The organism is Methylobacterium sp. WL119, assembly GCF_008039875.1.
Lineage (GTDB): Bacteria > Pseudomonadota > Alphaproteobacteria > Rhizobiales > Beijerinckiaceae > Methylobacterium.
The window spans coordinates 1-49,921 of the sequence record NZ_VRUU01000029.1 but is presented as its reverse complement, the minus strand read 5'-3'; the positions used below and the strand labels follow the sequence as shown (position 1 = coordinate 49,921).

Here is a 49,921-nt window from a genome sequence, read left to right as displayed (position 1 = left end):
TAGACTTCCACGGCAAACATCCTGGGCCCCTCCCGAAAGAGAAGCCTCTCCACTGGCCGGCTTTTACCCCGGCCGCATCAGCACCCCGCCGACGCTCCAGTGGATGGTTTTGTCACCGCCCTACACACCGGGGAGGAGAAAGGAGACGATTTGGCGGCGGCCGGACATGCGCCGCTTGTGACGGCATGCGAACCCGTCGAGGATGACGAGCGCGTGGTCAGCGACGCATCCCTGATCGAGCAGCATCGTGTGCCGTTCCACCGGCCGGGCATAACCGATCAGCCCGTCGATCGCCGCCAGATCCTGCAGCGTGAGGGGGATGAGACCCGCGAGCCTGCTGGCGAAGGTGCAGGGGCCGCTGTCATGTTCCTCCTCGCGCGAATGCCGCGGCACACGAGCCGCCGGAGTTACGACGGGATCGAACGAGGTGATTTGGGCGAGGATATTCATCGGGCTTCCTTCGGAACGGCCGGCCCTACCCTCCCGCTGCCTCGGCGAAGGCACATCCGGCCACACCCTTAGGGCGTTTCCTATCCGTGTGCCGCGATGTCCGTGGGGCGGTAGGCCATCGCAAGGGCGAGCCGCGCGATGTGCGGGGACCATCGTGCGCGCAGTTCGAGGTAGGCGTCAGCAGCCGTCTCGTCCCGAACGACCGCGATGCCTCCTCTGGCGAGCCGGGCGGCCGACCTCTCCCAATCGGCACGCCACCGTCGACGCTCGACGCTGCTTGTCGGGATCGCCTCGGGGAGATCGCTTGCAAGAAAGGCTGTCTCGAGCGTGACGACCAGCATCCGGGCGACCCGCCACAGCGCCTCGACCGCCGCAGCCTCCTTCAGCCAAGATGCGTTCTCGTCCGCGAGCGTGCTCCGGATCAACGATACCGCGTCCAGCACGAGATGGGCCTGGGCCGAGACCGAGTAGTACGGCTGCCGGAACCGGAAGTAGAACAGCACCGGATAGAAGTGGTGCGCCTCCTTCATCGCGCCCATCGCCCCGCCGAGCGCCACGAGATGGCTGTAGCCGGCGCTGATCTGCCCGCACGGCCCGAGCCGCGCCAGCATCTCGCCCGCGTCGGACGTCTCCCCCGACAGGAGGTGAAGCTGCAGCCCGAGCGCGTTGCGTTCTCGAAGGGCACCGTAGACCTGCATGACGTAAGTCAGGACCAGCGAGGTCACCGACATCCCGACCAGGGAATTCGCCAGATAGACGAGGCGATAGGCGTCGGTCGTCGGCCGGAAGTCGCTGGCGCCGACGATCGCGATGCTGCTGCCCCCCGCATAGAGCGCGGCGACGAGGTTGGTCGGCGTCGGGCCGCTGCTCGCCTGGACTCCAGTGCCGAGCCCAGGGTGGATGATGAGGCCCGCACCGAGGGTCAGGCCGCCGGCCCAGAGCAGGACGTAGAGCACGAGGATGGTCGGCCCACAGAAGGACAGCACGATGCCGCGTTGCGGGCCGGCCGCCTCCGCGACGCGGCGCAGGACGCGCCACGCGAGATGCGCGGCCCGCTCGGCGAGCAGCCCGGTGCCGATGCGGGCGTAGAGAACGGTGAGGAAGACGTCGAGGAGGACGATCCCCATCACGACGGCGCCGGCCGTGCCTTCGAGGACGGGGAGCATGCGCGAACCTTTCGGGCCGCCCTGCGTGGCGAGGACGCCGTTCCCATCGCGAATCGGGGGCTGCCGGCGTCGTTCCGCGGATACGTCCTTAGGACGATGCCTATCGCGGCTGCGTCGGCGCCCGGAGATCGGGGCTCGGGCTTGCGGGTGCCCCCTGCCGAGGGCCGGACGGGGCGTCCCGCCGATAGTGCCTGTCGACGGCGGTCCAGAAGGCGATCTTCAGCTCGGGACACCGCCGCTCGAGCACACCCTCGATGGCCGCCCGAGCCTCGCGTGCGCAGGCATCCGTGTCGGCTTGGAAATGCCCGTCGCTCACGTCGATCCTCCGCGTCGAGGGCGGCGGGGCCACCCCTGCAGCCGGCAGTGTGACGTGCCTCGCCTCGCAGGACGATCCGGGCACTCCCTTAGGGACCTTTCGGACACGGCCCTCGCGTGCCCCGCCGTCGTACCCCTCCATCCCGAGAAACCTGCCAGCATCGGAGGTTCCCTAGGGGATCGTCCGCAGGAACGGGGCGTGGCCGCCCTGGTTCGTCCCTACGTCCATGAAAGGAGGTTCATCATGGTGCTGAAGCATCTCTTTCTCACGACGACTGTCCTCGCCGCCGTGGCGGGCGGCCATGCTCAGGCTCAACAATCCGCGGTCAGCAACCAGCGCGTGGCCCAGGACCAGCAGGATGGTCAGGGCACGCAGATCTACGTCAGCTCGGCGGGCGTGCGGCAGGTCCAGCAGGCGTTGACCCAGAAGGGCTACAGCACGGGCACCGTGGATGGCCGTTGGAACCCGCAGACCGCCTCGGCGGCGCGAAGCTTCCAGCAGGCGCAGAACATGGAGCCGACCGGGTCCCTTACCATCCCGCTCGTCTATGGTCTCGGCCTGGAGCAGGACATCATCCTCGGCAACGCCGGTGGACGCAACGGCCAGGGCGGCGGCCAGGCCGGCGACCAGGGAACCAAGCAGGTCGACAATCAGCGCATCGTGGTCGAGCGCGCCGACAGCCGCGGGACGCCGCTCCATGTCAGCCCGGCCGGCGTCAGGCAGATCCAGCAGGCGCTGAACCAGCAGGGCTGGAACACCGGGCAGGTGGACGGCCGATGGGGGCCGGCGACCGTGCAGGCCGCGCGCAGCTACCAGCAGTCGCAGGGGCTGGAGCCGACGGGACGGCTCGAAGTCGGCCTGATCGCCGCCCTCGGCCTGACCGACCCGATCTTCTCGGCCGGGCATGGCACGGGCCCGCAGGCCGCCGGCGCGGCGCGCCCGCAGCCGAGCCAAGCGTCCGGGCCGGGAGGTGATCGGCAGGTCGACAACCAGCGCATCGCCCTGGAGCGTGCGGACAGCGCCGGCGAGCCGCTCTGGATGAATTCCGACGGCGTGCGCCAGATCCAGCAGGTGCTGAACCTGCGCGGCTACGCGGCCGGCCACCTCGACGGCAACTGGAACAACGACACGACCATCGCCGCGACCCACTTCCAGCAGGCGCAGGGGCTCGAGCCGACCGGCACGCTGACCACGAACCTGCTCGCCTCGGTCGGGATGCCGAACTGGCAGCGCGGCGAGTTCCTGGCCGGCATGACGGCCAACGCGAACGCCCCGGGTAATCCCAACCCGCAGACGACCGGATCGACCTCTCAGGCAGGGGGCGCCGGAACTCCGACGCGGGCCAATTCTGCCGGGCAGGGCAGCGGCCAAACGCAAGACGCGTCGGGCACGCGCTAGCGTAGCTCTGCCCAAAGGTTCCCTCCGATCACCGTCGATCACCGGCCCGGAATTCAGACCGGGCCGGTACTCCCGAGAATTTTGGGAGCGTGCCGCCTCAACGTCGATCTCGGGCGTGATGTGGCCTCAACCCCTCACGGGCCAAGGCGCTTCGCCCGACCCGCCGTCCGCATCGGGATCGCGGTGCGACATGGTTCGGGATGGGGCGCTCGGAAACAGAAACGAGTGGCCGGAACCGTCTCCGCTGCGTAGGGCCGCAAGTTTTTTCGTAGCGGGCACCACGATCGTTCCGCCCAATATTCGATTCATCTTCAACATGTCCAGGTTCGACAAGCTTTGATCAAGATAAACAACGCTTATCTGCGACCCAGCAACCATTCGACCCGCGATATGGGGTCGTTCCCCGCTTTCGAGGTGCGCCATGACCTATGGGCAGGATGGATTCTCCCGACGGGAGCGGGGCGAGCGGGCAGCGCGTACGCACGCGGCGGAGGACCCGTGGTTGGGACCCAGCCGTCGGCAACGCCGACAGGATGCGTCCGGCGGTCTTTCCACCCCGGGCCTCATCGGGCTTGCCCTCGCGGCCGCGGCCGGCGTCGCCGCGATCGGCGTGCTCGGTGCGCAGCGGAGCGCGTCCGGCGGACGAACCGGAGGCGATCCGAACCGAGGGTCCGCAGCTTGGCGAAAACCGGAGATCGAGCGCTCGATCACGATCGAGGATGTTCCCGCCGATGAATTGTACCGCCGTTTGCGCGAGCCCGAGACCTTGCAGCGGATCATGGCGCCCTTTGCGACGGTCGAGACCACGGGCGACGGACAGACGCGGTGGAGCGTTGGGCACGATCTCGGCTCCTGGGACATGCGCCTGACGGACGACCGGCCCGGCGAAGCCCTCCGCTGGGAGGCACAAGGCGACGATGCCCTGATCCGGGACGTGTCGGTGCGCTTCCGCGCCGCCGGCAACCGCGGCACGGTGGTGGCTCTGCACGTCAGCCTCGATCCGCCCGGCGGCATGCTCGGCCGGATCGCCACCCAGATGCTCGGCGACACCCTTCCGGCGTCGCTGGCGAGCAAGTCGCTCCACTACTTCAAAGCCCTCGTCCAGACCGGCGAGATCCCGACCACCGAGCGTCAGCCCGCGGCTCGACCCGACCCTCGCTGAGCAGGAGCCTTTTCATGCGCGCACTCATCTGGAACGGCGTCAACGACCTGCGTGTGGAGACCGTCAAGGATCCCGAGATCGTCAATCCGCACGACTGCATCCTGCGGGTCACCATGTCGACCACCTGCGGCTCCGACCTGCATTTCATCGACGGCTACATCCCGACCATGAAAGCCGGCGACGTGATCGGTCACGAGTTCATGGGCGTGGTCGAGGAGATCGGACCCGAGGTGAAGAAGGTCAAAAAGGGCGACCGGGTCGTGGTACCGTCGTTCATCACCTGCGGCCAATGCTGGTATTGCAAGAACAAGCTTTTTTCGTTGTGCGACAACACCCATCCCAAACCGGAACTGCAGGAGCCCGTCTTTGGGTACCCGACCGCGGGCATCTACGGCTACACGCACGCATTCGGCGGCTATGCCGGGGCGCACGCCCAGTACGTGTGCGTCCCCTTCGCCGACAACGACTGCTTCAAGGCGCCGGATGGCCTCCCGGACGAGCAGGTGCTGTTCCTCTCCGATGCCGCTCCGACCGGCTACATGGGAGCGGATTTCTGCAACATCCAGCGCGGCGACGTGGTGGCGGTCTGGGGCTGCGGCGGCGTCGGGCTGATGGCGCAGAGGAGCGCCTTCCTGATGGGGGCCGAACGGGTGATCGGGATCGACCGCCTGCCTGAGCGGCTCCGGATGGCGCGCGAGCATGTCGGCTCCGATACCATCAACTACGAGGACGTCGACAGCGTCCTGGAGGTGCTCAGGGAGATGACCGGAGGCCGCGGACCCGATGCCTGCATCGACGCCGTCGGCATGGAGGCGCACGGGACCGGCCTGCAATACGCCTACGACCGCGCCAAGCAACTCATCCACATGCACACGGATCGCGGCCAGGCGCTGCGCGAGGCGATCCTGGCCTGCCGGAAAGGCGGAACCCTCTCGATCCTGGGGGTCTACGGGGTGATGGACAAGTTCCCGGTCGGCGCGATCATGAACAAGGGTCTCACGGTTCGCACGGCCCAGCAGCACGGGCAGGCCTACATGGATCGTCTGCTTGCCCACGCCCAGAAGGGCGAGCTGAACCCGTCGTTCCTGGCGACGCACCGCTTCTCGCTCGAAGATGCGCCGCGCGGCTACGCCATGTTCAAACACAAGAAGGACGGCTGCGTCCGCTCCGTGTTCGTTCCCTGACGGCGCCTTTGCTGCACATCAGACCTCGACACCATAGCATTTGCACGGGAGCGAACCATGCGAGCCCTCGTCTGGCACGGGAAAGAAGACATTCGCTGCGACAGCGTCACCGATCCGGAGATCGAAGCGGATCGCGATCTGATCGTCAAAGTCACGAGCTGCGCGATCTGCGGATCGGATCTGCATCTGTTTCACAACTTCATCCCCGCCATGCTCCCGGGCGACGTCATGGGTCATGAGACGATGGGCGAGGTCGTGGAGACCGGGCGCGGCCTCAACGGCAAGCTGAAGAAAGGCGACCGGGTGGTGGTACCTTTCACCATCGTCTGCGGCGAGTGCGATCAGTGCAAGCGCGGGTACTTTTCCGTCTGCCAGAAAAGCAACCGTAAGAAGCACCTCGCCGACAAGGTCTTCGGCCACACCACGGCGGGCTTGTTCGGCTACTCGCACCTCACCGGCGGCTATCCCGGAGGTCAGGCCGAGTACCTGCGCGTGCCCTTCGCCGATACGACCGTCCAGAAGGTGCCTCACGGCATTCCCGACGAGAAGCTGCTCTTCCTCTCGGACATCTTCCCAACCGGTTGGCAGGCGGCCGTGCAGGCCGACATCCAGCCCACCGACACCGTGGCGATCTGGGGGTGCGGACCGGTCGGCCAGATGACGATCCGCTCCGCCATCCTGCTCGGCGCCGAGCAGGTGGTCGCCATCGACCGCCTGCCGGAGCGTCTGGAGATGGCCGAGGCGGGGGGCGCGATCACCATCAATTTCGAGGAGGAGGACGTCGTCGAGCGGCTGAATGCGCTGACCGGCGGCGAGGGCCCTGAGAAGTGCATCGACTGCATCGGCATGGAAAGCCACCTCAGCCCCAGCATGCCGGATACCGTCTACGACCGAGCCAAGCAGGTCTTCATGGCGGAAAGCGATCGACCGCACGTCCTGCGCGAGATGATCTACGTGTGCCGGCCCGGCGGCCTGATCTCGATCCCGGGCGTCTACGGCGGCCTGTCGGACAAGATCCCGATGGGCGCGGCGATGAACAAGGGTTTGACGTTCCGGATGGGGCAGACGCACGTCCAACGCTGGACCGCGGATCTCCTGCGCCGGATCGAGGAGGAGCAGATCGACCCCTCCTTCGTCATCACCCACGAGGTCTCCCTCGACAAGGGACCCGAGATGTACCGGACGTTCCGGGACAAGCAGGACAGCTGCATCAAGGTCGTTCTCAAACCCTGACATCCAGCGAGATAGGCCATGAAGACCATGACAAGCATCGCGCGCCTCACGAACATCACGCGATCCGAGGGCGATCCGAAGGTCATACGCTCCGGGCCGAGCTCGCGCGGCATACCCGACAGCCTTGCCAAAGGGCTCGGCTGGTTCAGCCTCGGCCTCGGCCTGACCGAGCTCCTGGCGCCGCAGCGCATCACGCGCCCGCTCGGCATGGAGGGCAAGGAGGCTTTGGTGCGCGCCTACGGCGTCCGGGAGATCGGCAGCGGCATCCTCTCGCTGTCGGTCGACAAGAAGCTTGGGCTCTGGAGCCGAGTCGCCGGTGACGGCCTTGATATCGCGACCGCGCTGACGGTGCTTCGGCCGGACAACCCGAAGCGCGACAACGTCGTCGTCGCTCTGGCGCTGCTGCTCGGCATCACCGCAATCGACCTGATCGACGCCCAAGCCACCACCGTGCTGCACGACCGCAGATCGGGTCGTCGGCGATCCTACCGGGACCGCAGCGGCTTTCCGCGCGGGGTCGCGGCGTCCCGCGGTGCGGCCCGAGATTTCAAGACGCCGCCCGACCTGCGGCACGCTCCACCCCTCGCCGCCGTCTCCCCGCGTACGTCCGCCGCTTGAGGCAGCTCTGCCTCGGCCGGACCTCAGCGAGGAGGTCGGTCGCTCAGGTGAACCTCGGCTGCCCCTCGGCTCAGTTCAGCCGTGCTTGATCCGTGATCCGCGAGGCGAGAGCCTGCCCGACCCTGAACAATGCCTTGCGGACGTCAGGCAGGGCGGCCTTGCAGCCCTCGGCCTCGATGAGCGAATGCGCGATGATCAGGTGGTCGGCGATCCGGTCGAGGGCATCGACCGGCGTCATTGCCGGATGAGGCCCGAGCGGCCTGACTTGCTCGACGTTGCCGTAGGCTGCGATCGTGTCCGTCGCCCCTTCGGCGAGGGCGGTGATCGTCCCGACGTAGCCGATGAAGGCGTTCCCATAGATCCCGAATGAGGGCACCCCACCGGCACCGACCCATTGCGGCGCGCCATTCGCCTTCAGAAGGCGATAGCGAATGCTGAATTCGGCGGCGTGCTGCGTCGCTTTGCAGAAGATTTTCTCAACAATCCTCTGATCGTCCTGGTGAACTTTGGAAAGACATCCTTTCCCCAGCGCATCAACGCCGGCCTGACCGGTCCAATTCGTCCACTCGGCACTCGTATAGATACAATGTCCTGCAGCATTTGTTATAAAAATTATTTCGCCAATTCATAACAAGACGATCAGAATCGATAGGTTGCGTGCGAATGGAGAGCGCCATCCCACCTGCTTCATGTGGCAGGGAAGCCCCTACTGTCGCTAGAATTCCGACGCAAATCAACCGCGGGAGGCGATGATCAATGCTGACGAAGCGCTCGGCGGGCGGCTCGCAGCAACTCGCGAAACCTTTGGTGCGTCCGCCGATCTGTTCGCTCGCCGGGACGATGCGTCCGGGTCGAGCTCGGCCGAAGGTTCGTTCGCGCGCGTAGCGGTCTTCCGGCTGCGGCTGCCGCGGGCCGTGCGTGGCGGACGTCGCGTGCCTGGGCGGGTGCGTTCTCGACAGCGTCGACCATTTGAGCCACCGCAACGAGAGGGGCGCCGCTCCCTGCTGTGGCGGGAACAGGACATGCCGGATCGCCGTGCGCCTCGCCGATCCGGGCCTACGCCGACCTTGCCACCTGGATGATGGACGGCCCGGCGGCGGATCGGCGACTTTTGCCAACTCGTCTGACCGAGAACAGGGCGAGCAGGCAGGGCGGGGCGAGCCGCTTCGAAGGGTTGGACGAACGCCCTGTCTTGCACCTCGCGCGCGCTGCGAGCTTGAGCTAGCGGCCTATGATGCGCCTGCGCCTCTGCCGAGTGGCCACCTTCCGAAGGAGACGCGAAAGCTGCTCGACCGAGTACGGCTTGTGCAGGAGCTCGAAACCGTAGGTGCCGTTCTGCGCCAGAACGTGGCTGTAGCCGGAGGCAAGTAAAACAGGCATGTCGTGATGCCGACGGCGGATCTCGTGTGCGAGGTCGATCCCGTTCATGCCCGGCATCACCACGTCGGTGAAGACGACGTCGAAGCGGGCAGCGTCTGCGGCCAACTCGGCCAGCGCCTCCTCGGCGTCCGACGCCCAGACGGTGACGTAGCCGAGCTCGGCCAGGGTCTGGGTCGCGAACGTCCCGACATCCACGTTGTCCTCGACCACCAGGACGCAGGTGCCGTGACCATCGACGAGGGGTTCGGGCTCCGTCTCGGGCGAAGGGGGGGCGGCCTTCACCTTCGGCAGGTACAGCACGAACATCGTACCCTGACCGACCGTGCTTTGGACCCGGATCTCGCCGCCGGATTGCTTCGCGAAGCCGAAGACCTGGCTCAGACCGAGGCCCGTTCCCTGCCCGACGCCCTTGGTCGTGAAGAACGGCTCGAAGATGTGCTCGATCCGGTCGGGGGCGATGCCTGCCCCCGTGTCCTCGATGCACACCGCGACGAAGTCGCCCGATACGGCGGGGTGGCTGCGGATCGGTGGGATGGTGGAGACGGGGTGCACCGTGATGGTGAGGGTACCTTCGCCATCCATCGCATCGCGGGCATTGACCGCCATGTTCACCAAGGCCGTGTCGAACTGGCTCGGGTCGGCGTCGATGAAGCACGGCTCGTCCGGGATGTCCGTGACGATCTTGACGCGCGAACCGCTCAGGGTGCCGACCATGTCGCTGATGGTAAGAACGCTCCGGCCGGCATCGAAGACCTCCGGCTTCAATGCCTGCCGGCGCGCGAAGGCGAGGAGCTGACCGGTGAGCTTGGCAGCGCGGGCGACGGTGTCGGAGATCGCGCCGATGTAGCGCTGGCGTCGCTCCTCCGGCAGGTCCGGACGCTTGAGCAGGTCGGTAGACGACTTGATGACGGTGAGGAGATTGTTGAAGTCATGCGCGACGCCGCCGGTGAGCTGGCCGACCGCTTCCATCTTCTGAGCCTGGCGCAACGCCTCCTGGGCGGAGGCAAGCTCCGTCTCGCGCGCCTTGACGATGGTCAGGTCACGACCGACGGCGATGAAGTGCGTCCCGTCGGCCTCGGGCACGACCATCCACTCGAGGGGCTTCCAACTCCCGTCCTTGGTGGCGATGCGGTTCTCGAAGCGAGCCGGCTGCCTCGTTTCCCCCATCCGGGCGAGGCCGTCCAGCGTCCGTTCCATGTCGTCCGGGTGCATGAAGGTCCCGTAGGATCGCGACAGGAGCTCGGCCTCGGACCAGCCGAGCACCCGGGTCCAGGCCGGGCTGACCGCCGACATCATCCCTTCGTAGTTGGCCCGGGCCAGCATGTCCTCGGACAACGTCCAGAGCCTGTCGCGCTCGGCCGTTCGCTCGAAGACCTGCTGCTCGAGGGTGGTGTTCAGAACCTGGAGTTCTTCCTCCATGCGCTTGCGCTCGGAGATGTCGCTGAAGAGCACGGCGACCCGGCGCGCGGCTGGATCACCGACGCGCAGGGCGCGCACGTCGAACCAGCGCCCGAACACGTCGGCCCTGTTCTCGAAATGGGAGGATTCGCCCGTCCGTGCGACGCGCCCATACGTGTCGAACCAATGGCGTTCGAGATCGGGAGCGAACTCGCTGACCCACCGGCCGACCACGTCGGCGCCGGTCTGCCGTTCGAAGGCGGGGTTGGCTTCGAGGATGCGGTAGTCGATGGCCCGGTCCGCATCGTCGAACGTCACCTCGATGATGCAGAACCCGACGTCGATGCTCTCGAACAGGGTGCGGTAGCGGCTCTCGCTTTCGGCCAGGGCGGCCTGCGAACGGATCTGGTCCGAGACCTCGTAGCCGCCGGCGAAGATGCCGGTGACGGCCCCGTCCGCGTCGCGAATGGGCTGGTAGAGGAAGTCGAGGTACCGGTCGCTATCCTCGCCCGCGAACCGGATCGGAACGGCACGGGCCGTGAATGGCTCGCCGGTCGAATACACCAGGTCGAGAAGCTCGTAGAACCCTTGGCCGACCAGTTCCGGAAACACCTCGCGGACATTGCGCCCGATGTAAGCGCGTCGACCCGCGACCGTGACGTAGGCATCGTTGACGTACTCGAAGATATGGCTCGGTTCGCGCAGCACGGCGACGAACCCGGGCATCTGCTGGAGCAAAGCCTGCTGCCGCTGCCGTTCGGAAGCGGCTTGTCGCTCGGCGAGCACTTGGCGGGTCGTCTCGGTGCAGGCGCAGAACAGGCCGAGGACCGCATCATCATCGCCGGGTACAGGAGTGTAGGAGAAGGCGAAGTGCGTTTCTTCCGGGTAGCCGTTGCGGTGGAGGGTGAGCTGCAGGTCGTCCATGTGCACGGGCTCTCCCGCAAACACGCGATCCATCAAAACTCCCACCTCGCCTCGGACTTCAGGCCAAGTCTCGAAGAACGGGCGACCGAGGGCTGTGGGGTGCCTCTCGCCCAGCATGGGCACGTAGGCGTCGTTGTAGACCAGGGTGCGGTCCCCGCTCCAGCAGATGAACATGGGCTGCCGCGAGTTCAGCATCACCCGCACAAGGGTCAGGAGCGGTTGGGGCCAGTGCTCCTGCGGCCCGAGCGATGTGACCGACCAATCGTAGGCACGCATGAGCGCGCCCATGTCGCCGCCGCCGGCGAGAGCCGAAGCAACCACCATCGACTCAGCCCCGTCGCCGACGGAGTGACGCCGGCGCCCCGCGGGCCGTCAGACTGGTGGCCTCGCCCGCGTCCCTGCTGCGCAGGATCCGGATGGCGGTTCGGACGAGGTCGCGGGTCGAGGTGCACGCGCCCTCGGCCACCTGGCTGTCGGCCCGGGCAACAAGCGTTTCCGCAAGGGCGATGTGGCGGGAGTGTTTGGCGGGCATGTCCGCCTTCTACCACACCCGACGCTCGGGTTGTTGCCGTCCCAGGGTCCGATGGCTGCCGCTGATCCGCGAAGGCCGGCACCGGAACGGACCTTCCGACGACGCGGAACGCAAGGCTGCCCTCCTCTCATCCGGGCATGGCCGGGGCCCGATCATCAAAGGCTCGACCTTGCCGCCGCCGTTGCCGGCCCGCGAGCCCATCGCCCGCGAAGGGCCCCCGACGCGCGGCCGGCTCAACACCAGGATGGGCACTCGCCTGCCGGCTTGTGAGAGGCACCCGAGCCGACCGCCTGGGTCGCCGCGCGCGCTTCCGATAAGCGCTCATCCGTCGGCCGTCCGGCTCCTCCGGATTGGGGGGCGAAACGGACCTCGATCCTCGATTCCAGAGAGGATACTCCATCTGCGAACCTCCCGCCGGGCAGATCCACATCCGTACGCCCTGGGAGTCGGCAATCGTCAGGAATCGCGCCAAGCGCGGCCGGCCCGCGAACGGCTGGCCGCACCTGGATCGTCTTCAGGGGTATCGCACCGGCGGAGGTGAGTCGGGCAGCGGGATGAACTCGGAATCGCCCGGGACGGTGTCGAAGCGCGCCTGACGCCAGTCTGCCTTGGCCTGCTCGATCCGCTCGGGCCGTGAGGAAACGAAATTCCACCAGAGGTGGCGCGGCCCATCCATCGGCTCGCCGCCGAGCACCATGAAGCGGGCGCCTTCCGTCGCGCGAACGCTGATCCGGTCGCCGGGCCTGAAGACCAGGAGCTGGCCCGGACCGAAGGTGTCGCCGGCGATCTCGATCACGCCCGACACGGTGTAGATCGCCCGCTCGTCGTAGTTCGGGTCGAGGGGGAGCATCGCCCCAGTGTCCAACGCCGCTTCCGCGTAGACCATCGGGCTCGACGTCCGCACCGGTGATGTGGCTCCGAACGCCTCGCCGGCAATGAGACGGACCGTCTTGCCCTCGCCCGTGAGCGTGGGCAGAGCCGCAGCATCGTAATGCTCGAAGGCGGGTGCACATTCCTCGTCCTTGGCGCTCAAGGCGACCCACGCCTGAATGCCGAACAGGTTCGAGCCGGATTGCCGCAAATCCGCACCCGTGCGCTCGGAATGGGTGATCCCGCGACCGGCGGTCATCCAGTTGAGCTCGCCGGGACGGATCGGCAAAGCGGTGCCCAGGCTGTCCCGGTGCATGATCTCGCCGTCGAAGAGATAGGTGACGGTCGACAGGCCGATATGCGGGTGAGGCCGCACGTCCATGCCCTTGCCGAGAAGGAATTCGGACGGTCCCATCTGGTCGAAGAAGACGAAGGGGCCGACCATCCGGCATTCCGCCGACGGCAAGGCGCGCCGCACCGCGAACGAACCGAGGTCGCGCGAGCGCGGAACGATCAGCGTCTTGATCGCGTCGCAGGTGAAACGATCCCCGGGGATCGGGTCTTCCGCACCGTGCCAGCTCATGATGGATCCCTCCTTCGCTCGATCGTTCGAAGACCGATAGGGACTACGATCGAGGCGTTATGCGGCTTGTCAGCCAAGGCTGAAAGGGAAACGATGGAAACCCATCTTTTCCGGAATCTGCCGCATGCGCTTGCCCGATTTCGAGGCCTGGGCGATCTTCGCCAAGGTCGTGGAGGCCGGCTCCTTCGGTCGCGCCGCCGCCGAGCTTGGGTTGTCAAACGCGACGGTCTCGAAAGCGGTGAGCCGGCTGGAGGCTCGCATCGGCGCCCGCCTGTTCCATCGAACCTCGCGCAAGCTCGCCCTGACGGAGGCAGGGCGGGCAGCCAAGGACGGTGCCGCGCGCATCCTCGCCGAGGGAGAGGCCGCCGAGGCGGAGGCCTCGGCCGGCGCCTCCGAGCCTCAAGGCCTGGTCCGGCTCGCTGTGCCGATGTCGTTCGGCCTGCTCCACGTCACGCCGCGGCTTCCGGACTTCCTCGAGCGGTACCCTGCCGTCTCGATCGACCTGCACCTGAGCGACGCCGTGGTCGACCTGATCGGCGGCGGTTTCGACATCGGACTGCGCATCGCCGCACTGCCGGATTCTTCGTTGCGCGCCCGCAAGCTCTGCGCCGTCCGCCGCTCGCTCGTGGCCACGCCGAGCTACCTGCAACGGCACGGCCGCCCCGCGCACCCGGACGACCTCGTTCGGCATGCCTGCCTCGGCTATGCCCACCTGCCGATGTCCGACCGCTGGCGATTCACGGACCCTGCGGGGAACGAAGCGACCATCGTGCCGAAGGGCCCGATGCGGGCCAACAATGCGGAGGCGCTCGCACCGGCCTTGCGCGCCGGCCTCGGACTGGCGGTGCAGCCGGACTTCATGATCTGGGACGATCTCAAGGCCGGCACCCTGGAGCGCGTTCTGCCCGATTGGGCCCTGCCGCCGATCGCCCTGCACCTCGTCATGCCGCCGGGCGAGTTGCGTCCGGCTCGCGTGACGGCCCTGATCGCCTACCTGGCCCAAACGCTGTCCGCAGCCCCCTGGGCGACCCCCGACCATCCCTGAAACCGACCGACATCGGACAAGCGTGATCGCGGAGAAGGCGTGTTCCGGTGGGACGCGTGGCGACGCGATCCGACACGATGCCACCGTGCTCTGGCTGAGCGTCTTGCGCGCGAGCCAGGTCGTTCAGAGGCAAATGCTTCGCAGGCCGGTTACCGGCCGGCTTCGGAGACGGGCCGATGCCAGCTCGGGCCTCCTGCACGCTCGGCACCTTGTCCGGCGGAGCGGCGTGATCGATGCTGCCGCACCAGACAGCGTGCGGGGAAACGCGGACATGGAGACGATCGGTCGAGACCTGCGCGAGATGCAGCGCATCCCACTCGCGGGCTCGCATGTCGCAGCGCTTCGGTCTGCCGGCGTCGCGCGGAATTACCCCGCCGGGGCTTTCCTCGCACGCGCGGGCGAGCGCGCCGATCGCTTCGTCTATGTCGAGACGGGCGAGATCGAAGTCGTGAATCCGTTCACGAACGAGCGCCATCTTCCTTCGACGCTCGGGCCGACGCAGTTCATGGGCGAGATCGCGTTTCTGAATGGCGGGAACTGGTCGATGCCCATGCGGGCGGTCCAGGACACCACCGTGATCGAGGTGCCGCGTCTGGAGATGCTGCGGCTGATGTCGGAGATCCCCGAGATGTCCGATATCGTCATCACGGTTCTCGCCGCACGGCGGCGGCGCCAGCTCGATACCCATGACGGCACCCTGGTGCTCATCGGCGAGGATGACGACCGGGCCGTGCGGCGGATCGCGGAGTTCGCGAGCCGCAACCGGCTTCCCTACAGGTCCTACGCCCTCGGCAGCCCCGAAGCCGCCGCCGTGGCAGAGAGCTGCGCGACGCGCGCGGACCGGCCGCCCGTGATCTTCGGGCGCGACGTCGTCGTGACGGAGCCGACGCCGGACAAGATCGCCCACCTGCTCGGCCTCAACCACGACCTGATCGACGACGAGGCATTCGACGTGCTCATCGTCGGCGGCGGCCCGGCCGGTGTGGCGGCGGGCGTCTACGCCGGCGCCGAAGGACTGCGCGCCCTGGTGGTCGAGGATGTCGCGATCGGCGGCCAGGCCGGCACGTCGAGCCGCATCGAGAACTACATGGGTTTCCCAGGGGATCTCCGGAGCCGACCTGGTCTGGCGCGGCGAGGTCCAGGCGATGAAGTTCGGAACACGGTTCGCGATGCCGCGACGGGTGGCCAAGCTCGAGCGGCTCGGAGACGGAGGGTTCTGCGCGACCTTCGAGAACGATCAGCGCGTTCGCGGACGCGCCGTCGTCGTCGCGACCGGTGTCCAGTACCGCCGCCTGCCGATCGATCGGCTCGAGGCGTTCGAAGGCGCGGGCATCTATTACGCGGCGACGGAGATCGAGGCGCGCTATTGCCGAAACGCCGAGACCAACATCATCAGCGGCGGCAATCCAGCCGGACAGGCGGCGATGTTTCTCAGTCGCTCGGCCAGGCATGCCCGGTGCGAGGGGTTCGACACCGTCGTGGTCGCCCTGGTCGGCGAGCGCGGACGCGAGGTGCGCGAGTTTCTCGAAGGCCCGATCCAGGCGAGCCGCGCGCGATCCGTCGTCGTCGCGACCGGCAACGAGAGCCCGATGATGCGCCGTCAGGCGCCGAAGACCGCCATGGCGGTCGCGGAATACCTTCGCGACCGCGGGCAATCGGTCCTGCTGATCGTGGATTCCGTCACCCGCTTCGCCCATGCCGCGCGGGACGTGGCCTTGGCGGCGGGCAAGCCCCCCGTGGCGCGCGGCTATCCGCCCAGCGTAATCGGCGATCTGCCGCGGCTCCTCGAACGGGCCGGGCCGGGCATCGAGGGCGGCGGGACGATCTCGGGCATCTTCTCGGTCCTGGTCGATGGCGACGACCACAACGACCCGGTGGCCGACAGCATCCGCGGCACGCTCGACGGCCATATCGTGCTCGACCGGTCGATCGCCGACCAGGGCCGCTATCCGGCGATCAGCCTGCTCGGCTCGATCTCCCGGCTTGCCGACCTGGTCTGGACACGGGAGCAGAGGGACCTCGTCCGCGCCCTGAAGAACCTGATCATGCGCTACGAGGACACCAGCGACCTGCGCGTGATGGGCGGCTATCACGCCGGCTCGGACCCCGAGCTCGACCAAGCCGTGATCGTCATTCCGAGGATCTACGCGGCCTTGCGGCAAGACCCCTGGCAACCCGCGAGCACCGACGCCTTCGCCGAGCTCGCAGCGGCACTTCGCGATTAGCGCCGTTCCCGTTCGATCCACTTCCGAACCTGCGACGGCGAAGGCCTCCGCGCACGCGTCGGCGGCGACGTCGACGACGAGGCGGCCTTTCGAAGCGGCGAATCCTCGTCGGCCGGTGCCGTTGATGCGTCGCGTCGCAGGCCTATGAAGCTCGCGCGTCTAAAATATCTTCGGCGTTTCCCGCCCGTCGAATTGTGCACGAGAGGCGCGAAGGACGAGATGTCGCCGGTCCCATCGATCCGCATCTGAGCTCGGCGCCCTATGTCGACAGATCTCATCATGCGAGATCGCGACCATGTGGTATCTCTACGGCTTCGTGCTTCTCGCCGGCGTCGCCAACGCCGTCCAGGCCGGGCAGAACGGCGCGCTGTCGAAGGGCTTGGACGAATCGTTGACGGCGGGCCTGATCGTCGTCGCCGGCACGGCCACCTGCATCCTCGTGGTCGGCCTGCTCGCGGGCAAGCTCGCGTGGCCGACGGTGGCGCAGGCCGCGGCGATGCCGTGGTGGGCGTGGCTCGGCGGCATCCTCGGCGGATGCATCATCCTCGCGCAGTTCGTCGTCGCGCGTCAGATCGGTGCGGCTCCGTTCCTCGGCCTGCTGGTGACGGCGGGCGTGACCACCTCGATCGTCCTGGACAATTTCGGCTGGGTCGGATTCGAGCGCCACCCGGCCAGCCTTTGGCGCATCCTCGGCGGGGTGCTGATGGTCCTCGGCGTCGGGCTCGTCGCGCTCTTCTAGATGCGAAACGACGGATGCGCGCGAGCTCGTACCCGCGCGCATCCGTTCGATCGGTTTGCGCAAGGAGTCTCAGGTCGGCTGAACCTCGGTGTCCTTGACCTCGGGATCGTCTTCCGTCGGGACGTTGGGCTGGGGCTGCGGATCGGCCTCGATGTCCTCCTCGGTCGCCGGGACGACCTCGTCGAGGCGGGCGGGATCTTCGATCAGGGCGCCGGGATCCTCTCCCGGCATCGGCGAATCGGCGTGGATCATGACAGGGCTCGTTCTTCGAGGGACGTTCTCTGGGGGAACGTTGGGGAAGCGTTCGGGGGTGACGCCGTTCCGGGGATGCTAGGCGGCGTCGGCGTCGTCGGCATCGAGGATGCCGTCGAGGTCGCCCACCAGCGCGTCGAGCTGCTCGGACGACGAGCGGATCTTGAACCGCGTCCCGTCCTCCGCCTCCACCGCGATCTCGACGTGGTCGCCGACCTTGGCCGCCAGCGCCTGCTTCAGGATGTACGTCGTCACGTCTGCCTTGTCGGCCATGCCAGCTCCTTCACGTTCGCCGCGGGCAACGCCGCACCGCTCGCTTCGTCGGTGCGGCAGAATCTCGCGGCACCATGCCGGGGATCACTTTCGGCGGCACGGCATCTCTCCGGCGGCGATCAGGGCCTGGGCGATCGCCACCGTACGGCGGCTCTGATGGCGGATGGCATCGAGATCCGCCGGCCGCGGATCGGCGTTCTCGGCTCCGACGATGGCCGACGCGCCGTAAGGGGAGCCTGCCTCGAGCATCGCCTCGTCGGTGTAGCCCGGCGGGAGGATGACCATGCCGAGATGGGCCATCGGCGCGTAGAGCGACAACGTCACCACCTCGGATCCGCCATGCGGCCACGAGGCGACGGCGAAGGCGCCGCCGACCTTGCCCGACAGCGCGCCGCGCTTCCATTGCGGGCCGAGCCGATCGAGAAAGGCCTTCAGCTCCGTGGCCATCGCGCCGAAGTAGCACGGCGTGCCGAACAGGATCGCGTCCGCCCACTCCACATCCTCATGGGTCGGCTCCGGATAGAGCGCGTTCTGTCGCGCGGCGTTCTCGGCCCAGCCGTCGACCTTCGCCATCGCATCGGCGTCGACGACCTCGCGGGCCCGACGCAGCCGCACCTCGGCGCCGGCCGCACGCGCCGCGTCGGCTGCGGCCACGGCCAGCGCTTCGACCGAACCAGAGCGGGAATAGAAGGCGATCAGCACGCGGGCCGAATCGAGATCGGATTGGGACACGATGATTTCCTCTTCGAGATTACTGGAAGTAGGGCCGGAAACATCCGTGGAACCGAGAGCTGCCAAAGGGCCGCGCCGCGATGACGTCGATCCGAACCGTCGCGGCGAATGTTGCAGAGACCGGGCGCGAGGTTTGGCCGTCGTGCCGGAGCGACGGTCGATAGCGCCACAGGGGCGGACCTATCGCGCGAGCCGCAAGTTACTTGCTCGATGTCCGGCAAGATCGGACGAGCGAGGTTTCACGGTGGCAGAACAACTCTCCGGGCAGTCCGGTCGACAGGGCAAGCGCGGCAAGCCCGCACTCTACGTGCTGGTGGCCAGCGTCGGGCTGATGATCGCGGCCCTGGTCGGCCTCATGGTGTGGCAGGGAGCCAGCGCGCCGCCCGATTATGCCAGCCAGAGCCAGGCGGCCTCGCGGGCGGAGGTCACGGGATCGACGACCGGCAAGGACGGCGGCACGTCGTCCGCGAACACCGGCGCCGTGCCGGCCGGAAATCCGGCCTACCCGCAGCCCGCGAAGCGAAACGCCAACTGAACCGCACTCGGATCCGGGCGTTCCCGGTGCCGACGTCCAGCTTGGGAAAACCCGCAATGACCCTTCGTTCCGAAACGCCACCCGCCCCGGGCAACCTCGATTTCGGTGAGGCGCCGGACAGCGAGAATCCGACCTCGGCGCAGCTGAAGGCCGACATCGACAGCGGCCGGACGGGCGACAAGGCGAGCCACGGCGATGTCGGGGCGGCACCGCTCGGAACCTGCGACGAGGCCGGGGATACGCCCCCGACCCCGCAGCGGATCAAGCTGGCCCGCGAGACCGAGGCGGCATCCGAGCAGGTTCGGGCGGCGGCCGACGTGCACGGCGAACGATCCTGGGTCATGCCGGTGTTCTACAGCGCGATCGTCGCCATCCCCGTGGTGATCGGCGGCGCACTGCTGTTGCTGCGCTGACCGACGGGATGTGTGTCGGCGCGCTTGGTGCCGAGCCCGTCTCGACCGACGATCGGCTCGGCAGGACGGACGGTGCTGGGTACGCTTGGTCGGGGGAGATTTTCGGTCGTCCAAGGACCTCGCGATCAGGAACATACGAACGTGATGCCGGAGCCTTTGTAGATTTGGCGCACCCGCCGAAATGGCGTGATCCGGTCGCCCGACGCAGCCGCCGGTGTTTCGCATCACCGACCGTTGCCGCTCTCATGTGGCGGGTACCAGCCTTCGGGTCGGTCGGCGGGCTTCGCGTGCCGCTTGCTCGACCGCTAGCGAATTCTAGGACATCGGCCGTCATCGGTATCGCAGCCGGTGCATCGCCCTTTCCCTGTTGGGTAAGATCGACGAACCACAGGGATTGAGCTTTTCCGATTGGTGATGCCGAACGCAGGCTTCGAATTCCAAGAGCAGCGACGATATTCCTGATTCGCGAAGCTGCTTCTGCCGTCACGTGACCATGCGGCCAATGCGAGCGAAGCCGGCAACCAAAGACGTCGACTTCTGTTGGACAACCATGCCGGTGAAGCGCGACCTCGACCATTCCTTCGTTCTCGTCGTCGAGGACGACGACCTCGTGCGCATGTACGCGGTCGAGATGCTGGAGGATGCCGGCTTCGCGGTGATCGAGGCCCGTCAAGCGGACGAGGCCTGGTTCATCCTGCACGAGCGCTCGGACATCGCGGCGATCTTCACCGACGTCGACATGCCGGGGACGATGTGCGGCGTCACCCTGGCCGGACGCGTGTCCGCGGCCTGGCCGGACATCCGGCTCGTCCTGACCTCGGGGCGGCACCGGCTCGCCGACACGGAGGTGCCGGACCACGGCCTGTTCGTGCCGAAACCCTACAAGGCAGCCCATGTCGTCGACGCGCTGCACCACGCGGCCTGAGATCGACCGGCCGCTGGGCCGCCTGCATGGCTCTTGTCTGATTCTGCGCGAGAACAGCGCCCGCTATCGCCGCATCACGCGATCCGTCGCGGCGCGCCATCCCCGGGATTCGCCCCGATCGCGGAGCGGTTCTTCAATCGATCACCTCGACGATGCGACGGGTGCCCGGCTCAACCAGCACCGGATGGTCGTTGACGATGGTGTAGTTGAAGCCCACGAGCTCGAACTCGCGAGGAACGTCGTAGTAGACGATGCCATCCTCCGGCAGCACGGTCCCGACCCGAACCGGGCCGCCATAAGCGAACGACGGCCGTCGCTCGGCGTGGGCGTAGATCCGGAAGCGTTCGCGGCGGTCGATCCCGAGGATGCCGTTGGCGGTGCCGACGGCCGCACCGATCGCGCCGCCGACGACGGCTCCGAGTGGGCCGGCCATCTCCTCGCCGCGCCGCGAGCCCTCCCGTGCTCCCTGTTGCAGACCCTGCGCCTGCGCGGCCGTGCCGAGGAGGACGAAGAGTGCGGCCGAGGCCAGGGGGTGACGCATCGAATCGATCCTTAGGGGAGTGGCTTCCGACGGCGAGAGTCCGCGAACGCCGGCACGGTAGCACCGATCGCGCCGGATCCGGTGGCGAACGTCATCGACCCGCGAGACGAAGTCGGCGTCCCGCGATCCGATGCAGCCCGGCGATGTCAACGCTGGCCGTTTCGCTCCTGGGCCGCCCGCAGCCGGTCGAGGAGGTCCATGGCCAGGGCGGCGCGTTCCGTCGGCTCGGTGACGGAGCGGCGCAGGACGACGCGTCCCTCGCGGACGACGAGGTCGTCCTCGGCCGGCATCGGCCCGGCCTTGATGCCGGGCCTGAGGTCGGCTGCGATACCCTGCGGGCCGCCGCTCAACCGGGCGACGCCGAGCGCACGGCAGGCCGCACGCAGACGCCCGAGGGCGAACAGCGCCGAGACGGGTTCCGGCGGAGCGCCGAAGCGATCCTCGACCTCGCTCGAAAGCGCCTCGATCGCTTCGATGTCTCGGAGGCGCAGGAGGCGGGTGTAGAGGCTGAGCCTGATCTCGGGCTCGGGCACGTAGTCGCCCGGGATGCCGCCGGGAAGCCCGATCTCGATCTCGGGGCACCAATCCTCGGCCTCCTCGCCCTTGGCGAGGCGGAGCGCGAGCTCGAGAAGATGCCGGTAGAGACCGAGGCCGACGAGCTTGGCGTGGCCGGCCTGATCCTCGCCCACGAGATCGCCCGCGCCGCGCAGGTCGAGGTCGCGGGCGCTGATCGCGAAGCCTGCGCCGAGACGGTCCATCGCCTCGAGCGCCCGCATGCGCTGCTCGGCGGCCGGGCTCGGGGGGGCATCGGGATCGAAGAGCAGGTGGACGACGCCGCGGCGCTGGCCGCGCCCGACCCGGCCGCGCAGCTGGTGGAGCTGCGCCAGCCCGAACTTGGCCGCCTCCCAGACCAGCATCGTGTTGGCGCGCGGCACGTCGAGCCCGCTCTCGATGATCGCGGTGGCGAGGAGCACGTCCCCGTCGCCGTCGGCGAAGCGCACCATCGCCTCGTCCATCTCCGACGGTTTCAGGCCGCCATGCGCGACGACGACCTCGAGGTCGGGAACGAGGGCGCGCAGGCGCTCGGCCATCGGCCCGATATCCTCGACGCGAGGACAGACCACGAAGCTCTGTCCGCCGCGCCGGTGCTCGCGAACGAGCGCGTCCTGCAGGGTATCGGGATTGAACGCGGCGACGATCGTGCGGACCGGCTGACGCAGCGCCGGCGGCGTCGCCAGGATGCTGAGGCTCTGAAGGCCGACGAGGGCGGATTGCAGCGTGCGCGGGATCGGCGTCGCGGTGAGCGTCAGCACGTGGCCGCCGCCTGCGAGACGACGCAGGTCCGCCTTGGTCTTTACGCCGAAGCGCTGTTCCTCGTCGATCACCGTGAGGCCGAGATCGGCGAAGGCGACGCCGCGCCCGGCCAGGGCGTGGGTGCCGACGGCCAGCCGCACCGTGCCGTCGGCGAGGCCCGCCTTCACGCGCCTGGCCTCGGCCGGGGATACCAGGCGGGAGAGTTGCGCCACCGCGATGCCGAAGCGGCCGAAGCGTCGGCGCAGCGTCTCGGCGTGCTGGCGCGCGAGCACCGTGGTCGGCGCGATGAGCACCGCCTGCCGCCCGGCGAACACCGCTGCCGCCAGCGCGCGCAGGGCCACCTCGGTCTTGCCGAAGCCGACGTCGCCGCAGACGAGCCGGTCCATCGGCACTCCGGAAGCGAGATCCGTCGACACGGCCTCGAAGGCCGCGGCCTGGTCGTGCGTCGGCGGAAAGCCGAAACCGGCCGCGAAGCGCTCCATCTCCCGAGCCGGAGGCCGGATCGCCGGGACGCCCGCCTCGCGACGTTCGCGGGCCGTCTCCAGCATGTGGCGGGCGGTCCGCGCCATCGTCGCCTCGGCCTCCAGGCGGCGGCGGGCCCACGTGCCACCGTCGAGCTTGTCCAGGGTGACGGCGCTCGGCTCGGAGCCGTAGCGCCAGATCCGGTCGGCCTGGGCGACGGGCACCATCAGGACGGCGTCGTCGGCGAACCGCAGGCGCAGGGCTTCCGTCGCCGGCCTGTCGCCGACCGCAGCGACCTGCTCCAAGCCCTCGAAGACGCACAAGCCGCGGTCGCGGTCGACCGCGACGTCGCCGGGGCGCAGATCGACCTCGCACAGCGGCAGGACGTGACCTGCGGGACCGACCGGCGCGGCGTCCGGGCCGTAGAGGTCGGCCGCCGCGATCACGGTGGCGCCGTCGGCGTGGTAACCCGCCCCGAGGGGCGCCTGCAGGGCGAGGACCTCCCCCGGTTTGGCCGAGGCCACCTCCGCCCAACCGTCGATCAGGCGAACCGCGCGGTCGGCCACCGCGGATGCTTCGCGCACGAGCCGGCGCAGCGGAAGCGTCGGGCCGGCCAGGACGATCCGCCGCCCGGCCTTCAACTCCGCGCGGAGAACCTTGGCGAAGGCAGCCGTCGGACGCGCGGCCCCCGCCAGGCTCGGCAGGGCGATATCCTTGGCCGCGTCCCGGGTCGCCGCGGAGAGCGTCCGCGCCTCGACCGCCTTCGTCCAGTCCGAGAGCGACAGATACAGGTCGTCTCCGCGCCCCACGTCGCTCCGGCCGTTCCGCCCGGCGCGCTGCATCGCGCGCGCCTCGTCGATCTGTTCGAAGAAGGCGGCCATCCGCGCGGACGCTCCCTCCTCGACCACGAGGCCGGCATCGGGAAGATAGTCGAGGGGCGTCACCAGGCGTGGGTAGAATCGGGCGAGGGCGTGCTCCTGGCCGGTGAAGGGGCGCAGCCGCTCTTCCGAACCCGCGGCGAGGACGATTTCGGTGGCCGGATCGATCACGAGGCGGTCGACATCTCCGACCGATCGCTGGGTGATCGGATCGTAGACCCGGATCGCCGTGACGCAGCCGTCCGCGTGCTCGATGCGGGACGGCCTGGCCGCGTCGGCCGGGAACACCTCGATGGTGCGGCCGCGCACGGCGACCTCGCCCGGCTCGTCGACGCGCTCGTCCACGACGTAGCCGAGACGGACCAGGGCGGCGGTGATCCGCTCCGGATCGATCCCGTCGCCGATCGCGAGGGGCACGTGCGCGTCGTCCCAGGTCGCTCGCGGCGGGACGCGCTGGGCGAGCGCCGGCCCCGTGGTCATGACGAAGTCCGGCGGCGCTCCCTTACCGCTCAGCCGGCGGAGCACCGCGGCGCGCGCTCCCATCGTCGCCCGGGACGGCGACGCGTGGTCGAACGGCAGGCAGTCCCATTCGGGGTAGACGAGGATCTCGACGTTCGGAGCGAGCGCGCGCAGGACGCGGGCGAGGTCGTCGAGACGACGCGCGTCGCGCGCGACGTGCACGACCGGCTTCGACGCGTTCGACCGGCTCGATCCGGCCTGCGCAGCAATGTCCAGGAGCGAAACCGCGAGCGCCCCGATCGGGACGAGGGGGGCGTCGTCCAGCTGCGCAGGTGCCGGCTCTGCCACCTTCCGTCGACGCTCGGCCATTCCGCACTCCGTCCGCAACCCTTGGGACTCCGGCAACGCGGTTCGGTCCGGACCGGTCCCATCCGAAAGGCGGCTATTCACAGCTCAAGCGTGCGGCGTGCCGCCGCTCGCACCGCCCGCCGTCGAGCCCGCGCCACGGTGGCGCGGTCGCGCGGCAGGGCGTCGAACTAGCCGCAGCGTTAGGGCATCTCGGCCTCGACGTGGGCACGGAGAGGAGATGCCGCCAGAAGATCGGCTCCGCTCTTTGGGGAACGCACCGCACCGATCCACAAGCTATCCTATGTTAGTGCGAATCCTCTCCGAAGGTGCAGTTCTAGACCATCGCCGACCAGAATCCCGGCCGTCAGCGCCTGCGAGACGCTCGTGCTCCCGCCGTTTCCAGCGCGGCAAATCCCATGGCGGGCCCCGACAACGACGTTCGTGCGGATGGCGAGGGTCGGCGCCTTGACGGCGGACGCGCCCCGATCGCCCGGGCGCGCCCATCGATCACGGGACCGGGGCCCGGCCGATGAGCGGGCCGCCGTCGGCAGAACCGGAGGGCGTGCCGTGTTACCGGGCGATGATGTTCGGCGCGGACGGCCGGATGGTCCTGCAGGCCGTGATCGCCGCGGCGGGCGACGACGACGCCAAGGCGCAGGTGCAGGCCCTGGTGGATGGTCACGGTATCGATCTATGGGATCAGCTACGCTTCATCGCTCGGTTCGAGCCGGACCCGGCGCCACCGCAAGTCTGAGACGCCGCGGCGCGATCCTCCGATCGCGCAGGGATGCAGATCAGGCCCAACGAAGATCAGTGAACGCATGGACGACGACGACGCACCGATCCCGATCGAGCAGATCCGGCAGCGGGCCTACGACCTCTGGGACCGCAATCACCGCCCCGAAGGCCAGGAGATGCGATTCTGGGTTCTGGCCGAGCGGGAATTGAAGGCGGAACGGAAGAACCGAGGCGAAAACCGGAACGCCGATCCGCATCATACGTGAGGCTCCGGCGGCCCAAGGTCCCCGGACCGACCAGATCGTCCCGAGGGACGACCCGCTAGCCCCCTGCGGCGGTTTCCTTGAGGCGCTCGGCCGCGTACCGGGCGCGTGCCGCGCCGTCGCTCGCCGACCCCGTGCGCATGCACCAGTCGATGAACGCGCCCAGCTCGATCGGTACGCGAACGACGTCGACGCCGCTGCGCTGCACCTCACGCTCGACCTGCTCGGCGGACATGCGCCACGCCTCGTACGACGCCGGCAGCTTGGCGCCGTCGACGAGGCCGTGACGGAGCGCGTCGTAGTGCTCGGGGCCGTACCAAGGCAGACCGACGCGGCGCGGGCGACTCATCGGGTACCCTGTGTGTGAAGCGGTCGACATGCGGCGTTCTCTGCGCGTCAGCTACCCGGTCACGGCCGCGGTGACCATCCGGCGCTCGCCGCATCCGCGGCAGAACTGCTCGAACGTGCTCTTGCGCTGGGAACACGCCGAGCAGCGCTCGAACACCCCAAGCCCGCAATGCGGGCAGAAGTTCGTGGCGGGATCGTCGAGGGCGATCCCGCGCTCGCAGCCGGGACAGACTTTCCGGGCGAGGCGCGCGAGCGCTTCGTCGGTGGCGATCTCGGTGCGGCGCTCGGCATCCGGCCGCGCTTCCACCAGGGCTTGCCGCTCGCGGTAGACGTGCAGCGCGTTGATCGCGGCGCGGCCGCCCACGAGCGTCAGGACCGCGCCGACGCCGTACTGCACGTAGCCGCCGTAGCTCGGCAGGTAGGGCACCAGCTCGACAAAGAACGCGAAGGCCGCAGCGAAGGCGAATCCCCAGACGAACGGCCAGTTGCGCATGCGCCGGCGCTTCAACAGAAGCCAACCGGCGAGGATCAGGAGAGGCAGCGTGAGGGCGAGCCGATAGCCGAACACCCGCAGTTCCTGACCGCGCTCGGCCGAAACGAGCCTGGCCTGCGCCTCGGCCTGCAGGGCGTCGTCGGCGGCCGAGAGCGCCGCCTCCCGCTCGCCGAGCTCGAAGGCCGTGCGGTTCAGGCCTTCGAGCCGCTCCTCGACGGCGCGCTCGGCCGCCTTGAGCTGATCCAGCCCCTCGGTGCGGGCGACGAGCCCCGGATCCTGGTCGACGCGCTGGGTGGCGTTGCGGGTCTTCAGCCAGTTCGCGAAGGTCTCGCGCGCCGCCTCGGTCGCCGAGCGGGCGGCGTCGAGGGCCAGTTGCGCCGCCTCCGCCTGCCGCCGCGCGTCGTCCTGCTCGCGCCGGATCTGCTTGAGGGCGGCGGCCGAGGCGCGCGCCGGCTCCGGGTCGAGAAACTGATCCACGGTGTAGCGGTGCTCAACCTGCGGCAGGTCGCCGACCACGAGCGAGCCCAGGCCGATCAGGAAGCCCGCAAACAGCAGGGCGACGAGCCACAGGGCGGCGTTGAACCAACGCTCGGATACGCGGGTGCCGTTGGCCACGCAGATCGGTCCTTATCTCTGGAGAAGCTTTGGGCATTCCGGCACCTCGGAGCTCGCCGTACCCCGCGCGCAGGCCCCGAGGAACGCGTCGAAGCCGTCGATCCCGACGGAGGCGACCGGCATCTCGGCCGCCGGCGTTCCCATCGCGACGGCAAGCCGAGCCGCGACGCGCCGAAGCGCGTCCGCTCCGCCGGCAACGCGCGTCGTCGGCCGGCTCACAGGTTGCGCAGGGCCAGGAGCGGCACAAGGGCGGCGAGCGCCACGGGGACGGACCAGTCTTCCATCCGGATCCAGAACAGCTTGTGGACCCTGTGCAGCAGCACGCGCTGGTTGGTGGCCGGATCGAGGAGTTCGCGGGGCGACGTGCCGTTGAGGTTTCGGCCGATGAACCAGTTGGCTGCCGCGGCGGCGAGCAGGCCGAGGCTGACGGCGAGGAACGTCAGCTCCGGATGGCCGAGTGCGCGAAGCGCCAGCCCGCCCGAGGCGCCGACGAGAAGGGCGGTGCCGAGAACCACGGGCAGGACCAAAATGCCCCAGCCGGACCAGATGAGCAGCATTACCACCGCCTGAGATTCAATCCAGGTCGCCGCCGAACAAACGACCGCGCCGGCATGATCCGGTCGATCGGTGGCCGCCCGCGCAGGACCATCGAAGTCTCTTGGGCTTGGGATTGAGGCGATGCTGTGTTCACGGTCGCGTGAGCATCGGAGCCGGACGGCAGTGGACGAGGTCAGTTCCGGGCGGCATGCTCCGTCCGCGCCAGCGCGTACACGGCTTCGCAGCGTTCCAGCCAGAGATCGCGGGTGAACAGTCGCGAGACCCGTCCATGCGGGACGGTGCGGGGAATGGCGCGTGCCTCGCCGATCGCGCGGGCGAGCGCGGCCACGTCGTTCACGGGCGCGAGGCGGCCGGCCTCGCCGACGACCTCCTCGGCCGCGCCCATGGCGAAGCCCGCGACCGGCACGCCACAGGCCATGGCCTCCACCGCCACGAGGCCGAAGGGTTCGTCCCAGCAGGGCGTGAACAGGAAGACCGAGGCGCGGCCGATCTCGCGCGCCAGCGCGGCGCCGGAGAGGTGGCCGCCGTATCGGATCGAACCGCCTATCTGGGGCGCGACCTCCGCCTCCCAGTACGCCCGGTCCTCGATCGGGCCGAACACGGTCAGCGGCATGCCGGCACGCCGTGCCGCCGCGATCGCGAGATGCGTGCCCTTGATCGGCGCGATGCGCCCGGACCAGACGGCGGTCCCGTCGCCGCGCTCACGATACGGCCAGGCGCCAGGATCGACGCCGTTGTGGAGGACGGACACGCCCGCCGGCACCGCGTCCGGCCACCACAGCGTGCGCTGCGCCTCCGACGTGACGGTGATCCGATGACCGGGCCCGAGGCTTTCGTCCACGAACCAGCGCAGCGCGTCGTAGGGCGGGACATGGAGCGACGTCACGGTCGGCACCACCGCGATGCGCCGGCGTTCCAGGGGCAGCCGGCTCAGGCTGTTGTTGTGGAGCACGTCGAACCCGCCGGCCGCGATCCGGTCGCAGGCGGCGGCGTAGCCGGCGTCGACATGGGCGACGAGGCCGGCGTCGCCGCGATGCTCCAGCCCGGGAAAGCTGCGCTCATGATGCACCGGGATCACGGGATCGACGGCGAAGCGCGGATCGCTGTCGCCGGCGGCGAACAGCACCACTTCGTGCCCGCGCGCCATCAACCCGTCGGCGAGGGCCCAGCTCTGGGCTTCCATCCCGCCCGCGAAGGGGCGCGCCACCGGATGCCGGAGATGGGCGAGGAGCGCGATCCTCACGCAGTCGCCGCCGGGGCGGCTTGGGCTTCGAGGAAGCGGATGACGGACGCCGCGTTGCTGTAGGGCTGGTGGCTCTGCTGGCCGGTGAGCGCGAGATCGCCGGCCTCGGGATGGCGCAGGATGCGGATCGGCCGATCGGGGGCGTCGTCGATCAGCCCCATCACCTTGAACGCGTAGAGCCAGTGCCCCATGGTGCGGTAGCCCCACTTGGCCTCGAACAGCTCGGCATTGCGCACCACGCTGGCGAGGTGGTGGACCGGCGGCATGTGGTGCGGGTGGTACTGGTGGTAGGCCAGCCCGCCCTTCATCCAGGCGATGGGGATGCCGGCCTGATCGAGGATCTTGCCGAAATCGGTGTCCTCGCCACCGTAGCCGACGTAGCGCTCGTCGAAGCCGCCGGTGGCGAGGAAGGTGGCGCGCCGGATGGCGAAGTTCAGCGACCAGAAGCAGCGGTAGTCGCGGCAGATCTCGATGCCGGAAGCCGGAGGGCCGCGACGGTCCGAGTGACGCTCGGCGACCGCGGCGAAGGCCTCGCAGGTCCAGGCGCCCGCCGTGGCCTTCTCGGGCAGGTGCAGGACCTCGCCCATCAGCAGGCCGTCGAGCTCGGCGAGCCCGCGCGCGTAGTCGGCCACGAGGTCGGGGGCCGGGATGCAGTCGACGTCGAGGAAGACGACGGCGTCGCCGCTCGCGGCCGCGACGCCGCGGTTGCGCGCGGCCGCGAGCGGCAGCTCGGTGCCGGGGACCAGGATCTGACGGACCGGGAAGGCCACCTCGGGGAGGTCGTAGGGCGCGTCCTGCATCACCGCGACGATGAACTCGACGGGGGCCTGCGTCTGGCGCTCGAGGCCGAGGAGCACGTTGCGCAGGTGCGCGGGCCGCCCCTTGGCGAGGGTCACGACGGAAACGGTGGACATCGGGCGGTCTGGCTCCTGGACGATCGAGCGCGGGATTGAGCGGGCGGTCAACGAGCGACGACGGCGAGCGCCGGTCGCTCGGCCGCGCCGCTCCAGAGTTCGTCGGCGAGCCCTTCGAGCCAGCCGGCGGCGCGGGCGGCGGCGTCCGGCGCGTAGAGGCTGCCCAGCGGGGCGGGATCGAGGGTGCGGGCCCGGGCGAGGAGATCGCGCCAGCCCTGCAGATCGCCGGGCCAGACCGGGGCCTGGACCGCGGCGCCCAAACGGACCAGGGCCTCGGCCTTGCGCGTCTGCTCCCCGAAGTAGCGCCATTCCGGCATCACGATCAGGCGGCCGCCCACGCGGGCGACCTCGTGGACCGTGTTGTCGCCGGCCGAGGCCAGCACGATGTCCGCGGCGGCGAGGTAGTCGGTCACCGAGGGCACCCAGCCGAGCTCGCGCAGGTTGGAGAAGTCGGTCTCGTGGCCCTCGCGATGGGTCGGCCCGAGGGTGAGCCACAGGGTCTCGGGGGCGGCGCGCGCGGCCACCGTCAGCGGCGCGTAGGGCGTGCCGCTGCCCCCGCCGCCCGTCACGGCCACGACGATCTCGCGCGCCGGATCGAGACCGAGCCGTGCGCGCGCCTCGGCGCGACCGGGCACGCCGTCGACGCTGGTGCAGAGGCCGCCGCTGTAGAAGGTCTTGGCCCGCAGGTACGCCGGATAGTCGTCCTGCTCCATCCGCTCGTCGAAGGGGGCGAGCATCCCGACGCAGGCCTCGTAGGCGCCGACATGGCCGATGTCGGAGCGGTCGCCGTGCATGCGGATCTGCACCGCCGGCACGCTGGCGATGCGCGCGAGCAGCGCGATCTCCGCCGAGACGTCGACCACGAACAGGCCGACCTCGCGCTCGTCGAGGTGGTCGAGGATCCGCCGCATGGTCCGTCGCATCTCGGCGAGGCCGAGGGGCACGCAGTGCATCACCTGCGGCGTCGGCTCCGCGTAGAGCCGCAGCGTCGGCACGGACGCGCCGATCATGTTCGGCAGCGGCACGATCTCGATGTCGCGGGAGAAGCCGTCGAACAGCTGGGGGCCGGCCGTGAGCACGGAGACGGGCCGGTCGCGGGCGAATTCGGCGGCGATCGCCATCGTGCGGTTGGCATGGCCCCGTCCCTGATGATGGACGAAGAACGCGATGGGCTTCTTCATGGCTGGAGTGTTCGCAAACCGTCAGGAGAACAGGGCGTCGGGCCGCAGGGCGGCGGCGACCTCGTCGGCGCGCGGCCGGCGGACGAGCCGGATCGCCGGGGCGTCCGCGTCCCAGGCAATCAGCCCGGCGGCCCGGAACTGGTCGAGCCAGTAGGTCATGCACCAGCGTCCGTGCCTTCGGTGGAAGCGGGCGGCGTTGGCGAGGATCGCCTCGAAGTGCTGCAGCGGCGGCACGTGGACCGGGTGGTGCTGATGGTAGGCGCAAGCCGCCGCCACCCAGAAGGTCGGCAACCCGCCGGCCGCGAGGCGGACGGCGAGGTCGGTCTCCTCCCCGCCATAGCCGGCGTAAGCCTCGTCCATGCCCCCGACGGCGTGCCAGGCGCGGGCCGGCAGAGCGAAGGACAGGCCCCAGAGCTGGCCGGGATCCGGCTCCGGGCGCAGGCCCGTTCGCGGCACCGCCGGCCGCGCCGGATGCCTCTGCCCGGCCCGCGCGAGCGCCGCGTCGTCGGCGGCATTCCCCGCCTCGGACCCGGGCGGCAGATACAGCACCTCGCCGAGGAACAGGCCCTCGGCCTGCGCCGCCGCTCGACGATAGACTGCGACGAGGCCGGGAGACGGGATGCAGTCGACGTCGAGGAAGATCAGTAGGTCGCCGCGGGCGGCCTCGGCCGCGCGGTTGCGGGCGGCGGCGAGCGGCATCGGCTCGCCCGCCACGTGGAGGTGACGCACGGGACAACCCGGGTCCGGCAGGTCCGGCGCGGGTTCGGGCTGCATCCAGGCGATCACCAGCTCCCGTGGGGACGCGGACTGGCGCGCCAACCCATGCATGAGGTTGCGCAGACGGTCGGCCCGGCCGCGGACCAGCGTCAGCACGCTCGCGGAGGGCACATGCGAAGGCTCAGCCGGCATCGGCCAGCATCCGGCGGAAATGGCCGACGCCCTCGATGATGCCGCGGGCGTGCGAGGTGCGGGCGACGTAGGAATGCTTCAGCGCGGCATGGCTCGCCAGATCGTCGGAGTAGTTGGCCACGATGATCGCCTGCGCCTGGGCGCGCAGCATCTCGACGTCGTTCCCGGAATCGCCGGCGACGAACACGGCCCGCTCCGGCAGGCCGTAGAGCGCCCGGACGTGGGCGACCGCCGTCCCTTTCGAGGCCGCTGCGGGGAGCACGTCGAGGTAGCGTCCGTGGCTGTGGATCACGCTGGCGCGGTGCCCCGCCTGCGCGAGACGGGCGCGCACCGCCGGTGCCGTCGTCGCGTCCCCGAAATAGCTGAGCTTGTGCCCGCGCTGCTCCAGCGGGCCTTGCGGCACGAGCCCGTCGAGATCGGCGAGCGCCGCACGGACGCCGGAGCGGTCCCAGCCGGTCGAGACGACCGCGCGCCAGGCCAGGTCTGCCGTGTAGGTCACGCCGTTGGGATCGAGATGGTAGATCTCCGAGCCGACCGAGGTGATCATCACCTGCGGGCGCGGGCTGGCCTGCTGCTCGAGGATCGCCATCGCGGAGTGGAAGGAACGGCCGGTGGCGACGCCGAAGGCCAGCCCCGCCTGGCGGCTGCGCCAGCGCCGAAAGATGCCGAGCGACGCCGCGCAGCCGACGAGGGTGTTGTCGATGTCGCAGACCAGCAGCTGACGCGGCACGGCCAGCGGCGGCTCGGGCGCCAGCAGCGCCCGCAGCAGATCGTGGTAGCGGGCGGCGTGCTGGTCCCAGTCGTAGGCGGCGGCCGCGCGGGCGCCGCCCGCGACGCAGGCCGCATACAGATCGGGCTCGTCGAGGATCCGCAGGCACGCGGCGGCGATCGCATCCGGCGCGCGCGGGTCGACGAGGAGGCCGTTGCCGCAGGTCTCGACGATGTCGTTGGGGCCGCCGCTGTCCGTCGCCACCAGCGGCAGGCCGGCGGCGGAGGCTTCGAGGAGCGTCAACCCGAACGGCTCGTTGAGGGCGGGGTTTACGAACACGCCGCCGCGGGTGCGGGCATAGGCGTAGATCGCCGGCACGTCCTCCGGGTCGTGGGTCTTCGGATAGGCGACGCGGCCGTAGAGATCGTAGCGGTCGATCAGCACCAGGATCTCGCGCAGGGTCGCGGGCATGTCGCCGTCGAGCGCGTCAATGTCCTCGCGCATGCCGGCCATCAGGACGAGGTTGGCGCGGGCCTGAAGCTCCGGGCTCTCCCCATAGGCCCGCACCAGCGCCGCGAGGTTCTTGCGCGCCACCGGCCTGGCGAGAGCCAGCAGCGCAGGCTTGCTCGGATCGTGCAGGAAACGGTCGATGGTGGCGTCGACCCGCGGAAGGGGCTCGGCCGCGGTGAATCGCGCCAGATCGCTGCCTGGCGGCAGGACACGGATGCGGCCGGGATCGTAGGCCGCGTAGCCGGCATACTGCACTTCCGCCTCGTCGCGGGACGAGGCGATGATCAGGCTGGCGCGGGCCAGGGCCCCTTCCTCGGCGGCGATGCGAGGCGCGAGATCGGGGCCGTTCTCGGCGCCTGCGCCGAGGATCGACGCCTTGACCCGTCCGAGCGAGTGGGCGGTGAACACGAAGGGGATCCCGAGCGCGTCCTCGACCAGCCGCGCGACCGAGGCCGCTTCGGCGTAGTGGGCGTGGATCAGGTCGGGCGCCCGCGCCTGCCGGCCGATCCAGGCCGTGAGGTTCCGGGCGAAGCTCGCGACCTCCGCGTGCATCTCCTCCTTCGACCGGTAGGCCGGCGACGCGCTCGCGAGCCGCACGAGCTCGACCTTGTCGGAGATCCGCTCTTCGGGCACGGCGTAGTCCGGGCCATGGATGCCGTCGAACAGCCGCGTCGCCATCACGATCCGCTCGATGCCGGCATCCTGAGACGAGGCCGCGACGAGGTCGAGCAGATAGCGGATGTGGCCGCCGGTGTCGGCGGTCAGCCCGAACGCGACGCTGCCGCCGCGAAGGCAGCCCTGCAAGGCGACATGCAGGACGAACATCAGGCCGCCGGCGTCTCGGGCGTGCCGGGACGAGAGAACGCTGCAGGTGAGGTACCCATCGTGATCCGCGTCGCCCAAGTCGCCCCGAACATCTTCCCCGTTCCCCCTGAGCATCACGGCGGCACGGAGCGGGTCATCCACGACCTCGGCACGGCGCTCAGTGGCTTGGGGGTGGAGGTAACACTGTTCGCCCCCTCCGACAGTGCGACAGACTTGCCGCACGTGGGCGATCACCCGAGTCTTTCGGCCCTCGAACGCCGGCATGGACGCGTCGCGCCCGGCGTCCCGGCGGCGCTGGACGCCCTGCAGCTCGAGGCGTTGCGGCTGCGGCTCGACCGGTTCGACATCGTGCATTGCCATGGCGAGTTCGCGCATGCGGCGCTTCTCGGCGCGCGACGGCGCCACAGCCTCACGACGGTGCACTGGCGCGTGGACGAGCTCGACCGGGCATTGTTCTTCGCGGGCTTCCCCGACTTGCCGGTCGCGGCGATCTCGGCGGCGCAGGAGGCCGGCATCCCGGCCGCGAACCGGGCGGGGATCGTGCATCACGGCATCGCGCGGGACCGCTACGCCCTGCAGACGCAGCCCGCCGCGCACGTCGCCTTCGTCGGCCGGATGACCGACCAGAAGCGGCCGGACACCGCGATCCGCGTCGCGCGCGCCGCCGGCATCCCGATCCGGCTCGGCGGCACGATCGACGTCGGCAACCCGGACTACTTCGAGCACAGGGTCCGCCCGCTGCTGGGTGACGACGCGACCTATCTCGGACCCGTCGACGATCGCCGGAAGGGGGAACTGCTGGGCGACGCGCGGGCGCTGCTGTTCCCGATCGACTGGCCGGAGCCCTTCGGCCTGGTGATGATCGAGGCGATGGCCTGCGGCACGCCGGTGGTGGCCTGGAACCGCGGCTCCGTGCCGGAGATCGTCGAGGACGGCGTGACGGGCTTCATCGTGTCTTCCGAAGCGGAGGCGGTCGCCGCGCTCGGGCGGATCGAGCAGATCGACCGGGCCCAGGTCCGCGCGCGCTTCGAGGCGCGCTTCACCGCCGAGCGCATGGCGGCCGACTACCTCGCCCTGTATCGCCGCCTGCTCGCCGCCTGATGCGGGTCGCCTACCTCGCCTGGGACTACCCGCCGGCCCCGAGCGGCCTCTCGACCGCGGCGCGCGAGATCGCGGAGAGCCTCGCCATGGCCGGCGCCGACGTGACGGTCTTCGCCCTCGACCGCACCGGCCGCCAGCGCATCGGCGGCGTGACCGTTGTCGGGATCGCCCTGCCGCCGGGCGGCGCGCTGGCGCGCCTGCGCCGCTGGGGCTCGGCCGGCCACCTCGCGGCCCCCCTCGCCTTCCGCCGCGCGGTGCGCGCGGTCCACGCGCACGCACCGTTCGACGTGGCGGAGGCGACGAACTGGTACGCCCCCGCCGTGCTGCTGGCCCGGCGCCGGGACCTGCCGCTGGTGACGCGAAGCTCGACGCCGGCGGCCTTCACGCGCGACGCCCCCGCCTCGCTGCGCGACGGGTTCGACGGCCGCACCGCCGACGCGCTGGAGCGCGCCCAGGCGCGCGGCAGCGCCGGCTTGATCGCCAACACGGCCGAGCACGGGGCGGTGATCGCCCGGGCCTACGCTCTGTCCGGCCGGCAGCCGGAAGCGGTGATCGGCCTCAGCCTGCCGCCGGAGATCACGGCGGCCGCGCGGGGCGCGGCCTATCCGGACCATTCCGAGCCGGTGCGCCTGCTCTTCGTGGGACGGGCGGAGGCGCGAAAGGGCTTCGACGCCTTGCTCGGAGCGATCGCGATCCTCGCCGACGAGGCCGCGTTTGGATCGGTTCCGCCCTTCGTGCTCGATCTCGTCGGCGTGCCGCCGTCGGACCTCCCGGGCGATCTGCCCGGTGGGGCGCAGGCCCGCATCCGCGCGCGCGGGCGGATTCCCGCCGACGAGCTCGCCGAAGCCTACGCCGCCGCCCATGCGGTGCTCGCCCCCTCCCGCTACGAGAGCTTCGGCCTCGTCTACCAGGAGGCCCTGGCTTATGGACGCCCGGTGGTGGCCTGCGCGCTGGATGCCAGCGCCCGCGCCTTCGTCGGCGACCCCGGCGCGGGGCCCTTGGCACGGGACGCGACCGGCCCGGCGCTCGCCGACGCCCTCCGCCCGCTGCTCGCCGACCCGGGCCTTCGCCTGGCCTACCGAACTCGTGCGCTCGCGACGGCCGGACGCTTCAACCGGGCGGCCCTCGGCCGCGAGACCCTCGATCTGTACGCGCGCGCCATCGCGGCGAGCCGCGCTCGGGCGACGCGCTGAGCCGAGCCCCGAACCGGGCGCTCAGTCGCGAAACGGCCGCAGCAGCGCCGCCTCTTCCTGCGGGCGCCCGCGTCCGGGGGCGAGGCTCTCGTAGCGCCGCGAGCGCGCCAGGACGTGCGCGCGGCCGAGATGATGCTCGATCGCCCCGTGCAGCGCGATGACGCTGCGTGGCCAGCCGCCGTCGAGCACCGGCCGCTCGTGCACGCGGCCGCCATAGCGCACGCTCCTGCGGTTCAGCCGGTACTGGACGTCCGGGTAGACGTCGGAGAGGACGCCGTCGACGCGGTTCCGGCGCGGCAGCCCGACCGAGAGAACATCGCCCGCCTCGGCCAGGCCCGCAAGCGCCGGGAGGCGGCGGCCCGCGGCGGCGTCGAGGGTTTCGTCGGCGTCGAGCTGCAGCATCCAGGGATGGCGGGCGAGGTCCTGGAGGGCGTTGCGCTGCGCGCCGAAATCGCCGTCCATCGGCCGCGCGGCCACGCGCACTGCACCGTGCGCGAAGCCGGCGGCGGCCATGGCGCGCGGCGGACCGGCCGACGCATCGAGCAGGACGACCACGTCGTCGGTCCAGGCTGCGTGGGCCTCGACGCCGGCCAGGACGCGCTCGAGATCCGCAGGGCGACAGAGCAGGCCGAGGGAGACCGGCATCGTTTCCCCCACGTCGAGGGCGTAGAGGTCCGCCTGCGCGGCGCGGATGCCGTGCGGCCGGCGCAGATCCGCACGGCCATCCCCGTCGCGCGCGCGAATTCCGAGACCGGCTCCGGTCGCGGCGCTGCGCAGGGTGTAGAGGTCGAGCCCGTAGGCGCCGTCCGGGTCCGGAACGAAGGCCGGTGCGGCGAGGCGTTCCGCGAGATCGGCACGGCAGCGGTCGGGATCGGCATCCGCCGTCAGCAGGAGCCCGCAGGAGGCGCAGGCGAGCGGGAAATCGCGGCGGCACCCCCCCGGATACGTGAGATGCCGTTCGGTCGGCTGCAGCATGTCTGCGGCGCAGACGAAGCATCGGCGCATCATCGGTCCAACCCTCCCGCTCCGCCGCCGCACCTTGCCGCGTGGGGCCGACGCCATACCTCTGCTGCTCCTCGAACCCCAGCCGCATGTGAACGCACCGGTCGATCCCTCACGCGCCCACGATGCGCCCCGGACCGGTGCGCTCCGGATCTCGGGTTCCCGGCTTGCCATCGTCGGCAACGCGCCGGGGATCGAGGCCGCCGCCGCGATCGACGCGGCGCCCTCGGTGGTGCGCTTCAACAATGCGGCGGGCTTTCGCGGACGCACCGGCTCGCGTGTCACCCACCTCGCCCTGGTCAACCGCGGCGGCCAGATGCGGGAATGGCTGGCCGACCCGGGCTTCCTCGACCGCCCGGTGGTTCGCGCGGCCGAGGCCTTCATCCTGCCGTTCCCGATGCTTCCAGCGGAGCACAACCGACCCGAGCAGGTGTGCTGGACCCGTGAGGCGCTGGCGCTGCTGGCTCCGCTCGGCAAGCCGGTTCACGTCCTGCCGGAAGACCTGCACCGCGAGGGTGGCCTGCGCCTCGGCGCCGGCACCATGGGACGGCCGAACCCGAGCACCGGCTTCCTCGTGACCCTGGCGCTCCTGCTCGGCCGGCCCTCGTGGTCCGGGCCAGTCGACGCCTACGGCTTCGGCTTCGCCGGCTGGCCCGGTCATCCCTGGGCGGCCGAGCGTGCTTGGTTCGCCGAAGCCGAGGCGTCCGGCCAGCTCCGCCTTCACCCTTCGGGATGACCGGCCCTACCGGGTCCGTCCCCGCAACATGATCGAGTTCCGCGCATGACCACCCTCGTCACCGTCCTGAAGGGCGGCGGCCGCTACGACGCGACCTGGGTCGAGCGCCTCGCCCGCGGAGTACGCCGCCACGCCCCGGCGTTCGAGCGGATCCTCTGCCTCACGGACCTTCCGCTCGCCGTCGCCGGCGTCGAGCGGGTTCCGCTGCGGCACGATTGGCCGGCCTGGTGGGCGAAGATGGAGGCGTTCCGCCCCGGCCTAACGCGGGGGCCGACGCTGCTGTGCGACCTCGACACCGTCCTCACCGGGCCATGCGATGCGCTGGCCGAGCCAGGACTCGCCGCGATGGAGGATTACTTCCACGAGGGGCGGCTCTCCAGCGCCCTGCTGCGCTGGGACGGGGGCGAGCTGGATTTCCTCCACGCCGCGTTCGCGGCCGAGCCCGAACGCTGGATGCGGGCCGGTTCGTGCGGCCCGGTCCCCAACGGGGTGCACGGCGATCAGGTCGTCATCGACCATCTGCTGCGCCGCGCGGGCCTACGCCCGGACTTCATCCAGCGCCGGTACCCCGACCTCCTCGACTTCTACGATCCGCGGCGGGCCGAGCACGGCCCGGTGGTGATCTTCATTGGCGATGCCAAGCCCGATACCGCAGCCGGACCGGTGCGGGCGGCGTGGGCCGAGTCCTGACCGCGCCGCGCGCCCTCACCTCAACGCGGCCGGCCTCAGCGCGGCCGGTCGTCGCCCGCGAGGCTGCCGACGCGCTCCGCGGCGAAGCGCTCGCGCAGCCAGGCCGCGGCGGGGCCGCAAGGCCGCTGCTTGTGCCAGACCAGCTCGAGGGCGATCGGCCAGTCGCCCTTGTCGAACTGCAGATCCGGCGTGACGAGGTCCGGCGCGGTCTGCGAGGCGGCGATGACGTGGTCGGTGACGAAGGCCCAGCCGATCCCGTGCTTGACCATCTCCAGGATCACCCAGTGGCTCTCGACCCACCAGACCTCGGCGGCCACGCGAAGGCGGCGCTTCTCCGGCCCGTCGCCGCGCGCGGCGACGAGGATCTGGCGGTGGCGCTTCAGCTCCTCCCAAGCGACCCGCGCCTTCGCCAGCGGGTGATCGCGCCCGCAGACGAGCTTGAGCGGGACCCAGCCGATGGTCTGGAAGCCGAGCTCCGTCGGCAAGACCTCCTGGCGCCACATCACCCCGAGGTCGGCGGCGCCGGACTGCACCATGCGGCTGACGTCCTCCATCAGCGGGAAGAGCAGCTCCAGTTCCACCGACGGGAAGTGCCGGGCGAAGTCGGCGAAGAGCGCGCCGAGCGCGTGCTCGGGATAGAGCTCGTCGATGGCGACCACGAGCCGGTTCTCCACCCCCTGCTCGAGGCTGCTCGCGACGCCGATCAGGTGCTCCCGCCGGTCGAGCACCACCCGCGCCTCCAGCAGCAGCCGTTCCCCCGCCGGCGTGAGCACCGGGTTCCGGCGCGACCGGCTGAACAAGGCCAGGCCGAGATCCGTTTCGAGGTTCGCCACCTGCGTGCTGACCGCCGACTGCGCCTTCCGCAGCAAGCGGGCGGCGCCGGAGAAGGACCCGGCCTCGGCCGCCGCCACGAAGGCCTGAAGCTGATTGAGCGAGACCGCCATCCATCGGTTTCCGAGATACGTACCAACTTGCTGGGTCGGATATCGCAGATAGAACGCGGCCGACCAACGAGGTTTTTTCGGGCCAGACCATGCGAACCACCCGCGACCGCATCCGCCACGCCATCCTGTTCGAGGTGATCGGGCTCGCGCTCATCATCCCGCTCGGGACCCTGCTGTTCGGGCTGCACGCCGCCGACATGGGCGTGATCGGCGTCGGAAGCGCGCTGGTCGCGATGGCGTGGAACTACGCCTACAACCTCGGCTTCGACCGCGCGATGCAGCGGCTGGTCGGGCATACGCGCAAGAGCCTCCCCCTGCGGGTGGCGCACGCCGTGCTGTTCGAGGCCGGGCTGCTCGTGATCCTGCTGCCGCCGATCGCGTGGTATCTCGGCATCGGCCTCGTCGAGGCCCTTGTGATGGATCTTGCGATCGCGGGCTTCTACGTGGCCTACGCGTTCCTGTTCAATCTGGCCTACGACCGGACGTTTCCGCTGCAGAGCTGGGCCGACGCCGCGGCGGAGCCCTCGGCTTGAGCCGCGGCGACGCTACGCGACCACGAGGGTCAGGGCGCGGTCTGCCGGGCCGAGCTCGACCCGCCGGCCCCAGTCGAAGGCGATGAAGTCCTGCTCGATCCCGTCGGCGAAGACCACGCCGCCCTCGTTCATCCGCGAGGTCACCGCCAGCGCCGTGCCTTTCAGCTTGCCCGCCCGGACGGCGGTGCCGGTGGCGACGCTCGGGAACGGCTCGCGCACCCAGTAGCCGACCGCCGCCTCCCCGGTCCCGATACCGACCGTGAGGTGCGTCGCCTCCCCGATCGAGCGGGCCCAGCCGGTCAGGCCGGTCCCCGAGGCGACGATGAGACCACTCGACGATTGGTCCTCGGCCATGCCCGCCGCCTCGATCCGGTAGCGCGCCGATTGATGGCTGCGATGGCCGACGAAGATTTCGTTGAGCGCCAGCAGCCGCTCGCCGGTGTCGAGCACGCCCTGAACCATGGTGCGGCGCTCCACTGGGGCCGCCCCGGCGACGCTCGCCGGGAGCAGCGCGGGCAGGCGCCCGACCGCGATCCGCGCCAAGGCGCCGTCGTAGAGGTCCGGGTCCGGGTTGACGCCGATCACCGGCTGATCGCGCAGGTACTTCGCCACGTTGGCGACGAGCCCGTCCTGGCCCACCGTCACGACGACGTCCTCGGGGGCGAACAGGAAGCGATCGAGGTCGACGCGCCGGGTCAGAGCCTGCCGCCAGTCCCCCGGCACCGCCGCCCGCGCCTGCCCGAGCACGGCGTGGAACCGGAGGTGGCGCGCCTCGACCTCGGCCAGGCTCTGGCCGCGGCTCTCCAGGAAGAAGCGGGCCTGCCCGCGGGTGGCGTGGCGGGTGAGCAGGGCCTCGTAATCGGTGTCGCGGATGACGAACACCGCCCGCGGGGTGATCACCGGCATGGCACGACGCCTAGCGCGAGGCGGCCGCGAGCGGCGGCACCGGCCTGCGGAACTCGCCCAAGGCGGCGGCCAGCAGGTCGGGCGTCACGTTGACGTGCTCGATCGTCTCGAGCTTGCCCGCGAGTTCGCGCGCGGCCAGCCCGAGCAGCACGGCCGGCGGGAGATCGCGATAGATCGCGGCGCGGCGCTGCTCGGCCTCCGCCCGGGCGCCTTCCACGAGGCGGATGCGCTCGGCCTCGGCCGCCGCTTCCAGCCCCTGCGCCTCGGCGAGGCCGGCGGCACGGTCGCGGGCGTTCTCCGCCTCCCGCGCGATGAGCAGCGCCTCGCGCCGGGCCAGTTCCGTCCGCGTCTCGAGCTCGTTCTCCGCGATGGCCCGCTCCTTCTCCACCGCGAGGGCGCGCCGCGCGAAGGTCGCCGCGTCCGCCTTCTGCTGAAGGGATTCGAAGGTCGGCGTCTGAAGCGCGCGCTCCAGCTCGCTCGACGGCGCCAGGTTGGTGAGCCGCACCGAGACCACCGCGATGCCGATCTCCGCCAGGGCCGGCGCCGCCTCCAGGACCGATTGGAGGGCGACGCGCAGGGGCTCGGGGCCGGCATCGAGGAGGGCGCCGACCGGGTTCCCGCCGATCGCCTGCAGGACCGCTTGGCCGGCGATGCCGCCGAGACGCGCCTCGATGCGCTCGATCGGCTCGCCCTGAGGCCTGCCGGTGCGCAGCCCGAGCGAGAAGTCGACCCGGCTCGCCAGCAGTTCCGGGGCGACCACGCGCCAGCCGATCGTCCCCTGCACCACGATGGTCTGGAAGTCCCGGCTGCGGCCGCGCACGAACAGCGTCATCTCGCGGTCGTCCATCGGCACCTCGCTGATGCTCGCGGTCTCCGGCCGGAACCAGAAGACGAGGCCGCGCCCGCTCTGCCGGATGCGGCCGTTGCGGTAGCGGATGACGTGGCTGCTCGCCTCGCTCTTCAGCTGCGCGACCGGACCGATGTTGCGGATCGTAGCCATGGGACCCTCCTCGTGGGGGCGGAGCCGCAGATCAGAGCGGCTTCCGGTAGCGATAGAGTTCGGCGGGACGGAACGAGGTGCCGGTCTCCCGGGCACCCGTCGGCACGAGCCAGCCCCGATCGAGCATCCGGCGGCGGAAGGCCGGCTTGTTCAGGGTCGTGCCGAGGATCGCCTCGTGCACGTCCTGCAGCTGCCGCAGGGTGAAGGTCTCCGGCAGCAGCGCGAAGCCGACGTCGGAATAATCGAGCTTCCCCCGCAGCCGCAGGATCGCCAGAGCCAGGATGTCGGCGTGGTCGAAGGCGAGCGGCAGAGCCGTGCGCGCTGCCCGATCCCGTGCGGCGAAGACCGCGACGGGGCGGCCCGCCTCGCTCTCCCCGGGCACCGCCATCCGGGCTGCCGACAACCCGGCGTCGCCCATCAGCACCTGCGTGAACAGCGCCTCGGGCAGGAGGGCGAGGTAGGCGACCGAGACGATGCGCATGCGCGGGTCCCGGTCGACGGCGCCGAAGGTGTAGAGCTGCTCGAGATGCGTCCGGGCGGCCTCGTTCGCGCCGAAGCCGGCCTTCTCGCGCAGGATGCGCCCGGCCGCCGCGTCGAGCGGCTCGTCGATCGCGACGAAGCTGCCGGGCAGCGCCCACCGGCCGGCATGCGGGTGCTGCGAGCGCTCGATCAGGAGCACGGCCGGGTGGCCCTCGCTCAGCCCCAGCAGGATGAGATCCACCGTGAGCGCCGGCCGCGCGAACGCGGCGGGATCGTACGCCTCCAGGAATTCGGTCTCGCTCACGGCAGCACCATATATCCGTTACGCATCTAACTAATATCCAAAATAGATATATGTCAAGCGCGAGGGGTGATGCGCCGTCCTCGCCGGCCGAATTGCCCGTGCGGCAAGGGCGGCTTCGGCGTGCGGCGCGTCGCGTACGGCTGCGGGAAGCAAAATTTGATCGCAACCGCTGGTTTCGCGTTGATGACGCTGAACGGCAGCGTCTTCGGCGTTTGCCTCCCGGAACCACCGAGAGACGTGTCATGATGTTCATCCGATCCGCCTGCGCCCGAACCCTGATGGCTTCGACCGTCATCCTGGTGGGGTGGACGAGCACCGCCTCGGCGGACTGCCTGAGGCGGGTCTACAATCGCTCCGCCGCCGTGCTGGTCGCCAGCCAGGATGGTGGGCCCGCCTTCGTCGTGAGGCCGGGGCGTTTCGCCACCGTGCGGCTGTCGCAGCCGGGGCACGTCGATCTGACGGCCTACTGCGCACCGCTCGGCCGCCTCGGGCAGCCGGTCGCGGGCAGGCGGGAAGCCGCGAAGATCCACCTCGAATACGAGGCGGTCCTCGACCGTTGCTACATGAAGTTCGGCGACGGCTTCTTCCAGCCGGATCTCGGCCCCGGTTTCGTCGGCACGAAGGACACGGCGCCCTTCACCGTCAACAACCCGAACCAGGGCGATATCGTCCTCGGGCCGTTCAACGCGGAATGCACGGGACCGAACTGAGGACGCAGCGTCCTCGGCTTCGCGGCATTCTCTTCCGGAGCTCGGCTCCGAACCCGGCGTGCGTCGAACTCGAGTGGAATGTGGATCATGGCGGGCGAACAGGGAGACACCGCGCAGATGTCCGAAGTCCTGCGCCTGATCGGAACCTTGTCCGATGCGGTGCTCGACGCGCAGATCATGAATCGCCCGATTCCGGAGGCGCAGGTCAAGGCACTGAACGATGCAGCGCTCCTGCTGCAGGAGCATCGCATCGCCCTGCCGCCGATGCTGCTGCAGGCGCTGCACGGCCTGGACAACGCGCAAGGTCTCGATCGAGGGATCAGGGGTCGCGCCGACGATGCGGCGACGGAGATCGTTCGCGAAGCGGAGGAGCAGGACGAGACAAGAGGTCTTGCCCGATTCCTGCGGCCGTTTCGGAACTATCGTTCGTAGGCCGGCTTCTCTCGGCATATCTCCGGAGGAAACATGACCAAGTTCACGACCCTTTCTGGCGCTGCCGCCATCCTGATGCTCACGGCCGGCGCGTCCGTCGCAGCCCCCTGTGCGGTGGGCACGACCACCAACAACCAGGGCACGTCGTCTTCGGCCGACAAGAGCTCGATGGCCGACGGGACCTCGACGGCGAAGACGACCCCCGGCGCCAAGGCTGAGACCCCCGGAACGGTCGGTGCCCTGAACAACGTCGGTGCCGGCACCAAGCCCGCCGACGGCGAGCAGAAGCCGGCCGAGGGCCAAGTGGTGAAGCCGGGCAGCAACGACTGCTGAAGCCCGAAAGCGATCTCAGACGTCCGATCCGATGGCCCTGCAGCATCTGTCCTGCAGGGCCATTTTTATGCGTCGACTTCCCGTTCCTCAGTCAAATCCGAAATCGACCCAATCTCCGCCTCGCGGCGTGGAGAGGATCTGCGGGTTCGCGAAGCCGATGCTTCATGAGCAGGTCATGGTGGACGAGTATGCGTTCCGGCGCCTGCCGTGCGATCGGCGGGAAGCTTCTGAGATCGGCTTCGTTCGGGACGGTCAGATCGCCGCGCGGCAGCCGTTCTCGCTGCACCGCAGCACTGCGAGCCCCATCTATGGTGCAACGCAAGCGCTGACAGCTACACCGTCGGTGTCGCCGAACCGGAGATCCGCCATGTCGAACCTCGAACACCGCGCCGCCGCCCGGCTCACCTCCGCTGATCTGAAGGCATTGCCGCTCGTCCCGGAGCACATCCGCGCTCAGTACGGGGACGCTCTCACTCGCATTCCGCACGTTCGCGTCGTCGCCCGCAGGGTCGAAGCCAGCGCGGCCCTGCCGTCCGTGGGATCGTTCTTCGGCTGACGGCGCGTCTTCGGGCTCGGCCGCATCGTCGGTGGCGCCGCGAGGATCGGTGAGGTCCGATCCACTTCCGTCCCTGCTCCTGCGGATCCGCCGAGCCGTCGATCCCGTCGGCGACCGAAGTTCGGGATCGGCGTGAACTCGGTTTCCTCGTCGATTTCCCGCCCCTCGGGCTGGCACGTCGACGCCGGTGAGGAGCCCAGGGATGAAGACGAGCCGGTGCTGGACGATCTTTCTGCATCGTCGGCGTCGCCCGGAGGTGCATGATGTCGTTTCCGCAACCGTCTCCGTCTTCGTGAGCCAGGAAGGTCGCCACGCCCGTGATCATGGCGAGCCGATCGGCGCCAATCCCTACCCGGAGGGCTTCGACGAGCACGCGACCTGCGAGCGCGGCTGAACGGTTCCGGATTGCGAGATCCGCGGCACGATCGCCAACCGCGATCCGGCTCTGACGGCCGAAGCGTCGAGCGACCTAGCCAGCGCGCCTGGCGCTCCACCGTCCGCTGCAACCGACGATGCCGCCGGTGGTGCGCCAAGTTCCGCTGCCGCTGCCCGCGGCGTCGAGGGTTCCCGCGATCGGCACCCGGTTCGTGCCCTTGACGATCGTGGCCTGCACGGTTCCGCCCTGCGAGACGTCGCCGTCGACGTCGATCTCGTCGCCTGGGATCGAAGCGTCGCTGTCCTTGATCTGAACCTCATAGCGCGTGCTCGCCGGGCACGGCCCTTCCTCGGTCACGGCCGTGATGGTCCACGAGCCGTCGAACCGATCGGGGACCCGGACCTTCTTCCGCGCGGCCTCGGCCGGAACGAGCAGCGCTGCGAGCACGCAGCCTGCGAGAACGATGACGGAGATGCGAGACATGAGCCGCTTTTCGCGTGAGGGCGGCCGAGGGAAGGCCGGAAACCAGGGATACGGCGGAGCCGGCCGAAGGGTTTCCGCGCTCGTCATCCAAGCTCGCCATCCTTCGACGAGCCGGCAACCATGGCGTTGGGGCCGCGGACCTTTTCGGCGCTTGGGCCGGTTGATCCCCCGCCGCACCTGTCAGCGGTGTGGAGTGTTCCGTGTACAATCCCTTCTTCTCATCGATGATGCTCGCCTTCGAATCCCAGAAGGTGATCGAGCTGCGCCTCGTGCGGCTAGCCTGGGGCGGCCGCGAGGGCATGGCCGAGATGCACTCGATGGTGGCCGAGAAGATTCAGGCGAGCATCGAGGCCGCCGGCACCCTGATGATGGGCGGCTCGCCCGAACTCGTCGTCGCGCGATACCGCGAGCACGTCGCCGAGAACACGAAGCGGCTGTCGGCCGTTTAGCCGTCCGCCTGACCGCGCCAACGCGCGGACACCCGGTCGGCGATCGCCTCGACCGACGGGCAGGCATTGGGACGGTCGGCGAGGATCGCCGCCCAGGGGATCGAGGGCTGCGCGTCCGCCTCGGGTTTCTGGACGAGGGCCACGCCACCGCACTCCTCGATGATCCGCAGGCCTTCCGCGCCGTCGCCGTCGTAGCCGCGGAGCACGATGCCGACGGCATGCTCGCCGCGGCTTTCGGCTGCTGCGATGAATAACGGGTCCACGGTCGAGCCGGATTCAGTACTCGGGACCGGGCGTGCGCCGACGACTTGCCCAAGCGGAGCGAGACCGCCCGTCGAGGCGGCGATGATGCCGACCGAGCCCATCGCGTCGAGCCTGCATCAACCCAGCATTGCGCGATTTAACTTATGATGGAGTGAAAGCGCGCCGCCTTCGCTATGCGGCTCGTAGGCGCCCCGATCGCCAGCCATGGCTTGCCGATCGGGGCGCCTGCCTCCCGTCCATCGGAGACGACGTTGCCACGCTACTTTTTCGACATCGCGGACGGCGACCTTCGGATCGACGAGACCGGAACCGAATGCGCCGACCTCGACGCGGTTCGAAGTGCCGCCATGCAGATCCTTCCCGAGATCGCACGGTTCGAGACGGGGAGCGGCGACCGGCATACCTTCACCGTGATCGCCAGGGATGTGGACCGGCATCCGGTGTTCACGACGACGTTGAGTCTGACCGGCCTCTGGTTGGTCGATCGGTGAGCGACGACCCCGACCCGGGCCTCCCATCGGTCGCGCCAGCGGCATGGCTGATCCGCAAGCTGAAGAGCACGGCGCAGATCTCGGCTCGGGATTGCGCCGACATCGAGAACCTGTCGTTCACGGTTCGAACCTTCGGCGGACGCACCAGCATCGTTCACGAAGGCGACGTGCCCAAGCAGTGCTGCCTGGTGATGGACGGATGGGCGTATCGCTGCCGCAGCCTCGCCAACGGACAGCGCCAGATCTTCGCCTTCTACGTGCCCGGCGACATCCCGGACATCGAGAGCCTGCACCTGCACGTGATGGACCAGGGGCTCGTGGCGATCGCCCAGACCACGGTCGCCTTCGTCGCGCACAGCGACATGCGCGCGCTGATCGAGCGGAACACCTCCCTCGCGATGGCCCTGTGGCGCGATACGCTGATCGATGCCACGCGCTGCCGCGAGCGGGTGATAAGCCTCGGCCGGCGCCAGGCGGTCGGCCGGATGGCGCACCTGTTCTGCGAGATGTACATCCGGCTCAGGACGGTCGGCGTAGCGGACGACTTCCGGTACGTGCTGCCGCTGACCCAGGCCGAACTCGCCGACGCTTTGGGCCTGTCTTCCGTGCACGCGAACCGCTCGCTGCAGGAACTCAGGAAGCTCGGCTTCGTGACGCTTCACCGTCGCGAGCTGATCATCCACGATTGGGACGGCCTCGAGACGGTCGCCGAGTTCGATCCCGCCTACCTTCACATCGTCTGACTGCACATCGTCTGATCGGTCGGACGCCGGCACGCCGGAGCGGTCGCCGTCGCGCGTCGGAGAGGCGCGTCCGAAACTTGGCCCGAGAGGATGGCGCACGACGATGCCGGCAATGCCGTCACGGGGGGCGGCAAGCTGAGAAAGAAGACGGCACGTAGACGATGTGAAAGGCGAAGCATCGTCGGCCACGATGCAGGGTTCGGCAAGCAAAAGACGGCGGGACGCCGCGGCTTTAACAAAGCGTTCACCACCACACGGGACACCTCGGACAACTCACGATTGTGGTCGGTCCATGTATCTGCCGTTGATCGCCGCACTGATCATGCCCTGCGCCCTGATGGTCGCCGTGGCCTCTGTCGCCAGCCGCGGCGATCCCGACGATCGCTGGACCCGTTCGCCTCACCGGATCCGCCGGCTCCTGAGCTTTTAGGGCGACCTTGCGGCCTTCCGCCGACGTGACGCCGTCCGCTTAAGGTGTCCTGCCGCTCTCGACCGAACCGACGGCACGTTCACCACTTGTTAACCATTACAATCGAAAGTTGCGTCAGTAGATCGACGAGAACGGGTGCCGACGTGATTGGTCTTGCGCAATCCGAGGAACAGGCGGTCGAGCGCCTCACGCTCCGTCTCGTCGAGGACGCCTATTACGACCTCGCGGCGGTGGTACAGGGGGCGCAGCCGCAGGCGGCCGCCGCCTTGCTGGCCGTGATGGAGCAGCGCGTCACCGACGTCCTCACGGGGGTCTGCCGCACCCGCGCCGAAGGCGAACGCTCGGACGCCATCGCTCTGGCGGTCGGCGAGCGCGTCGCCGAGATCATGGACCAGGCGCATGGTCGCCGGTCGTCGGCGCGCGCTGCCTAGAGCATTTTCGAGCGAGACGGATGCCGGCTCGCGTGAAGACAATGCCATCTCACAACAAGATGAAGCATCGTCCGTGATCCAGTGATCACGGACGATGCTTCGGGAGATCGAACCATGACCGTCGACCGTAGCGCCACCTTCGAGAAGCGGGCGATCGAGGGCTTTCTCGGCGTCGCCCTGCAGGTCGCCCTGGTGCGGCTCGGAGAGCTGTCGGGAAGCCGCGCCGAAGAGGCACTGGACCATTTCGAGCATTCGCTCGTGCGCGCCCTGCGAACGCTGACCGGCCCGGAAGGGGCGAAACTGTCGACCCAGACCGCGGTCGAGGACACGATCGTCATCCTTCGCAAGACGATCGATGCCGCGAGCCGGAAGGTGGCCGAGAGTCAATCCGCGACGATGACGTCCCCGGCCATCGCAGCGTGACGCTGCCTTCGGGTGGAAGTCCAGCATCGCGCGGGTGCTTGACTCGAGATGCGCCAGAGCAGGCAGCCGGACTTGCCGAAGATCGTCGATCGGACACTGCCTGATCCGACGGCCGCCGCCGCGGAGACAGGCTTGTCGCTGCAGACGTCGGCTTGAGCTTGTCGTCAGTGCCGAGCGTCGTCGCCTCATGCAGATCTCACCCGCGATAGAGGGTTGCTATTCCGGCCATCTCTATGTGACGTTGAGCCGACATTACGTTTGCCAACCACGGGTGTGGGTACCCCCGTGCTCGACATCGCCTACGGTGATTGCGATCTCGCCGACGACCGCGGCGGGTTCGGATGCTGGCCGGTCTACACCGAGATCGCCGCGTTCGACGGGGTGCCGGGAAGCGAGCCGTTCCTCAAGGCGGCGACGCCGCGAACCGACCCGGCCCATACCATGACGCGCTCGACCTTCATCGCGAGGAGCTACGTGGCCTCTGCCCGGCAGGCGCCGGAGAAACCGACGTCCCGCCCCGTCGACGCGTGGCTGTCCGATGGCGCGGTGTCCGCATTCCTTCGGGAGATCGCAGGCACATCGTCGTCGCGAGCCGGGCGTGAAAGGATGCATGCGTCCCGTGCGGCCGGACCGATGCGGCAGGCGGCGACCGCATGACGCGCGCGTGGGAAAAGCTCAAGTCGCTGTTCTCCGGAGCAGGGCCGCAGCACCCTGTCGAGTACGCCGAGCTTCGGACACGGCACCCGCCGCGGACCGTCGCGGACCGCGTCGAGCCGACGACGGTGTCCGGCAAGCAGGCCGCGCCGACAGACGACGGCATGGCTCTGGTCTACGAGGCCGTCGAGCGGGAACTTCGCGCGGCCGGCCTGAGACCGTGAGGCGTGGCGGCCGGCCCGGTGCAGTCGAGCCGCCGGACGCCTCGGTCGAACGGGGCACGGGTCCGCCCCCGCGGATGCGGAGGCGGACCGTTTTTGGGAAGCCTTAAGCAGCGTCGGCGTCGTCGGCATCGAGGATGCCGTCGAGGTCGCCCACCAGCGCGTCGAGCTGCTCGGACGACGAGCGGATCTTGAACCGCGTCCCGTCCTCCGCCTCCACCGCGATCTCGACGTGGTCGCCGACCTTGGCCGCCAGCGCCTGCTTCAGGATGTACGTCGTCACGTCTGCCTTGTCGGCCATGCCAGCTCCTTCACGTTCGCCGCGGGCAACGCCGCACCGCTCGCTTCGTCGGTGCGGCAGAATCTCGCGGCACC

The 49,921-nt window shown here is 69.7% G+C and carries 58 protein-coding genes and 1 pseudogene; 33 read left to right on the top strand and 26 right to left on the bottom strand.

The features are described 5' to 3' along the window. Nucleotides 1–120: 120 nt before the first annotated feature. Complete coding sequence (locus FV227_RS12965) at nt 121–450, bottom strand: hypothetical protein (RefSeq protein WP_147859096.1); 330 nt, start codon at nt 448–450, stop codon at nt 121–123. A gap of 80 nt (nt 451–530) precedes the next feature. Further along, entirely contained in the window at nt 531–1,616 is a 1,086-nt protein-coding gene (locus tag FV227_RS12960; protein WP_147859095.1) for a two pore domain potassium channel family protein, read from the bottom strand. A 559-nt stretch (nt 1,617–2,175) separates the two neighbouring features. Between FV227_RS12960 and FV227_RS12950 the strand changes: the two genes are divergently transcribed. The 5 genes from FV227_RS12950 (at nt 2,176) to FV227_RS12930 (ending at nt 7,527) form a co-directional block, all read left to right on the top strand. After that, nucleotides 2,176–3,330, top strand: a complete 1,155-nt coding sequence (locus FV227_RS12950; RefSeq protein WP_147859094.1) for a peptidoglycan-binding domain-containing protein — start codon at nt 2,176–2,178, stop codon at nt 3,328–3,330. 778 nt (nt 3,331–4,108) lie between these two features. Continuing rightward, nucleotides 4,109–4,492 (top strand): hypothetical protein, encoded by a 384-nt coding sequence (locus FV227_RS29000; RefSeq protein ID WP_187274783.1) that lies wholly within the window; start codon nt 4,109–4,111, stop codon nt 4,490–4,492. A gap of 14 nt (nt 4,493–4,506) precedes the next feature. Next, nucleotides 4,507–5,676, top strand: a complete 1,170-nt coding sequence (locus FV227_RS12940) for a zinc-dependent alcohol dehydrogenase (protein ID WP_147859093.1) — start codon at nt 4,507–4,509, stop codon at nt 5,674–5,676. Nucleotides 5,677–5,733: 57 nt separating this feature from the next. After that, nucleotides 5,734–6,909 carry a zinc-dependent alcohol dehydrogenase gene (locus FV227_RS12935; RefSeq protein ID WP_147859092.1) on the top strand — a complete coding sequence of 392 codons (1,176 nt, stop codon included), beginning with the start codon at nt 5,734–5,736 and terminating at the stop codon, nt 6,907–6,909. Nucleotides 6,910–6,936: 27 nt separating this feature from the next. Beyond that, on the top strand, nt 6,937–7,527 hold the full coding sequence (locus FV227_RS12930; RefSeq protein ID WP_147726126.1) for a hypothetical protein: 591 nt from the start codon (nt 6,937–6,939) through the stop codon (nt 7,525–7,527). 70 nt (nt 7,528–7,597) lie between these two features. Here FV227_RS12930 and FV227_RS29825 read toward each other — a convergent pair whose 3' ends face one another. Then, nucleotides 7,598–7,903 carry a hypothetical protein gene (locus tag FV227_RS29825; RefSeq protein WP_246686464.1) on the bottom strand — a complete coding sequence of 102 codons (306 nt, stop codon included), beginning with the start codon at nt 7,901–7,903 and terminating at the stop codon, nt 7,598–7,600. Nucleotides 7,904–7,921: 18 nt separating this feature from the next. Between FV227_RS29825 and FV227_RS29820 the strand changes: the two genes are divergently transcribed. Next, nucleotides 7,922–8,158 (top strand): hypothetical protein, encoded by a 237-nt coding sequence (locus tag FV227_RS29820; RefSeq protein ID WP_246687854.1) that lies wholly within the window; start codon nt 7,922–7,924, stop codon nt 8,156–8,158. A 590-nt stretch (nt 8,159–8,748) separates the two neighbouring features. Here the strand turns inward: FV227_RS29820 and FV227_RS12920 are convergent. Next, complete coding sequence (locus FV227_RS12920) at nt 8,749–11,553, bottom strand: PAS domain-containing protein (RefSeq protein ID WP_187274782.1); 2,805 nt, start codon at nt 11,551–11,553, stop codon at nt 8,749–8,751. 722 nt (nt 11,554–12,275) lie between these two features. Next, nucleotides 12,276–13,214 carry a pirin family protein gene (locus FV227_RS12910; RefSeq protein WP_147859089.1) on the bottom strand — a complete coding sequence of 313 codons (939 nt, stop codon included), beginning with the start codon at nt 13,212–13,214 and terminating at the stop codon, nt 12,276–12,278. A 124-nt stretch (nt 13,215–13,338) separates the two neighbouring features. Between FV227_RS12910 and FV227_RS12905 the strand changes: the two genes are divergently transcribed. The 4 genes and pseudogenes from FV227_RS12905 to FV227_RS12890 all read left to right on the top strand — a co-directional run bounded on the left by FV227_RS12905 (nt 13,339) and on the right by FV227_RS12890 (nt 17,223). After that, nucleotides 13,339–14,259 (top strand): LysR family transcriptional regulator, encoded by a 921-nt coding sequence (locus FV227_RS12905; protein ID WP_147726120.1) that lies wholly within the window; start codon nt 13,339–13,341, stop codon nt 14,257–14,259. Between the two features lie 133 nt (nt 14,260–14,392). Further along, a pseudogene (locus tag FV227_RS30445) lies at nt 14,393–14,815 on the top strand (cyclic nucleotide-binding domain-containing protein); the annotation flags it as partial. Between the two features lie 613 nt (nt 14,816–15,428). Next, nucleotides 15,429–16,484: a flagellum-specific ATP synthase FliI gene (fliI, locus tag FV227_RS29500; RefSeq protein ID WP_246686463.1), complete on the top strand. Its 1,056-nt coding sequence runs from the start codon at nt 15,429–15,431 to the stop codon at nt 16,482–16,484. Between the two features lie 295 nt (nt 16,485–16,779). After that, the gene (locus FV227_RS12890) at nt 16,780–17,223 is read left to right on the top strand and encodes a DMT family transporter (RefSeq protein WP_147726122.1); all 444 of its coding nucleotides are present in this window, start codon (nt 16,780–16,782) and stop codon (nt 17,221–17,223) included. A gap of 69 nt (nt 17,224–17,292) precedes the next feature. On the opposite strand, the gene FV227_RS12885 is transcribed toward FV227_RS12890, so the two are convergent. From FV227_RS12885 to wrbA, 3 genes are all read right to left on the bottom strand, one after another. After that, nucleotides 17,293–17,475 (bottom strand): hypothetical protein, encoded by a 183-nt coding sequence (locus FV227_RS12885; protein ID WP_147859088.1) that lies wholly within the window; start codon nt 17,473–17,475, stop codon nt 17,293–17,295. Nucleotides 17,476–17,553: 78 nt separating this feature from the next. Further along, complete coding sequence (locus FV227_RS12880; RefSeq protein ID WP_147841329.1) at nt 17,554–17,748, bottom strand: hypothetical protein; 195 nt, start codon at nt 17,746–17,748, stop codon at nt 17,554–17,556. Nucleotides 17,749–17,832: 84 nt separating this feature from the next. After that, nucleotides 17,833–18,480, bottom strand: a complete 648-nt coding sequence (wrbA, locus tag FV227_RS12875; protein WP_147859087.1) for an NAD(P)H:quinone oxidoreductase — start codon at nt 18,478–18,480, stop codon at nt 17,833–17,835. Between the two features lie 244 nt (nt 18,481–18,724). Between wrbA and FV227_RS12870 the strand changes: the two genes are divergently transcribed. The 3 genes from FV227_RS12870 to FV227_RS12860 all read left to right on the top strand — a co-directional run bounded on the left by FV227_RS12870 (nt 18,725) and on the right by FV227_RS12860 (nt 20,353). Continuing rightward, nucleotides 18,725–19,015 (top strand): hypothetical protein, encoded by a 291-nt coding sequence (locus tag FV227_RS12870; RefSeq protein ID WP_147727702.1) that lies wholly within the window; start codon nt 18,725–18,727, stop codon nt 19,013–19,015. Between the two features lie 56 nt (nt 19,016–19,071). Beyond that, nucleotides 19,072–19,428, top strand: a complete 357-nt coding sequence (locus tag FV227_RS12865; protein WP_147727701.1) for a hypothetical protein — start codon at nt 19,072–19,074, stop codon at nt 19,426–19,428. A 550-nt stretch (nt 19,429–19,978) separates the two neighbouring features. Then, nucleotides 19,979–20,353: a response regulator gene (locus FV227_RS12860; protein WP_147859086.1), complete on the top strand. Its 375-nt coding sequence runs from the start codon at nt 19,979–19,981 to the stop codon at nt 20,351–20,353. Nucleotides 20,354–20,486: 133 nt separating this feature from the next. Here the strand turns inward: FV227_RS12860 and FV227_RS12855 are convergent, their stop codons facing one another. Then, a complete protein-coding gene (locus FV227_RS12855) occupies nt 20,487–20,894 on the bottom strand; it encodes a DUF1236 domain-containing protein (protein WP_147859085.1) in 408 nt (135 codons plus the stop codon). Between the two features lie 146 nt (nt 20,895–21,040). After that, complete coding sequence (locus tag FV227_RS12850) at nt 21,041–24,376, bottom strand: helicase-related protein (protein ID WP_147859084.1); 3,336 nt, start codon at nt 24,374–24,376, stop codon at nt 21,041–21,043. A gap of 508 nt (nt 24,377–24,884) precedes the next feature. Between FV227_RS12850 and FV227_RS12845 the strand changes: the two genes are divergently transcribed. Continuing rightward, nucleotides 24,885–25,109 (top strand): hypothetical protein, encoded by a 225-nt coding sequence (locus FV227_RS12845; RefSeq protein ID WP_147859083.1) that lies wholly within the window; start codon nt 24,885–24,887, stop codon nt 25,107–25,109. A 67-nt stretch (nt 25,110–25,176) separates the two neighbouring features. Then, complete coding sequence (locus FV227_RS12840) at nt 25,177–25,359, top strand: DUF2934 domain-containing protein (RefSeq protein WP_147727696.1); 183 nt, start codon at nt 25,177–25,179, stop codon at nt 25,357–25,359. Between the two features lie 55 nt (nt 25,360–25,414). Here the strand turns inward: FV227_RS12840 and FV227_RS12835 are convergent, their stop codons facing one another. The 8 genes from FV227_RS12835 to FV227_RS12800 all read right to left on the bottom strand — a co-directional run bounded on the left by FV227_RS12835 (nt 25,415) and on the right by FV227_RS12800 (nt 33,661). Then, nucleotides 25,415–25,705, bottom strand: coding sequence for a hypothetical protein (locus tag FV227_RS12835; RefSeq protein WP_147859082.1), 291 nt, complete (start codon nt 25,703–25,705; stop codon nt 25,415–25,417). A gap of 51 nt (nt 25,706–25,756) precedes the next feature. Continuing rightward, nucleotides 25,757–26,812 carry a serine endopeptidase gene (locus FV227_RS12830; protein ID WP_147859081.1) on the bottom strand — a complete coding sequence of 352 codons (1,056 nt, stop codon included), beginning with the start codon at nt 26,810–26,812 and terminating at the stop codon, nt 25,757–25,759. Nucleotides 26,813–27,027: 215 nt separating this feature from the next. Continuing rightward, entirely contained in the window at nt 27,028–27,369 is a 342-nt protein-coding gene (locus tag FV227_RS12825; RefSeq protein WP_147859080.1) for a hypothetical protein, read from the bottom strand. 173 nt (nt 27,370–27,542) lie between these two features. Beyond that, complete coding sequence (locus tag FV227_RS12820; RefSeq protein ID WP_147859079.1) at nt 27,543–28,613, bottom strand: glycosyltransferase; 1,071 nt, start codon at nt 28,611–28,613, stop codon at nt 27,543–27,545. After that, nucleotides 28,610–29,527, bottom strand: a complete 918-nt coding sequence (locus tag FV227_RS12815; protein WP_147859078.1) for a galactosyltransferase-related protein — start codon at nt 29,525–29,527, stop codon at nt 28,610–28,612. Before FV227_RS12815 ends, FV227_RS12820 begins: the two co-directional genes overlap by 4 nt. 47 nt (nt 29,528–29,574) lie before the next feature. Continuing rightward, nucleotides 29,575–30,708, bottom strand: coding sequence for a glycosyltransferase (locus FV227_RS12810; protein WP_147859077.1), 1,134 nt, complete (start codon nt 30,706–30,708; stop codon nt 29,575–29,577). Between the two features lie 21 nt (nt 30,709–30,729). Next, nucleotides 30,730–31,617, bottom strand: a complete 888-nt coding sequence (locus FV227_RS12805) for a galactosyltransferase-related protein (RefSeq protein WP_187274781.1) — start codon at nt 31,615–31,617, stop codon at nt 30,730–30,732. Beyond that, nucleotides 31,607–33,661: an HAD-IIB family hydrolase gene (locus FV227_RS12800; RefSeq protein WP_147859076.1), complete on the bottom strand. Its 2,055-nt coding sequence runs from the start codon at nt 33,659–33,661 to the stop codon at nt 31,607–31,609. Before FV227_RS12800 ends, FV227_RS12805 begins: the two co-directional genes overlap by 11 nt. Before the next feature lie 60 nt (nt 33,662–33,721). Between FV227_RS12800 and FV227_RS12795 the strand changes: the two genes are divergently transcribed. Together FV227_RS12795 and FV227_RS12790 are read left to right on the top strand one after the other, a co-directional pair. Continuing rightward, nucleotides 33,722–34,762: a glycosyltransferase family 4 protein gene (locus FV227_RS12795; RefSeq protein ID WP_147859101.1), complete on the top strand. Its 1,041-nt coding sequence runs from the start codon at nt 33,722–33,724 to the stop codon at nt 34,760–34,762. Beyond that, complete coding sequence (locus tag FV227_RS12790) at nt 34,762–35,955, top strand: glycosyltransferase family 4 protein (RefSeq protein WP_147859075.1); 1,194 nt, start codon at nt 34,762–34,764, stop codon at nt 35,953–35,955. The genes FV227_RS12795 and FV227_RS12790 overlap by 1 nt, the downstream gene beginning before the upstream one ends. Before the next feature lie 21 nt (nt 35,956–35,976). Here FV227_RS12790 and FV227_RS12785 read toward each other — a convergent pair whose 3' ends face one another. Then, the gene (locus tag FV227_RS12785; protein ID WP_147859100.1) at nt 35,977–36,960 is read right to left on the bottom strand and encodes a hypothetical protein; all 984 of its coding nucleotides are present in this window, start codon (nt 36,958–36,960) and stop codon (nt 35,977–35,979) included. 148 nt (nt 36,961–37,108) lie between these two features. On the opposite strand from FV227_RS12785, the gene FV227_RS12780 reads away from it, so the two are divergent. Then, nucleotides 37,109–37,693 (top strand): hypothetical protein, encoded by a 585-nt coding sequence (locus tag FV227_RS12780; protein WP_147859099.1) that lies wholly within the window; start codon nt 37,109–37,111, stop codon nt 37,691–37,693. Between the two features lie 45 nt (nt 37,694–37,738). Next, nucleotides 37,739–38,383 (top strand): hypothetical protein, encoded by a 645-nt coding sequence (locus FV227_RS12775; protein ID WP_147859074.1) that lies wholly within the window; start codon nt 37,739–37,741, stop codon nt 38,381–38,383. Nucleotides 38,384–38,418: 35 nt separating this feature from the next. On the opposite strand, the gene FV227_RS12770 is transcribed toward FV227_RS12775, so the two are convergent. After that, nucleotides 38,419–39,327 (bottom strand): LysR family transcriptional regulator, encoded by a 909-nt coding sequence (locus tag FV227_RS12770; protein WP_147859073.1) that lies wholly within the window; start codon nt 39,325–39,327, stop codon nt 38,419–38,421. A gap of 89 nt (nt 39,328–39,416) precedes the next feature. Here FV227_RS12770 and FV227_RS12765 point away from each other — a divergent pair, with 89 nt between their 5' ends. Then, nucleotides 39,417–39,860 carry a PACE efflux transporter gene (locus tag FV227_RS12765; protein ID WP_147842447.1) on the top strand — a complete coding sequence of 148 codons (444 nt, stop codon included), beginning with the start codon at nt 39,417–39,419 and terminating at the stop codon, nt 39,858–39,860. Nucleotides 39,861–39,872: 12 nt separating this feature from the next. On the opposite strand, the gene FV227_RS12760 is transcribed toward FV227_RS12765, so the two are convergent. The 3 genes from FV227_RS12760 to FV227_RS12750 are packed head-to-tail and all read right to left on the bottom strand — an operon-like array spanning nt 39,873 to nt 42,550. Further along, nucleotides 39,873–40,766: an NAD(+)/NADH kinase gene (locus FV227_RS12760; protein WP_147859072.1), complete on the bottom strand. Its 894-nt coding sequence runs from the start codon at nt 40,764–40,766 to the stop codon at nt 39,873–39,875. A gap of 10 nt (nt 40,767–40,776) precedes the next feature. Then, the gene (locus tag FV227_RS12755) at nt 40,777–41,766 is read right to left on the bottom strand and encodes an SPFH domain-containing protein (protein ID WP_147859071.1); all 990 of its coding nucleotides are present in this window, start codon (nt 41,764–41,766) and stop codon (nt 40,777–40,779) included. Between the two features lie 31 nt (nt 41,767–41,797). Continuing rightward, entirely contained in the window at nt 41,798–42,550 is a 753-nt protein-coding gene (locus tag FV227_RS12750) for an NUDIX domain-containing protein (RefSeq protein ID WP_147859070.1), read from the bottom strand. A gap of 278 nt (nt 42,551–42,828) precedes the next feature. Here FV227_RS12750 and FV227_RS12745 point away from each other — a divergent pair, with 278 nt between their 5' ends. From FV227_RS12745 to FV227_RS12725, 5 genes are all read left to right on the top strand, one after another. After that, nucleotides 42,829–43,260, top strand: a complete 432-nt coding sequence (locus FV227_RS12745; protein ID WP_147859069.1) for a hypothetical protein — start codon at nt 42,829–42,831, stop codon at nt 43,258–43,260. Between the two features lie 87 nt (nt 43,261–43,347). Next, on the top strand, nt 43,348–43,692 hold the full coding sequence (locus FV227_RS12740) for a hypothetical protein (protein WP_147859068.1): 345 nt from the start codon (nt 43,348–43,350) through the stop codon (nt 43,690–43,692). 33 nt (nt 43,693–43,725) lie between these two features. Next, complete coding sequence (locus tag FV227_RS12735) at nt 43,726–44,025, top strand: hypothetical protein (RefSeq protein WP_147859067.1); 300 nt, start codon at nt 43,726–43,728, stop codon at nt 44,023–44,025. Nucleotides 44,026–44,200: 175 nt separating this feature from the next. Continuing rightward, nucleotides 44,201–44,581, top strand: a complete 381-nt coding sequence (locus tag FV227_RS12730; protein ID WP_147859066.1) for a hypothetical protein — start codon at nt 44,201–44,203, stop codon at nt 44,579–44,581. A gap of 202 nt (nt 44,582–44,783) precedes the next feature. Continuing rightward, nucleotides 44,784–44,975, top strand: coding sequence for a hypothetical protein (locus tag FV227_RS12725; RefSeq protein ID WP_147859065.1), 192 nt, complete (start codon nt 44,784–44,786; stop codon nt 44,973–44,975). A 75-nt stretch (nt 44,976–45,050) separates the two neighbouring features. On the opposite strand, the gene FV227_RS12720 is transcribed toward FV227_RS12725, so the two are convergent. Then, nucleotides 45,051–45,527 carry a heme utilization protein gene (locus FV227_RS12720; RefSeq protein ID WP_246686461.1) on the bottom strand — a complete coding sequence of 159 codons (477 nt, stop codon included), beginning with the start codon at nt 45,525–45,527 and terminating at the stop codon, nt 45,051–45,053. Between the two features lie 113 nt (nt 45,528–45,640). Between FV227_RS12720 and FV227_RS12715 the strand changes: the two genes are divergently transcribed. Continuing rightward, nucleotides 45,641–45,889 carry a hypothetical protein gene (locus tag FV227_RS12715; protein ID WP_147859064.1) on the top strand — a complete coding sequence of 83 codons (249 nt, stop codon included), beginning with the start codon at nt 45,641–45,643 and terminating at the stop codon, nt 45,887–45,889. On the opposite strand, the gene FV227_RS12710 is transcribed toward FV227_RS12715, so the two are convergent. Continuing rightward, entirely contained in the window at nt 45,886–46,152 is a 267-nt protein-coding gene (locus tag FV227_RS12710) for a chemotaxis protein CheB (protein ID WP_187274780.1), read from the bottom strand. The two genes, FV227_RS12715 and FV227_RS12710, sit on opposite strands and share 4 nt — an antisense overlap. Before the next feature lie 210 nt (nt 46,153–46,362). Here FV227_RS12710 and FV227_RS12705 point away from each other — a divergent pair, with 210 nt between their 5' ends. The 7 genes from FV227_RS12705 to FV227_RS12680 all read left to right on the top strand — a co-directional run bounded on the left by FV227_RS12705 (nt 46,363) and on the right by FV227_RS12680 (nt 49,549). Beyond that, nucleotides 46,363–46,644: a hypothetical protein gene (locus tag FV227_RS12705; protein ID WP_246686460.1), complete on the top strand. Its 282-nt coding sequence runs from the start codon at nt 46,363–46,365 to the stop codon at nt 46,642–46,644. Further along, nucleotides 46,641–47,387 (top strand): Crp/Fnr family transcriptional regulator, encoded by a 747-nt coding sequence (locus tag FV227_RS12700; protein WP_147859062.1) that lies wholly within the window; start codon nt 46,641–46,643, stop codon nt 47,385–47,387. The genes FV227_RS12705 and FV227_RS12700 overlap by 4 nt, the downstream gene beginning before the upstream one ends. A gap of 292 nt (nt 47,388–47,679) precedes the next feature. After that, nucleotides 47,680–47,817 carry a hypothetical protein gene (locus FV227_RS28990; protein ID WP_187274779.1) on the top strand — a complete coding sequence of 46 codons (138 nt, stop codon included), beginning with the start codon at nt 47,680–47,682 and terminating at the stop codon, nt 47,815–47,817. 143 nt (nt 47,818–47,960) lie between these two features. After that, entirely contained in the window at nt 47,961–48,248 is a 288-nt protein-coding gene (locus FV227_RS12695) for a hypothetical protein (protein ID WP_147842436.1), read from the top strand. Nucleotides 48,249–48,362: 114 nt separating this feature from the next. Then, nucleotides 48,363–48,671, top strand: a complete 309-nt coding sequence (locus tag FV227_RS12690; protein ID WP_147859061.1) for a hypothetical protein — start codon at nt 48,363–48,365, stop codon at nt 48,669–48,671. A gap of 285 nt (nt 48,672–48,956) precedes the next feature. After that, nucleotides 48,957–49,328: a hypothetical protein gene (locus FV227_RS12685; RefSeq protein ID WP_147859060.1), complete on the top strand. Its 372-nt coding sequence runs from the start codon at nt 48,957–48,959 to the stop codon at nt 49,326–49,328. Then, on the top strand, nt 49,325–49,549 hold the full coding sequence (locus FV227_RS12680) for a hypothetical protein (RefSeq protein ID WP_147859059.1): 225 nt from the start codon (nt 49,325–49,327) through the stop codon (nt 49,547–49,549). Before FV227_RS12685 ends, FV227_RS12680 begins: the two co-directional genes overlap by 4 nt. Before the next feature lie 103 nt (nt 49,550–49,652). Here the strand turns inward: FV227_RS12680 and FV227_RS12675 are convergent, their stop codons facing one another. Next, nucleotides 49,653–49,847: a hypothetical protein gene (locus FV227_RS12675; protein WP_147841329.1), complete on the bottom strand. Its 195-nt coding sequence runs from the start codon at nt 49,845–49,847 to the stop codon at nt 49,653–49,655. Between the last annotated feature and the right edge of the window lie 74 nt (nt 49,848–49,921).

Excerpts from the sequence above, each read along its gene's own strand:
- FV227_RS12965 (WP_147859096.1), bottom strand. The coding sequence starts at position 450 with ATGAATATCCTCGCCCAAATCACCTCGTTCGATCCCGTCGTAACTCCG.
- FV227_RS12960 (WP_147859095.1), bottom strand. The coding sequence starts at position 1,616 with ATGCTCCCCGTCCTCGAAGGCACGGCCGGCGCCGTCGTGATGGGGATC.
- FV227_RS12950 (WP_147859094.1), top strand. The coding sequence starts at position 2,176 with ATGGTGCTGAAGCATCTCTTTCTCACGACGACTGTCCTCGCCGCCGTG.
- FV227_RS29000 (WP_187274783.1), top strand. The coding sequence starts at position 4,109 with ATGGCGCCCTTTGCGACGGTCGAGACCACGGGCGACGGACAGACGCGG.
- FV227_RS12940 (WP_147859093.1), top strand. The coding sequence starts at position 4,507 with ATGCGCGCACTCATCTGGAACGGCGTCAACGACCTGCGTGTGGAGACC.
- FV227_RS12935 (WP_147859092.1), top strand. The coding sequence starts at position 5,734 with ATGCGAGCCCTCGTCTGGCACGGGAAAGAAGACATTCGCTGCGACAGC.
- FV227_RS12930 (WP_147726126.1), top strand. The coding sequence starts at position 6,937 with ATGACAAGCATCGCGCGCCTCACGAACATCACGCGATCCGAGGGCGAT.
- FV227_RS12920 (WP_187274782.1), bottom strand. The coding sequence starts at position 11,553 with ATGGTGGTTGCTTCGGCTCTCGCCGGCGGCGGCGACATGGGCGCGCTC.
- FV227_RS12910 (WP_147859089.1), bottom strand. The coding sequence starts at position 13,214 with ATGAGCTGGCACGGTGCGGAAGACCCGATCCCCGGGGATCGTTTCACC.
- FV227_RS12905 (WP_147726120.1), top strand. The coding sequence starts at position 13,339 with ATGCGCTTGCCCGATTTCGAGGCCTGGGCGATCTTCGCCAAGGTCGTG.
- fliI (WP_246686463.1), top strand. The coding sequence starts at position 15,429 with ATGCCGCGACGGGTGGCCAAGCTCGAGCGGCTCGGAGACGGAGGGTTC.
- FV227_RS12890 (WP_147726122.1), top strand. The coding sequence starts at position 16,780 with ATGTGGTATCTCTACGGCTTCGTGCTTCTCGCCGGCGTCGCCAACGCC.
- FV227_RS12885 (WP_147859088.1), bottom strand. The coding sequence starts at position 17,475 with ATGATCCACGCCGATTCGCCGATGCCGGGAGAGGATCCCGGCGCCCTG.
- FV227_RS12880 (WP_147841329.1), bottom strand. The coding sequence starts at position 17,748 with ATGGCCGACAAGGCAGACGTGACGACGTACATCCTGAAGCAGGCGCTG.
- FV227_RS12865 (WP_147727701.1), top strand. The coding sequence starts at position 19,072 with ATGACCCTTCGTTCCGAAACGCCACCCGCCCCGGGCAACCTCGATTTC.
- FV227_RS12860 (WP_147859086.1), top strand. The coding sequence starts at position 19,979 with ATGCCGGTGAAGCGCGACCTCGACCATTCCTTCGTTCTCGTCGTCGAG.
- FV227_RS12855 (WP_147859085.1), bottom strand. The coding sequence starts at position 20,894 with ATGCGTCACCCCCTGGCCTCGGCCGCACTCTTCGTCCTCCTCGGCACG.
- FV227_RS12850 (WP_147859084.1), bottom strand. The coding sequence starts at position 24,376 with ATGGCCGAGCGTCGACGGAAGGTGGCAGAGCCGGCACCTGCGCAGCTG.
- FV227_RS12845 (WP_147859083.1), top strand. The coding sequence starts at position 24,885 with ATGAGCGGGCCGCCGTCGGCAGAACCGGAGGGCGTGCCGTGTTACCGG.
- FV227_RS12840 (WP_147727696.1), top strand. The coding sequence starts at position 25,177 with ATGGACGACGACGACGCACCGATCCCGATCGAGCAGATCCGGCAGCGG.
- FV227_RS12835 (WP_147859082.1), bottom strand. The coding sequence starts at position 25,705 with ATGAGTCGCCCGCGCCGCGTCGGTCTGCCTTGGTACGGCCCCGAGCAC.
- FV227_RS12825 (WP_147859080.1), bottom strand. The coding sequence starts at position 27,369 with ATGCTGCTCATCTGGTCCGGCTGGGGCATTTTGGTCCTGCCCGTGGTT.
- FV227_RS12815 (WP_147859078.1), bottom strand. The coding sequence starts at position 29,527 with ATGTCCACCGTTTCCGTCGTGACCCTCGCCAAGGGGCGGCCCGCGCAC.
- FV227_RS12810 (WP_147859077.1), bottom strand. The coding sequence starts at position 30,708 with ATGAAGAAGCCCATCGCGTTCTTCGTCCATCATCAGGGACGGGGCCAT.
- FV227_RS12805 (WP_187274781.1), bottom strand. The coding sequence starts at position 31,617 with ATGCCGGCTGAGCCTTCGCATGTGCCCTCCGCGAGCGTGCTGACGCTG.
- FV227_RS12800 (WP_147859076.1), bottom strand. The coding sequence starts at position 33,661 with ATGTTCGTCCTGCATGTCGCCTTGCAGGGCTGCCTTCGCGGCGGCAGC.
- FV227_RS12790 (WP_147859075.1), top strand. The coding sequence starts at position 34,762 with ATGCGGGTCGCCTACCTCGCCTGGGACTACCCGCCGGCCCCGAGCGGC.
- FV227_RS12785 (WP_147859100.1), bottom strand. The coding sequence starts at position 36,960 with ATGCGCCGATGCTTCGTCTGCGCCGCAGACATGCTGCAGCCGACCGAA.
- FV227_RS12775 (WP_147859074.1), top strand. The coding sequence starts at position 37,739 with ATGACCACCCTCGTCACCGTCCTGAAGGGCGGCGGCCGCTACGACGCG.
- FV227_RS12770 (WP_147859073.1), bottom strand. The coding sequence starts at position 39,327 with ATGGCGGTCTCGCTCAATCAGCTTCAGGCCTTCGTGGCGGCGGCCGAG.
- FV227_RS12765 (WP_147842447.1), top strand. The coding sequence starts at position 39,417 with ATGCGAACCACCCGCGACCGCATCCGCCACGCCATCCTGTTCGAGGTG.
- FV227_RS12760 (WP_147859072.1), bottom strand. The coding sequence starts at position 40,766 with ATGCCGGTGATCACCCCGCGGGCGGTGTTCGTCATCCGCGACACCGAT.
- FV227_RS12755 (WP_147859071.1), bottom strand. The coding sequence starts at position 41,766 with ATGGCTACGATCCGCAACATCGGTCCGGTCGCGCAGCTGAAGAGCGAG.
- FV227_RS12745 (WP_147859069.1), top strand. The coding sequence starts at position 42,829 with ATGGCTTCGACCGTCATCCTGGTGGGGTGGACGAGCACCGCCTCGGCG.
- FV227_RS12740 (WP_147859068.1), top strand. The coding sequence starts at position 43,348 with ATGGCGGGCGAACAGGGAGACACCGCGCAGATGTCCGAAGTCCTGCGC.
- FV227_RS12735 (WP_147859067.1), top strand. The coding sequence starts at position 43,726 with ATGACCAAGTTCACGACCCTTTCTGGCGCTGCCGCCATCCTGATGCTC.
- FV227_RS12730 (WP_147859066.1), top strand. The coding sequence starts at position 44,201 with ATGGTGGACGAGTATGCGTTCCGGCGCCTGCCGTGCGATCGGCGGGAA.
- FV227_RS12725 (WP_147859065.1), top strand. The coding sequence starts at position 44,784 with ATGAAGACGAGCCGGTGCTGGACGATCTTTCTGCATCGTCGGCGTCGC.
- FV227_RS12720 (WP_246686461.1), bottom strand. The coding sequence starts at position 45,527 with ATGACGAGCGCGGAAACCCTTCGGCCGGCTCCGCCGTATCCCTGGTTT.
- FV227_RS28990 (WP_187274779.1), top strand. The coding sequence starts at position 47,680 with ATGTATCTGCCGTTGATCGCCGCACTGATCATGCCCTGCGCCCTGATG.
- FV227_RS12690 (WP_147859061.1), top strand. The coding sequence starts at position 48,363 with ATGACCGTCGACCGTAGCGCCACCTTCGAGAAGCGGGCGATCGAGGGC.
- FV227_RS12680 (WP_147859059.1), top strand. The coding sequence starts at position 49,325 with ATGACGCGCGCGTGGGAAAAGCTCAAGTCGCTGTTCTCCGGAGCAGGG.
- FV227_RS12675 (WP_147841329.1), bottom strand. The coding sequence starts at position 49,847 with ATGGCCGACAAGGCAGACGTGACGACGTACATCCTGAAGCAGGCGCTG.